The 56,653-nt window shown below is 64.6% G+C and carries 52 protein-coding genes and 1 pseudogene (2 of these 53 only partly in view); 20 read left to right on the top strand and 33 right to left on the bottom strand.

Translation table 11 applies throughout. The annotated features are described in order from the left end of the window. The 10 genes from flgK to ACVISU_RS33600 all read right to left on the bottom strand — a co-directional run. Positions 1-712: the 5' portion of a flagellar hook-associated protein FlgK gene (gene flgK / locus ACVISU_RS33645; protein WP_456709811.1), read on the bottom strand. The gene continues 1,061 nt to the left of window position 1, outside the view; 712 of the gene's 1,773 nt are visible here — the first part of the coding sequence; its start codon is at positions 710-712; its stop codon lies off the left edge, out of view. A 27-nt stretch (positions 713-739) separates the two neighbouring features. Further along, positions 740-1,195 (bottom strand): flagellar protein FlgN, encoded by a 456-nt coding sequence (locus tag ACVISU_RS33640; protein WP_456709810.1) that lies wholly within the window; start codon positions 1,193-1,195, stop codon positions 740-742. Between the two features lie 19 nt (positions 1,196-1,214). After that, on the bottom strand, positions 1,215-1,466 hold the full coding sequence (locus ACVISU_RS33635) for a hypothetical protein (RefSeq protein ID WP_456709809.1): 252 nt from the start codon (positions 1,464-1,466) through the stop codon (positions 1,215-1,217). Then, positions 1,466-2,737, bottom strand: coding sequence for a flagellar hook protein FlgE (gene flgE, locus ACVISU_RS33630; RefSeq protein WP_456709808.1), 1,272 nt, complete (start codon positions 2,735-2,737; stop codon positions 1,466-1,468). Before flgE ends, ACVISU_RS33635 begins: the two co-directional genes overlap by 1 nt. A gap of 19 nt (positions 2,738-2,756) precedes the next feature. Beyond that, a complete protein-coding gene (locus ACVISU_RS33625) occupies positions 2,757-3,428 on the bottom strand; it encodes a flagellar hook assembly protein FlgD (RefSeq protein WP_456709807.1) in 672 nt (223 codons plus the stop codon). 226 nt (positions 3,429-3,654) lie between these two features. Beyond that, positions 3,655-4,188 carry a hypothetical protein gene (locus ACVISU_RS33620; protein WP_456709806.1) on the bottom strand — a complete coding sequence of 178 codons (534 nt, stop codon included), beginning with the start codon at positions 4,186-4,188 and terminating at the stop codon, positions 3,655-3,657. A 94-nt stretch (positions 4,189-4,282) separates the two neighbouring features. Beyond that, positions 4,283-4,726: a flagellar export chaperone FliS gene (locus ACVISU_RS33615; protein WP_456709805.1), complete on the bottom strand. Its 444-nt coding sequence runs from the start codon at positions 4,724-4,726 to the stop codon at positions 4,283-4,285. Further along, positions 4,726-6,423: a flagellar filament capping protein FliD gene (gene fliD, locus ACVISU_RS33610; protein ID WP_456709804.1), complete on the bottom strand. Its 1,698-nt coding sequence runs from the start codon at positions 6,421-6,423 to the stop codon at positions 4,726-4,728. The genes ACVISU_RS33615 and fliD overlap by 1 nt, the downstream gene beginning before the upstream one ends. Before the next feature lie 63 nt (positions 6,424-6,486). Further along, positions 6,487-7,311, bottom strand: a complete 825-nt coding sequence (locus tag ACVISU_RS33605; RefSeq protein WP_050405219.1) for a flagellin — start codon at positions 7,309-7,311, stop codon at positions 6,487-6,489. 140 nt (positions 7,312-7,451) lie between these two features. Beyond that, the gene (locus ACVISU_RS33600; RefSeq protein WP_050405218.1) at positions 7,452-8,153 is read right to left on the bottom strand and encodes an RNA polymerase sigma factor; all 702 of its coding nucleotides are present in this window, start codon (positions 8,151-8,153) and stop codon (positions 7,452-7,454) included. Positions 8,154-8,364: 211 nt separating this feature from the next. On the opposite strand from ACVISU_RS33600, the gene ACVISU_RS33595 reads away from it, so the two are divergent. From ACVISU_RS33595 to ACVISU_RS33580, 4 genes are all read left to right on the top strand, one after another. Then, positions 8,365-8,640, top strand: a complete 276-nt coding sequence (locus ACVISU_RS33595; protein WP_456709803.1) for a hypothetical protein — start codon at positions 8,365-8,367, stop codon at positions 8,638-8,640. Positions 8,641-8,820: 180 nt separating this feature from the next. Next, positions 8,821-11,166, top strand: coding sequence for a hypothetical protein (locus ACVISU_RS33590; protein ID WP_456709802.1), 2,346 nt, complete (start codon positions 8,821-8,823; stop codon positions 11,164-11,166). Positions 11,167-11,224: 58 nt separating this feature from the next. Next, positions 11,225-12,583, top strand: coding sequence for a hypothetical protein (locus ACVISU_RS33585; protein WP_050405216.1), 1,359 nt, complete (start codon positions 11,225-11,227; stop codon positions 12,581-12,583). A 38-nt stretch (positions 12,584-12,621) separates the two neighbouring features. Continuing rightward, a complete protein-coding gene (locus tag ACVISU_RS33580; RefSeq protein ID WP_456710962.1) occupies positions 12,622-13,347 on the top strand; it encodes a formyltransferase family protein in 726 nt (241 codons plus the stop codon). 63 nt (positions 13,348-13,410) lie between these two features. On the opposite strand, the gene ACVISU_RS33575 is transcribed toward ACVISU_RS33580, so the two are convergent. From ACVISU_RS33575 to ACVISU_RS33560, 4 genes are all read right to left on the bottom strand, one after another. Beyond that, positions 13,411-13,674 (bottom strand): hypothetical protein, encoded by a 264-nt coding sequence (locus ACVISU_RS33575; protein ID WP_456709801.1) that lies wholly within the window; start codon positions 13,672-13,674, stop codon positions 13,411-13,413. A gap of 372 nt (positions 13,675-14,046) precedes the next feature. Further along, positions 14,047-15,501: a short-chain fatty acid transporter gene (locus ACVISU_RS33570; RefSeq protein WP_456709800.1), complete on the bottom strand. Its 1,455-nt coding sequence runs from the start codon at positions 15,499-15,501 to the stop codon at positions 14,047-14,049. Positions 15,502-15,552: 51 nt separating this feature from the next. Next, positions 15,553-17,619: a molybdopterin dinucleotide binding domain-containing protein gene (locus tag ACVISU_RS33565; protein WP_456709799.1), complete on the bottom strand. Its 2,067-nt coding sequence runs from the start codon at positions 17,617-17,619 to the stop codon at positions 15,553-15,555. A gap of 27 nt (positions 17,620-17,646) precedes the next feature. After that, complete coding sequence (locus tag ACVISU_RS33560) at positions 17,647-18,954, bottom strand: molybdopterin-dependent oxidoreductase (protein ID WP_456709798.1); 1,308 nt, start codon at positions 18,952-18,954, stop codon at positions 17,647-17,649. Positions 18,955-19,097: 143 nt separating this feature from the next. Between ACVISU_RS33560 and ACVISU_RS33555 the strand changes: the two genes are divergently transcribed. Further along, positions 19,098-19,775 carry a GntR family transcriptional regulator gene (locus ACVISU_RS33555; RefSeq protein WP_456709797.1) on the top strand — a complete coding sequence of 226 codons (678 nt, stop codon included), beginning with the start codon at positions 19,098-19,100 and terminating at the stop codon, positions 19,773-19,775. 117 nt (positions 19,776-19,892) lie between these two features. Here ACVISU_RS33555 and ACVISU_RS33550 read toward each other — a convergent pair whose 3' ends face one another. The 4 genes and pseudogenes from ACVISU_RS33550 to ACVISU_RS33535 form a co-directional block, all read right to left on the bottom strand. After that, a complete protein-coding gene (locus ACVISU_RS33550; protein WP_456709796.1) occupies positions 19,893-20,660 on the bottom strand; it encodes a crotonase/enoyl-CoA hydratase family protein in 768 nt (255 codons plus the stop codon). A gap of 24 nt (positions 20,661-20,684) precedes the next feature. After that, positions 20,685-21,467 carry an SDR family NAD(P)-dependent oxidoreductase gene (locus ACVISU_RS33545; protein WP_456709795.1) on the bottom strand — a complete coding sequence of 261 codons (783 nt, stop codon included), beginning with the start codon at positions 21,465-21,467 and terminating at the stop codon, positions 20,685-20,687. 18 nt (positions 21,468-21,485) lie between these two features. Then, on the bottom strand, positions 21,486-22,736 hold the full coding sequence (locus ACVISU_RS33540; RefSeq protein WP_456709794.1) for an acetyl-CoA C-acetyltransferase: 1,251 nt from the start codon (positions 22,734-22,736) through the stop codon (positions 21,486-21,488). Between the two features lie 243 nt (positions 22,737-22,979). Beyond that, positions 22,980-23,258 (bottom strand): annotated as a pseudogene (locus tag ACVISU_RS33535) (helix-turn-helix domain-containing protein); the annotation flags it as partial. Positions 23,259-24,319: 1,061 nt separating this feature from the next. Here ACVISU_RS33535 and ACVISU_RS33530 point away from each other — a divergent pair. Together ACVISU_RS33530 and ACVISU_RS33525 are read left to right on the top strand one after the other, a co-directional pair. Continuing rightward, positions 24,320-24,886 carry an FAD/NAD(P)-binding protein gene (locus ACVISU_RS33530; protein ID WP_456709793.1) on the top strand — a complete coding sequence of 189 codons (567 nt, stop codon included), beginning with the start codon at positions 24,320-24,322 and terminating at the stop codon, positions 24,884-24,886. Positions 24,887-24,906: 20 nt separating this feature from the next. Continuing rightward, on the top strand, positions 24,907-25,716 hold the full coding sequence (locus ACVISU_RS33525; protein ID WP_456709792.1) for an FAD/NAD(P)-binding protein: 810 nt from the start codon (positions 24,907-24,909) through the stop codon (positions 25,714-25,716). Here ACVISU_RS33525 and ACVISU_RS33520 read toward each other — a convergent pair. Then, positions 25,713-26,510, bottom strand: a complete 798-nt coding sequence (locus ACVISU_RS33520) for a MetQ/NlpA family ABC transporter substrate-binding protein (RefSeq protein ID WP_050405331.1) — start codon at positions 26,508-26,510, stop codon at positions 25,713-25,715. The genes ACVISU_RS33525 and ACVISU_RS33520 overlap by 4 nt on opposite strands. Positions 26,511-26,544: 34 nt before the next feature. Next, positions 26,545-27,870, bottom strand: a complete 1,326-nt coding sequence (locus tag ACVISU_RS33515) for an O-acetylhomoserine aminocarboxypropyltransferase/cysteine synthase family protein (RefSeq protein ID WP_456709791.1) — start codon at positions 27,868-27,870, stop codon at positions 26,545-26,547. Positions 27,871-28,271: 401 nt separating this feature from the next. Between ACVISU_RS33515 and ACVISU_RS33510 the strand changes: the two genes are divergently transcribed. Next, positions 28,272-29,675, top strand: a complete 1,404-nt coding sequence (locus ACVISU_RS33510) for an LLM class flavin-dependent oxidoreductase (RefSeq protein WP_456709790.1) — start codon at positions 28,272-28,274, stop codon at positions 29,673-29,675. Between the two features lie 19 nt (positions 29,676-29,694). Here the strand turns inward: ACVISU_RS33510 and ACVISU_RS33505 are convergent, their stop codons facing one another. The 5 genes from ACVISU_RS33505 to ACVISU_RS33485 all read right to left on the bottom strand — a co-directional run bounded on the left by ACVISU_RS33505 (position 29,695) and on the right by ACVISU_RS33485 (position 34,306). After that, on the bottom strand, positions 29,695-30,477 hold the full coding sequence (locus ACVISU_RS33505; protein ID WP_050405205.1) for a MetQ/NlpA family ABC transporter substrate-binding protein: 783 nt from the start codon (positions 30,475-30,477) through the stop codon (positions 29,695-29,697). Positions 30,478-30,538: 61 nt separating this feature from the next. After that, entirely contained in the window at positions 30,539-31,204 is a 666-nt protein-coding gene (locus ACVISU_RS33500) for a methionine ABC transporter permease (RefSeq protein WP_456709789.1), read from the bottom strand. After that, the gene (locus ACVISU_RS33495) at positions 31,194-32,315 is read right to left on the bottom strand and encodes a methionine ABC transporter ATP-binding protein (RefSeq protein WP_456709788.1); all 1,122 of its coding nucleotides are present in this window, start codon (positions 32,313-32,315) and stop codon (positions 31,194-31,196) included. The genes ACVISU_RS33500 and ACVISU_RS33495 overlap by 11 nt, the downstream gene beginning before the upstream one ends. A gap of 45 nt (positions 32,316-32,360) precedes the next feature. Continuing rightward, positions 32,361-32,681, bottom strand: a complete 321-nt coding sequence (locus tag ACVISU_RS33490) for a 4Fe-4S dicluster domain-containing protein (RefSeq protein WP_050405202.1) — start codon at positions 32,679-32,681, stop codon at positions 32,361-32,363. Then, entirely contained in the window at positions 32,678-34,306 is a 1,629-nt protein-coding gene (locus tag ACVISU_RS33485) for an FAD-dependent oxidoreductase (protein ID WP_456709787.1), read from the bottom strand. The genes ACVISU_RS33490 and ACVISU_RS33485 overlap by 4 nt, the downstream gene beginning before the upstream one ends. A gap of 314 nt (positions 34,307-34,620) precedes the next feature. Here ACVISU_RS33485 and ACVISU_RS33480 point away from each other — a divergent pair, with 314 nt between their 5' ends. After that, a complete protein-coding gene (locus tag ACVISU_RS33480) occupies positions 34,621-35,961 on the top strand; it encodes an LLM class flavin-dependent oxidoreductase (protein WP_456709786.1) in 1,341 nt (446 codons plus the stop codon). A 4-nt stretch (positions 35,962-35,965) separates the two neighbouring features. Here ACVISU_RS33480 and ACVISU_RS33475 read toward each other — a convergent pair whose 3' ends face one another. Further along, positions 35,966-37,054, bottom strand: coding sequence for an LLM class flavin-dependent oxidoreductase (locus ACVISU_RS33475; protein WP_456709785.1), 1,089 nt, complete (start codon positions 37,052-37,054; stop codon positions 35,966-35,968). Between the two features lie 260 nt (positions 37,055-37,314). On the opposite strand from ACVISU_RS33475, the gene ACVISU_RS33470 reads away from it, so the two are divergent. From ACVISU_RS33470 to epsC, 3 genes are read left to right on the top strand one after another with little or no spacing between them, the layout of a single operon-like run. Further along, the gene (locus ACVISU_RS33470) at positions 37,315-38,544 is read left to right on the top strand and encodes an acyl-CoA dehydrogenase family protein (RefSeq protein ID WP_456709784.1); all 1,230 of its coding nucleotides are present in this window, start codon (positions 37,315-37,317) and stop codon (positions 38,542-38,544) included. A 39-nt stretch (positions 38,545-38,583) separates the two neighbouring features. Further along, positions 38,584-39,156 (top strand): flavin reductase family protein, encoded by a 573-nt coding sequence (locus ACVISU_RS33465; protein ID WP_456709783.1) that lies wholly within the window; start codon positions 38,584-38,586, stop codon positions 39,154-39,156. An 18-nt stretch (positions 39,157-39,174) separates the two neighbouring features. Then, on the top strand, positions 39,175-40,140 hold the full coding sequence (gene epsC, locus ACVISU_RS33460; RefSeq protein WP_456709782.1) for a serine O-acetyltransferase EpsC: 966 nt from the start codon (positions 39,175-39,177) through the stop codon (positions 40,138-40,140). Here epsC and ACVISU_RS33455 read toward each other — a convergent pair. The 5 genes from ACVISU_RS33455 to ACVISU_RS33435 form a co-directional block, all read right to left on the bottom strand. Continuing rightward, a complete protein-coding gene (locus ACVISU_RS33455) occupies positions 40,137-41,003 on the bottom strand; it encodes an ABC transporter permease (RefSeq protein ID WP_456709781.1) in 867 nt (288 codons plus the stop codon). The two genes, epsC and ACVISU_RS33455, sit on opposite strands and share 4 nt — an antisense overlap. Beyond that, entirely contained in the window at positions 40,996-41,856 is an 861-nt protein-coding gene (locus ACVISU_RS33450; RefSeq protein WP_456709780.1) for an ABC transporter ATP-binding protein, read from the bottom strand. The genes ACVISU_RS33455 and ACVISU_RS33450 overlap by 8 nt, the downstream gene beginning before the upstream one ends. Then, entirely contained in the window at positions 41,853-42,896 is a 1,044-nt protein-coding gene (locus ACVISU_RS33445; protein WP_456709779.1) for an ABC transporter substrate-binding protein, read from the bottom strand. Before ACVISU_RS33445 ends, ACVISU_RS33450 begins: the two co-directional genes overlap by 4 nt. Before the next feature lie 28 nt (positions 42,897-42,924). Further along, on the bottom strand, positions 42,925-43,854 hold the full coding sequence (locus ACVISU_RS33440) for a TauD/TfdA dioxygenase family protein (protein ID WP_456709778.1): 930 nt from the start codon (positions 43,852-43,854) through the stop codon (positions 42,925-42,927). 110 nt (positions 43,855-43,964) lie between these two features. Beyond that, positions 43,965-45,401: an FAD-dependent oxidoreductase gene (locus ACVISU_RS33435; RefSeq protein WP_456709777.1), complete on the bottom strand. Its 1,437-nt coding sequence runs from the start codon at positions 45,399-45,401 to the stop codon at positions 43,965-43,967. Here ACVISU_RS33435 and ACVISU_RS33430 point away from each other — a divergent pair. The 4 genes from ACVISU_RS33430 to ACVISU_RS33415 all read left to right on the top strand — a co-directional run bounded on the left by ACVISU_RS33430 (position 45,400) and on the right by ACVISU_RS33415 (position 48,939). Beyond that, positions 45,400-45,633 (top strand): hypothetical protein, encoded by a 234-nt coding sequence (locus tag ACVISU_RS33430; protein WP_456709776.1) that lies wholly within the window; start codon positions 45,400-45,402, stop codon positions 45,631-45,633. The two genes, ACVISU_RS33435 and ACVISU_RS33430, sit on opposite strands and share 2 nt — an antisense overlap. 174 nt (positions 45,634-45,807) lie before the next feature. Beyond that, positions 45,808-46,623 (top strand): class I SAM-dependent methyltransferase, encoded by an 816-nt coding sequence (locus ACVISU_RS33425; RefSeq protein ID WP_456709775.1) that lies wholly within the window; start codon positions 45,808-45,810, stop codon positions 46,621-46,623. Between the two features lie 28 nt (positions 46,624-46,651). Further along, positions 46,652-47,992 carry an LLM class flavin-dependent oxidoreductase gene (locus ACVISU_RS33420; RefSeq protein ID WP_456709774.1) on the top strand — a complete coding sequence of 447 codons (1,341 nt, stop codon included), beginning with the start codon at positions 46,652-46,654 and terminating at the stop codon, positions 47,990-47,992. A gap of 446 nt (positions 47,993-48,438) precedes the next feature. Beyond that, on the top strand, positions 48,439-48,939 hold the full coding sequence (locus tag ACVISU_RS33415) for a nucleoside deaminase (protein ID WP_050405190.1): 501 nt from the start codon (positions 48,439-48,441) through the stop codon (positions 48,937-48,939). A 111-nt stretch (positions 48,940-49,050) separates the two neighbouring features. On the opposite strand, the gene ACVISU_RS33410 is transcribed toward ACVISU_RS33415, so the two are convergent. Further along, positions 49,051-50,145 carry a hypothetical protein gene (locus tag ACVISU_RS33410; protein ID WP_050405189.1) on the bottom strand — a complete coding sequence of 365 codons (1,095 nt, stop codon included), beginning with the start codon at positions 50,143-50,145 and terminating at the stop codon, positions 49,051-49,053. Positions 50,146-50,679: 534 nt separating this feature from the next. Here ACVISU_RS33410 and ACVISU_RS33405 point away from each other — a divergent pair. The 4 genes from ACVISU_RS33405 to ACVISU_RS33390 all read left to right on the top strand — a co-directional run bounded on the left by ACVISU_RS33405 (position 50,680) and on the right by ACVISU_RS33390 (position 55,377). Then, positions 50,680-52,251: an ABC transporter ATP-binding protein gene (locus tag ACVISU_RS33405; RefSeq protein ID WP_456709773.1), complete on the top strand. Its 1,572-nt coding sequence runs from the start codon at positions 50,680-50,682 to the stop codon at positions 52,249-52,251. Beyond that, entirely contained in the window at positions 52,235-53,326 is a 1,092-nt protein-coding gene (locus tag ACVISU_RS33400; RefSeq protein ID WP_456709772.1) for an ABC transporter permease, read from the top strand. Before ACVISU_RS33405 ends, ACVISU_RS33400 begins: the two co-directional genes overlap by 17 nt. Further along, positions 53,313-54,230, top strand: a complete 918-nt coding sequence (locus tag ACVISU_RS33395; RefSeq protein WP_456709771.1) for an ABC transporter permease — start codon at positions 53,313-53,315, stop codon at positions 54,228-54,230. The genes ACVISU_RS33400 and ACVISU_RS33395 overlap by 14 nt, the downstream gene beginning before the upstream one ends. Before the next feature lie 70 nt (positions 54,231-54,300). Further along, positions 54,301-55,377 carry a BMP family ABC transporter substrate-binding protein gene (locus ACVISU_RS33390; protein WP_456709770.1) on the top strand — a complete coding sequence of 359 codons (1,077 nt, stop codon included), beginning with the start codon at positions 54,301-54,303 and terminating at the stop codon, positions 55,375-55,377. Between the two features lie 57 nt (positions 55,378-55,434). Here ACVISU_RS33390 and ACVISU_RS33385 read toward each other — a convergent pair whose 3' ends face one another. Next, positions 55,435-56,653 carry the 3' portion of an 8-oxoguanine deaminase gene (locus ACVISU_RS33385; protein WP_456709769.1) on the bottom strand. Its footprint extends 134 nt past the window's final position, so 1,219 of the gene's 1,353 nt are visible here — the last part of the coding sequence; the start codon falls outside the window, past its right edge; it ends in the stop codon at positions 55,435-55,437.

Raw genomic sequence — 56,653 nt, 5'->3', positions numbered from 1 at the left:
CCTGCCCGGAACCGGTATAGACCTGCAGATCGCCGCTCGACGTGGTGAAGTAACTCACATTCATCTGCGACGCGAGGTCCTGCAGCGCGCTGTTGCGCTGATCCTCGAGATCGGCGGTCGACTGGCCGGCGGCGGCTTCCTGCTTGATCTGCTTGTTGAGGTCGGAGATCTGCTGCAGGTCGGAATTGATGTCGGTGATCGACGAAGCGATATCCTGATCGGCATTGGAGCGCAGTTTCTGGATGCCGCTCGAGGTCTGCTGCAGTTGATTGGTGACCGCAGCGAGCGCGCTCACGGCGTTCGATTGCAGCGACGCGCTGCTCGGCGTGCTGGCGAGCGAGGACAACGCCGATTCGAATGCAGCGATCGTGTTGGCCAGCGACGTGCCCGTCGTGGAACTGTCGCCGCTCGACGTGCTGCCGTAGAGCTGCTGGAGCTCGGTCAGATAGCTGTTGTTGGTGTCGGCGGCGCCGAGATCGGAATCGGCCCCGACCAGCGACTTCAGGAGCAGCTTGTCGACCGCGCTGGTGATCCCCGAGATCGTGACGCCGGTGCCGACGCCAGAGGTGACGCTGCTGCTCTGATTTGCGGTCTTCTCGGTGTAGCCCTTCGTGTCGGCATTGGAGATATTGGCTGACGCCACGCTGATCTGCACCTGCGTGGCAGACAGGCCGCTGAATGCGATGCTTCGTGCGATGTCGAGCGACGACACGACCAACTCCCTCCGGCGCCGGCGCGATCAGGCCCGCACGTTGGTGCCATAGGATATCGCGGATGTGACTCTGCGGCCGCCGGCCCCATAGGGCGATACGTTGGCGATCTGCTCGCGGATCGCCTGCATGATCGCCTCGATCCTGCGGTTGCTGGCGTCGATCGCCGCGCGCAGCCGCATCACGTTCTCGTCCATCGCGACCCGCAGCTTCAGGATCCGATCCATCAGCTGCTCGCGCAGGGCGCGATCCTGGACGTTGAGATTGGCGGTCTTGCCGACAGCCTCCGCCACGCACTGCTCGAACAGCGTGGCGAGGCGGTTCTTCTCGTCGACCTGTTTCAGCCGAGAAGCCGGCAGGCCCTTCGCGAGCTCGACGTTCTCCTCGTTGACGATCTCGATCAGATTGTCGATCAGTGCGATCAACGACCTGGCGCGCTCGTCATTGCCCGCGGGATTGATCTTGATGTTGCGTTCCGGTGTCATGTCATCGCTCCCGTTCAAGCTAGTGTCCGCGGCGCAGGGCGCGAACCGATTGCGCACTGCGCCCATACGCGGTGATTGCCGTTACCCGGACCGAGGCCCGGTTGAGTTCCTGGTCGATCCGCGCGCATTCGCGCATCAGCAGGTCACGCAATGTGCCGACGTCGTCGAGCAACGCGGTGAGTTGCGCCCGATCGTTCGACTGAACCGAGGTAGCCTTCGCCTGCAGCCGCTGAAGCCTGACCAGCAAGCGGTCATTCTTTGCTGCGGTCATCATCGCGACACCGCCGAAATCAGCGTGTCGAACATCTTGTTGACGGTGGTGATGACCTGCGACGCCGCCGAATAGGCCTGCTGCGCCGAGATCATGTTGGAAAACTGCCCGCTGGTATCGGTGGTGCTCGATTCCAGTTCGCCGCCGTAGACCGTGCCGGCCCCGTTGGTCCCCGAGGTCTGCAACGTGGCGTTGCCGGATGCTGCCGTCGCGGAATACATGCCGTCGCTGGCCGCGTTCAGCCCGTTGGGGTCGCTGAAGGTCGCAACCGCGATCTTGTAGATCGCGATCGTCTGCCCGTTGGAATAGGTCGCGTCGACCACGCCGCCCTTTCCGATCGCGATGCTGCTCAGCTTGCCGTAGGGAAGACCGTCGGCCGTAATGCCGGTCAGGTCGACTGCCGGGGTCGTCTCACCCGAGGCGTACTGGGTCAGGCCGTCAGTCTTGCCGACGGTACCGAGATTGAGCGCGATGCTGCTGTTGGCAGCCCCGTCGGTCCAGCCCGTCACCGAGATCGCCGGTGGGTTTGGATTGGTCGAAGCGAGCGAACCATCACTATTAAAGGTGATGGCCACTGTGCCGCTGCTCGTGGTTCCCGTCGTCGTGCTCGAATTCGAGGCAAGCGTTGGATTTCCAAAGCTTGCGGTCCAGGCGTTGGCGCCGGTCTTGGTCCAGGTGATCTGGATCGAATTCGCCGTTCCGAGCGAGTCGTAGGCCGTCATGGAGCTGGTGAAGGTGGCGCCGGTCGCCGCATCCGACGGCAGGTTTGCTGCGATCGTCGCCTTGGTCGTAGCACTGCCGCTGGTGGCGGCGACCTGCGTGTTGATCGGCCCAAGACTCGCGGCCGACGCATTGCCGAGGATGTTGCCTTGAGCGTCGGTGCGCCAGCCTTCGAGATAGTTGCCGTTGTTGACGAGATAGCCTGCGTTGTCGGTGGTGAACGCACCGTTACGCGTATAGGAGGTGGTGCCGCCCGCCGTCGCATTGGTGGTGACGAAGAAGCCGCTGCCCTGGATCGCGACGTCGGTCGCGTTGGTGGTCGCGGCCAGCAATCCCTGCTGGCTGATGTTGGCGCGGCCCGACACGTTGACGCCGCCGGACGTGTACGAGGTGGCGCTGCTCGACGCCGTCACCAGATCTTCGAACATCGCCGACGTGGTCTTGTAGCCCGTGGTATCGGCGTTCGAGATGTTGTCGGAAATCATTGCCAGCGACTGGCTCTGCGAATTGAGCGCCGAGATCGCCGAGGAAAGTGCACCAGTGAGACTCATGATAATACTCCGGAGGCAATCAGGACGTGACGCCGATGATGTTGGCCGCGCTGACGGGAACACCATTCACGAGCAGTGAGGGCGTCGAGCCGGAGGCATCGATCCCGGTCACCGTTCCCGTCATCGTGGTGTAGCTGAGCAGCGAGTTTCCGGCGGAGTCGGTCGCGGTCACCTTGATCGTGTACTGGCCGCCATTGCCGAGCTGGGTGCCGCTCGTGGTCTGGCCGTTCCAGGTGAAAGTGTTTGAACCCGCCGTTCCGGTCCCCTTGCCGCTCCACACCGTGTTGCCGGAGGAGTCCTGGATCGCGATTGCGACGTTGGAGGCAGCCGACGTGAGCGAGTAGCCGAAGGTCGCCGAGCCGTTGGTCAGCTTCGCCGTGTCGGTCTTCGCCTCGACGGTGTGGCCGATATAGTTGACCGAGTTGAGCGTCACGAGGCTCGAGAACGAGCTCGCGAGCGACGTCATGCTGGCGTTGGTCGACTGCTGCTCGGTGAAGTTGGCGTAGGAGGTGAGCTGATTAATGAAGTCGGTCGTGCTGGTGGCGTTCAGCGGGTCCTGGTTTTGCAGTTCGCTGACGAGCAGATTGAGGAAATCGGTCGAGCTCATCCCCATCGACGCGCTGCTTGACGAACTCGACGACGAGTTCGAGGCGGCGGAGGCAGCAGCAGAGGTTGCCGAAGAAACAGTCATGACAAGGCTCTCTTCGTCGCGGGTTAAGGCGACGGAACGCGGTGAAACGTTGGAATCGTGAAGTCGTTCGCAGATAAAACGGATGACGCGGCGATTTCAGGCGCGGATTCATCCGCGCGGAATCATTTGATTAATCGGCAGATTTTGCCGATCGGCCGCCCCGCGCAGCACGCAAGCGCGCCCGCCGCGGCAGGGCGCGCTTGCGCTGCAAAGCAATGGGAAGAGCTTACAGCGAGAGGCTGATCGGCAGATCCGGCTCGCCGAACATCAATGCCGGCGGCGCCAGCGCGGGCAGCAGGCAGAGGGCCAGCAACAGCGCAGGCAGCACCTTGCCTTGCTGCGCGGTATCGCCTTGAGCCTGCGCGTCGTTCGGCTGCTCCTCGGGCGCGGTTGGCTCCGAGGCCGGTTCTTGGGATAGTTCTTGGGCCAGTTCCTGCTGCGGCAGTTTCGCCGCCGCGGTCACGATGCGGTCGACCAAGCCCTTGGGCGCGCGAACCGGCGGCGCCGTGAGCGCCCGGCGGACCGCGCTTGCCTGCTCATAAAGCGACCGCGCCTCGGCCGAGGATGCGAGCAGCTGGACGGCAGCAAGACGTTGATCATCGGGCCAGCGGGACAGATCCTCCCCCAGCCGGTCGATCAGGTCTTCGAATGTCGCAACGTCCATCCCGTGCGCAGATCCAGCCTCGTCGCCAAGGCTGTCATAAAGCATTCGCGGAACGGCGGAAATCAATTTCCGCCGCCGGTGCGTCAGGTCCAGCATGGTGCTTACCGAGCGGCCTTTTTTCCCCAACAGGACATCCGCCCGAGCGCCCTGCCCGTCCCGGCGAAACGGGTTCGCTGGCCGATTCGCGCGCTCAGCGGCCGGCGGCTGATTCGAGCGTCTTGTCGAGCGTCTTGGCCTTGGCGGCCTTGCCGGCGGTCGCCTCGACGAAGTTCCAGGCGTCGCGCAGTTCGGTCAGGCTGGCAATGATGCGCCGGAAATTCTCCCGGGCGTGCGGCCGGCCGTAGGAGCGCAGGCAGGCCATGATCAGGGCGTTGTAGGTCCGGAACAGGCGATCGGCCATCGCGCCCCCGCGCGTGACATCGAGATGGTGGCTCAGCCCGCGCAGGATCGCGGTCGCCCGCGTCAGATAGGTATGCCCTTCCTCGAAGCGCTTCGCCTCGTGCGCATCCAGCGCCTTCTGCAACAACGTGATGGCGCCGTCGCACAGCATCACCACCGCCTTCAGCGGCGGAACCGCCACCGCGGCGGATCGATAGGCATTGTGCGCAAGGTAGGCCGTGGCATTCTGGGTCATTATTTACTCGATGATGCGTTCAGGAGGGCACTCAGGTAGCCCAGCGTGTTGTTCGCGCTTTCGATGGCGGCCTGATAATTGGCGTATTGAAGCTGCAGCTGCGCCTTGAACGTCGCGGCATTGCTCTGGATATCACCGACCTGGGACTGCAGGTCGGTATCGCGCGATTGCAGGTTGGTGATCATGGTCTGTAGCTGACCGCTGGTCCCGGAGTTGGTTTGCGCGAGCTGATAAAGTTGCGCCGCAAGCCCGGACGATGACGTGACGGTGATCGATTGCGAGGTCGAGCCGGTGTAGGTGAATGCCATGCCGGCGTAGATCGTGCCCGAATTGCCGATGATGGAGTCGCCGACCACCGAAAAGCCGGAACTGTCGCCGCCGACCGAGGCGCCGGTCAGCGTGCCGGTCGAATCCACCGTGACATCGAGCGTGAACGATTGCGGCGACGTGCCGGTGTTGACGACGTTGAGCTGGCTGGACGAGGTCGTCGTCTGCGCGGACAGCAGCTTGGTGACGCCGGCCAGGTTTTGCGTCAGCACGGTCGACAGCGTACCGGTATCGAGCTGCAGCTCGTTGTTCTGGTTGAACGACAGGCCGAGGTCGGCCATCGTCATGCCGCCGACCGAGCCGCTGAGCACCTGCTGAAGCTGGGTCATGATATCGCGCATCGTGCTGTCGCCGAACAGCACCGCGCTCGATGAGGCCGAGCCGTCGGAGTTCTGCGCCGACTGCGCGATCACCTGGTCGCGAAACGCATTGTAGTTGGTGACGAAGGTCTGCAGCGCCGAGGTGATCTGGCTGGTGTCGGTCGAGATGCTGATGTTCAGGCTGGTGCCGCTCGGCGTCGGCTGCAGCAGGTCGAACGTGACGCCCGAGAGCACGTCGGAAATATCGTTGGTGCTGCGCGTGAGCGCGATACCGTCGAGGGTGAATTCGGCGGATTGCGCCTTCTGCAACACGTCGGTGAAAGCCCCCGTTGTGTCGGTGACACCGAGCTTGTTCAGGATGTCGTCGCCGGATGTCGACGAATAGGTGATGTTTGCGGCGTCCTGGGTCGCCGTCAGCACCATCTCATAGGACCCGCTCGACACCTGGACGATGGAAGCCTGGACGTTGGTGCTCGAGGTCTGGGCGTTGATGGTGTCGACGATATCCTGCATCGACATGCCGCTGGTGATCGAGATCGCCGTGCTGCTGCCGCCGGCGAGGCCGAGCGAAAACGTGCCGGAGAGGCCGAGCGCCGTCGAGGTGCTCGACTGCGAGGAACCGATCACTTTCTGCGCGGTTGCGAGCTGGGTGATCTGGAGCGTGTGATTGCCGGTCGCCGAACCGCTGTTGACGCTCATCGACAGCGCCGAGGAGGCACTGACGTCGCCGGTGGACGAAATCGTCGCCGAGCGTGTGGCGAACACGTTGGTGGCGATCGAGTTGATGATCGACGTGCTGAGCGACGACAAGCCGGTTGCCAGTGTCGACAGCTCGGTCTGCAAGGATTCGTAGGCCGTGACCTTGGCCTGGTTCGCGGTAATCTTGGTGGTGATCGTGGTCGCCGCCGCGAGCTTGGCATTGACTTCGGCATCGATCAGGGCGGTCCAGTCGATACTGGCCGAATTGGTCGTGCCGGTCGTGGTCACCGTGCTGGCGGAACTCGACGATGTCGTAGCTGATGTGCTCGAGGTGGCGCTGCTAACCGTCATGTCGACACCTCCGCCGTCGTGAGGATCGGGCCGGCAAGATGCCGGCCCGATCTATCGCTCGAATTAGCCGAGCAGCTTCAGCAGGTACTGCGGCATCTGGTTGGCGGCGGTTTCCGCCGACACCGCCGCCTGGGTCTTCACCTCGGCCGACGACAGCGTCGCCTGCTCGGAGGCGATATCGACGTCCTTGATCGCCGAATTGGCGGACTGCAGGTTCTGGGTCTGGGTCGAGATCGAGTCGGCGCTGAAGTTGAAGCGCGATTCCTGGGCACCGATCTCGGCGCGGGCGGACGACACGGTGTCGATCGCGCTGTCGAGGGCCGACATCGCGCTGGTGGCGCTCGACAGGCTGGAGACGTCGAGCGAGGTCACGCCGAGCGAGGACGCCGTCAGGCTGGTCAGGGTGATCGTGATGGTGTCGGCCGAGGTCGAGCCGACCAGCACCGAGACGCCCGAGGAGAACACGCTCGAACCGTCGAGCAGGCTCTGGCTGCTGTAGCGGGTGCCGGAGGCGATCGAGTCGATTTCGCCCTTGAGCTGCGTGAATTCCGAGTTGATGTAGGCGCGGCTGGAGTCAGCCACGGTGCCGGAGGCGGACTCGGAGGCCAGCGACTTCATGCGGGCCAGGATGTCCGAGATGTTGGAGGCGCCGCCGTCGGCCGTCTGCAGGATCGAGGTCGCCTGCGCCGCGTTGGTGGCAGCCTGCTGCAGCGTCGTGATGTCCGAGGAGATGCGGGTCGAGATCGCAAGGCCGGCCGCGTCGTCGGAAGCGGAGGTGATGCGCGAGCCGCTCGACAGCTTCGACAGCGCACTGGTCTCCTGCATCGAGTTGATGTTGAGGTAACGGACCGCGGAGTTGGCGGCCGTGTTGGTGGAAATTGCCGGCATGAGTAGCTCCTGTGCTGATGGGGCATGGCATGCCGCATCGTGAGAAAGTGAGGTGACGCGGATCCAGCCCCCGTCCGCCCGATCAAACGGGTCGGCCGCCGGTGGTCAGGCGCGAAATCTTCAGAAGCCGAAATTTATGGTTAAGAGTCGGTGAACGCGCCGCGCAGGTCGCGCTCGTGCCGCTTGAGCATCTCGCGCAGCTGTTGCCGCCCGCGCTTCAACAGCGACTCGACCGCGGCGACGGTCGTATCCATCACCTCGGCGATCTCGCCGTTGCTCATGTTCTCGTGGTAGGAAAGGATCACCGCGACGCGCTGCTGCTCGGGCAGCCGCTGCATCGCGAGCTCGAGGAGATTGCCGATCTCGTTGCGCTCGATGACGGTCGAGGCGTCGAGTTGCGTGTCGGCGACCTCGGGCACGACATCGACATTCTCGGTGCGCGGCTTGCGGCGCAGATCGATGCAACGGTTGCTGACGACGCGATAGAGCCAGGTCGAGAACTTGGCGCGGCCGTGCTGCCAGCGGCCGCGATGCGTCCACACCTTCAGCATCGTGTCCTGCACTACATCCTCTGCATCTGCGGCATTGCCGACGATGCGCAGCGCGATCGCGTAGGCGCGATCGACATGGCGTTCGACGAGCGCACGAAACGCCGCCTCGTCGCCGGCGGCGAGACGGTCGAGCAGCTCCTTGTCCTCGTCCTGGATCTCGACGGTGTCGAGCGGGCCCGCATCGGCTACCGTGGGGACGTTGCTCCAGGGAGCAGTCGCTTCGGCCGGCGCAGCCGCGGCCGTCGTGGCCTCAACCTCGACCGCTGCCATCACATCAAGCGCGTAACTCATCCGCCGCTCTCCAACCAACGCCGCAAGCACACATCGCATGCGGCTTCTGAGCGTTGAACGGAGAGGGCAGACAAACCAGGCGAACTTTTTTTGTTATTTTTCAAATGCTTAGCTGGATCTTTTTGCCGACCGCCCGGCAAAAGCTGCCGCTGCGCGAAGGCGCGGGCCGCAATTCTACGAAGTCTGGAGCAGTCGTTCAGCATCGCCTTGCATGCCCGCGGAAGATTTCGTCGCGCCGGAAAACGCTGTTGTCACATCAACTAACGCCACGCGAACACATGCATGCGCGGAGCATGCGATTGATCCGTCGCCGTTGGTCGCCATCTTGCACTCGACGATTGCGGCTAGGCAATTTTTTCCGAATCACCATTTCGACGTTATCGGATTTTTTGAATCTGTCAGTCGCGAAGCGCGGGTTTTGGAATCTCGCATCAACTTTTTTGAATCATCGCGCCTGATTTGTCTCATGCAGCCGTTCAACGCATGAGGACTGGCGGGAATTTTGCGCATGACGATCATGACGGTCGACGCAACGCGTCGAGCGCAGAATGTTTCTGCATGTTCATTCGATGTTTTCGATACATTTCTGTTGCGCGCCTGCACGACGCCGGATGGCGTATTTGAAAGGGCTTTTCAGCATTCTCGCATTGCTGAAAAATTTCCAAGCATGTCCGTCAGTTTCGTTCAGCATCGTATCCAGGCGGAGGCGCGCGCGCGCAAGCTGGCGCTGGAGCGCAGCGGCCACACTGAAGTGCGTATCGCCGACATCTATAAGTACTTTCCGTTCAGGCTGTTCGGCCTGAGCCGCGATGCGTTGGGCGAACTCGCGCAGATCGAGTTCGAAGCCGAGCTCGAGCTGTGCCGCGCCAACCCGGAAATGCTCGAGCAATATCTCGACATGAAGCGCAGCGGCTTTCGCGTCGGCTTCATCTCCGACACCTACTGGAACAGCGACCAGCTCGCGCAGTTGCTGCGCGCCTGCAGCCCGGGACTGACCTGGGACTTCCTCTACGCATCCTGCGATCACGGCTCTGGCAAGAGCGAAGCGCTGTTCGAGGCCTATCTCGCCGAGCAAGGCATCGATGCGGCAAGCTCGTTCCATATCGGCGACAATCACAACGCCGATATCAAGGGCGCCTGCCGTCACGGCATCCGTCCGCGCTACTATCCACAGGCCAGCGCGCCGTTGGCGTCGAAGTTCCAGCGTGAGACGTCGATCTTCGAACTGCTGTGTCCCGACCAGCCGTCGCGGCTCGATTGCGGCGCCCGCACACTGCGGCGCGCTGTGACCGCACGCAGCGCAGAGCATTCGCCCGCTTTCAATCTCGGCGTCACCGTGCTCGGCCCGGTGATGGCGGCGTTCGACGCCTTCATCGAAGCGCGGCGCGCGGCACTGACGCGCGCGGGCGCGCGCGTCGCGATCGGTTTCCTCGGCCGCGACGGTCTGCTGCCGTATCGCGTCTGGCAGGCAAGCCATGGCGAGACCGGCGCCTATGTCGAGATCAATCGGCGCGTCAGCCTGGTGGGGTCGGCCGATACGCTCGAACCGCTCAGCGAGCTGCTGAGCCGTGTCGTCAAGATCGACGCGGCGACTTTCGTCGATATCGTCAAGGTGCAGCCTCCTGCCGTGATGAAGTTCTTCGCGCAATTTCCCGACGGCATTGCGAGCGGCCGCGAACTCGCCGACGCCCTGCCCGACCTGATGGATCCGCGCGAAATCACCGACATCGCCGCCCGCGTCCGCGCGCGCCTGCTGGCCTATCTTCGCACGAAGATCGCGGATTTCGACGGCTGCACCGATCTGATCCTCGTCGACCTCGGCTATTCCGCCAGCGTGCAGAAGTCGCTGCGGCGCATCTTCGATCGCGAGGGCATTCGCATCCGCCTGCATGGCGCCTATCTGCTGACGCTCGATGACGCCTTCGACGACATCGCCGATGACGACACCGCGGAAGGCCTGATCTCGGATCGCATCGTCACGCCGCACGTCAAGCGCATGCTAATCCGTAACGTCGCATTGCTGGAGCAGCTTTGCTGCTCCGACGAGGGATCGGCACGCGACTATCGCGGCGGAGAGGTGTTGCGCGAGGGCGATCAACGCCCGGCCGCGCAGCTGGCGCTGGCGAACGAGGTGCAATCCGGGACGTTGGCCTATGCGTCGCGCGCCCGCGAGCTGGCACCGCGCTATGCATTGCAGCCCGACGCGGATCCCATCGTTGCGGCACGCTGGGCCGCCGCCGTGCTCGGACGCCTCCTGCTGCTGCCCGACGATGATGAACTCGTGCTGCTCGGCGGCATCAAGCACGACGTCAACCTCGGCACCCAGGCGCTGGCGCCGCTGCTCGACGCCGGCTTCGTCAATGACTACATCGTCGCGCGCGGCCTCGCCGCCGCCTGTGCGGCTCCGGCGCCGCCGATGTGGCTGGCCGGCAGCTTCGCCGCGCTGTCACCCGCGCATGCCTACCTCTACACATTGTTCGGCGCCAATCGCCTGCCCGCGAACGTGTTCGGCGAGGCGCAATGCGGGACGCTGCAGGTCGGCCTGTTCGGGCCAGACGGCCAGGCCTCGCTGGAAGCCGTCAGCGTCTATCATACCGGGCTTGGCGACCTCCGCCTGCGGATTCCATTGTCGCGCCGCATGGCGGTTGCGACCATCGCGCTGCCGCTGGCAAAGCTCAGCCGCGCCGGGATGCTCTACGGCATCACGGTCCAGTACGGTGAGAGCACCGCGAAGGCTGCGGAGGGTTCGAACGTGACGGCGATCGCCGAGGAACGGCTGATCGATGCCGGCCTCGAGCGGAGCGGCCGTCAGTTCCGTGCCACCACCGAGAACGGCATGCTGCTGATCCCGGTCGATGGCTTCAAGGACGATGTCGCGATCTACACCGTCGCGCTGACCGCCCTCGACCATGACCGCATCCTTGCCGTCGAGGACCGCGACGGTAACCGAGCCCCCTCGGCCACGCTGACCTGGCGCAACGCCAGCGCTGCGCAGGCCTCCAACGGCCACTGATTTGTCCGCCTGATCTGGCCGCCCCGCCCGTACAAGGTTAACGAGGGGTAGCGCGGGCATGATTTCGGCTGACACGGTGCAAGCGGACGGCTTGCCGACGGATTTCGACCAATTACTGGCTGCGAACGGCATCCGGATGAGCGCGGCACAGCGCCGGCGGCTCGCATGGCTGTCCGAACGGCTCGGACGCGCAACCGTTCATCAGGCCGGCTCCTTGCCCGGGCGGGACCATGGCGTCATCATCCTCGTCGAGCCGCCGAGCGGCCCCGCCGCCGAAATCCTCTACCGATCGCTCCGCGCCGATTGCGCGGTCGTGGTCCCCTTCGGCGAAAATCCCGCGTTCGATTTCCTGAAGTCCAAGCTGACGGACTTCGGAACCATCGGCCCGAGCTTCGATGGCCCGCACGAGATGTGGTGGGGCGGCCTCAACTGGCGCCCGATCGCGCCCGCGCAAGGTGCCCGATCCGACGCAGCCCTGCGCGTAGTCTCCTGCTATCCCCGCGCCTGCGGCGAGGATCACGCCAGCGCGCTGCGCGAAAAGCTGGCCGAATTCGAGATCGCCAGCGACATCGTGCCGATCGACACCGCGGACGGCCAGCACATGCGCGCGTCCGAGAAGTCCGCCTTCATGCTGCGGATGTGGCAGGAGCACCGCGAGCCGCTGCTGTTCATCGAGGCCGATGCGACACTCAGCGAGCCGCCATTGCTGCCGTCGTCCCTCGGGTGCGACATCGCGCTCCACAAGTGGAACCGGTGGGAGATGTCGGCACGCACACTTTATCTCGGCCGTACCGCGGCCGCCGAGGCGCTGCTAAACAACTGGCATCATCTCGCGATAGCATACCCTGCGGTCTGGGAGGGCTACCTGCTCGACCAGGCCTGGAGCCTGACATCGTCGCAGATGGCGCTCGACACCGCCTGGCTGCCGCGCTCGTACCATGCCCCCGCCGAGGATGCCGGCACGCCCCGCCACACCACGGTCGTCCACCATCTGCCGACCGACAACAGCGACCTCGGGCCCGATGCCGAATTCGGCGTCACGATGCGGGCGGCGCGGCGCGCCAGCCGCAGCGGCGGCCGCGACGCCATGATCGTGATCGAGTCGCCGGCAGCCTCGAACGACGCGATCACCGTGATCCTGCGCGATATCGCGACCAGCGACGCGCGCGAAATGGCTGCCAGCATCGAGGCGGTCACCGGCGCGTTCGCCGCCGATTGCGGCGGATTCGGCCGGCTCGAGCTCGCGCTCTGCCCTTGGCAGGACGATATCCGCGCGGCGAAATCGGCAGCCGCCAGCGCGAACAACCGGATCATCGAGATTGCCCCGTGGCAGGCATTGCCGGCCGATCTGTTCCGCGCAGTGGGGCAATCCCGCGATGTCGGCAGCGTCCTCGTCATGGCCGGACAGCGCGGCTGATCAACGGCACAACCGGCAGGCAAGAGAAGGACATCGACATCATGAAGACCATCATCCTTCTCACCGGCGTCGCCAGCCAGCAATTCGCGCTCACCGAGCTGTTGAAGGCACACAATCCGGCGCTGTCGTTCCGCTGCGCGGTGACGGCCGAGGACCTCGCAGCGATCGAGCCCGAAGTGTTGCGCGAGGCCCGGCTATTGGCGTTCACCACCAGCATCATCGTGCCTGAACGCATCCTGGCGGCGCTCGGCCACGGCGCCTACAATTTCCACCCCGGCCCGCCGCAATATCCCGGCTGGGCGCCGGCGCATTTCGCACTCTATGACGGTGCGCGCACGTTCGGCGCGACCGCCCATGTGATGGCCGCGCGCGTCGATTCCGGCCCGATCGTCGGGGTCGAGTCCTTCATCATTCCCGACAAGATCAGCGTGCGCGGGCTGGAGCAGATCGCCTATGTGCGGCTTGCCCATCTGTTCTGGCGGATGTCGCGCGATCTCGCCCGCGATCCCGCGCCGCCAAGGGAACTGGAAATCGCCTGGTGCGGCATCAAGAGCACCCGGCAGATGTACCGCGACATGTGCGAGCTTCCCGCCGGCATCAGCGCCGGCGAGCTGACCCGCCGGATCCGCGCCTTCCACGACGACTTCCGTGCCATCCCGCTGACCGTCTCCCTGCACGGCATCCGCTTCCAGCTCGCGACGACTGCCACGCAGGCTTCCGAGGCACCGCAAGCGGCCTCGCCGCCGCTCGCGGCCGCGTCCTGAATGGTGTGCGTCGGTCTTGGCATTTCTGGCCGAGCGGCAAGGTTGCCTTTCAGAATTCGCTTGTCAGATATTGCGTGAGGTCGATGGAGGCTGGCCGCGGGCCGGGCGACGCTGCCGCAACAGAGCCCTCACCGCACGCTCTGCGGCGCGCGCGGAGCCGAAATAGCCGCCATCGAGACCATCGAAGGCGCGATCCGAGGAGAAGAAGCAGAAGCCTCTGGCGTCGCTGACGACGATACCCGCCGTTCGATCCGATATCTCGATGACGTAAGCTTGGGACGTTTTGGCTTGAGACGTTTGGGCGTCGGAGATTTGGGCCTGGGACATGCGTGCTCGATCGCCGGATGACGGCGCTCCTGTCTGATTGTCGGGTGCTTGGATTTTTCTTAAGCGATCAACAACAGACGCCGGTCGCCGCCGAGACGCAGCGACGCTGCATGCGGCTTCGCATGTCAGACATCAGGCTGCGGTGGTTACGTCTCATGGCGGTGATCTCGAACAACACGAATTGTCGGGGATGAATATCCGGCTGAATCGCGCCTGGGTCAATAAAATGGCCATCCAAAGATGGCGGCCCGGCGCAATGCCTCGTTCGTGCGGACAGAAAAAACAGCACAGTTTTGGTGACGCCGGATGCGGACGCTTGAATCGGCGAGATGCTGGCCGGGCATGGCGCTCCTGATGCCCGGCCGCACTCGCTCAGGGCAGGATCGGCGGGTGATAGGTGAAAGTCGCCATCAGGATCGCGGCCAGCAGCATCACGATCGGGAAGTGGATGAAGAACTGCACCGAGGTGTAACCGATCAGGTCCTTCGACTTCAGGCCGAGGATGCCGAGCAGCGGCAGCATCCAGAACGGGTTGATGAAGTTCGGCAGCGTCTCGGCGATGTTGTAGACCATGACGGTCCAGCCGAGATGCGCGCCGATATCGTTGGCCGCCTTCATGATGTAGGGCGCCTCGATGATCCACTTGCCGCCGGCCGACGGCACGAAGAAGCCGAGCAATGCCGAATAGATTCCGACCAGGAACGAGAACACGGTTGAATTGCTGGAGGCGCCGACGAACCAGTGCGCGATGGTGTCCGACAGCGTGGTGCCGCTGCTGTTCGGCACCTTGGTCAGGATCTGCGCGATGCCGGCGTAGAACGGAAACTGCAGCAGCACGCCGGAGACGCTCGGCATCGCCTTGGAAAAGGATTCGATCAGGCTGCGCGGCCGCCAGTGCAGCACGATGCCGAGAATGAGAAAGACGAAATTGTAGGTGTTGAGCCCCGACAGCGTGATCAGCGGATTGCCCGACTGGAAGGTCTGCCACAGCCAGCCGGCGGCAAGCAGCGCGATCAGGATCGTCAGCAGCGGACTGAACTCCAGCCAGTCGCCCGGACGGGCCGGCTTCCTGGCCTCGATCCGATCATCGCCGAGCGCAACACCGAGATCTTCCGCCGTCTTGGCTTGCTCCGGCGCCGGTGTCGTGAAGTAGCAGATCGCCGCCGACACAACGCTCACCATCACGACGGTGACCATGTTCTGCCAGGTCAGGATGGTTTCCGAGAAGCCGATCACGCCGGTGATCGGCAATAGCGATGCCGGAATGCTGCCGGCATTGGCCTGGAGCTGTGCGGCCGACGACGTGATGCCGAGAGTGAAGCCGCAGCCGAGCCCGAGATAGCCGGCGGCGCCCGCCGCCCGATAATCGAGGCGGATGTCCGTGCGCCGCGCGATCTCCCGCACCAGCAGGCCGGAGAAGATCAGGCTCAAACCCCAGTTCAGCAGCGAGAGGAAGATGCTGAGCATCCCGACGAACACCACCGCGCCGCGCCCGGTCTTCGGCACGCTCGCGAGCCGCGCCAGCACGGCCGCGATCGGCGGCGACATCGCCACGACGTAGCCGCCGATCGCAACCAGCGCCATCTGCATCGTGAACGGAATCAGATTCCAGAACCCATCCCCAAATGCGCGGCTGACGGCGAGCGGCGAGCCACCATGCAGGATCGCGCCTGCGGCGACCGCGATCACGGCGATCAGGACGAAGACATACGCGTCCGGGAACCAGCGCTCGGCGAACGCCACCAGGGCCTGCGAAAATCGCGCCATGATGTTGTCGGCGACAGGTTTTCGCAGGCTCACGGTTTGGTCGTGCGTTGCATTCGTCATCAATCTGATCCCCTTCCGGTGATGCGGTTGGCGTTCAATCTTGTTTGGTCATCAAAGCGCGAGCGTGAGGTCGGTGAGCGGCACAGCCTGGCAAGTGAGGCACTGCCCCTCGTTCCCGTCGACAGGGCCGAGATGGGCGAACTCCCCATCGACGACCTCGACCGCGCAGCTTTCGCATTGCCCGACACGGCAGCCGCTCGGCAGCACTACACCCGCCGCACTTGCGGCATCGAGCAGCGTCCCCTGCTCCGGTCCCCACGAAAAACTCTGCTTGCTGCCCGCAAGCCGGATGGTTCGCGGCGCAAGGTCGCGCGGCACCGACGGCGGCGACACGAAGCTTTCGGCGAAGACGTCGAACCGCGGGATACCGAGCGCCACGGCAGCCTCGATCTGCGCCGTGACGAAATCCGGTGAGCCGCAGATGTAGACCAGCGGGCGCCGTGCCAGCAGCGGCTTGACCCGGTCGAGATCGAGACGGCCCCTGCGTAACGACGGCGAAGCGACCGCGTCCTGCGCGAGCGGGGCCGAATAGAACGTCACCCGCGTCAGCGCCGGCGTAGAGGCTTCCAGTTCCGCGAGCCGCCGGGCGAACGGATGCTCGCGGCTGCTGCGGCAGCCGTGCAGCAGCAGGACTTCGGCAACGCGACCTTGTCGCGCCGTGAGTTGCAGCGTCTCGAGATGACTGATGAACGGCGTGATGCCGATGCCGGCGGCGAGGAAGACCAGCGGCCGCGGCCCCATCAGTGGCGGCGTGAAGATGCCGCCCGGCGGCTCCAGCAGAACCTCGTCGCCAACCGCAAGACCATGCAGACGATCCGGCATGAAGAACGGCGCATCGCCGCCCCGCGCCTCGTTGAAGAAGCGCCCCTTCGCCGCAATCGATAGCGCTTGCGGCAGGCTGCCCGATCCGGTCAGCGAATAGGCGCGCACCTCCGCAGCGCCCGGCAGTGAGACCATCACATGCTGGCCCGGCAGGAAATCGGGCAGCGGGCCATCGTCAAGCGGCCGCAGGCTGAGCGCCACGACATTGTCGGCCTCGGTCCGGCGCTCGCCAACCACGAACCGCCGCTGGCCGCTCCAGACGCCGCGGCTGGCCATGTCGTCCCGCCTGATATCGCAGACGATCGCGCGCAGCGGAACGGAGCCGCTGACCGGATCGCGCGCATCGTCGTGCAGCACCGCGTTGATGTTGCGCGTAAGGGTGCCGGCCGCAGCCGAGCGGTCACGGCCGAGCGGCGGGCAATCTTCCCACCAGCCGAATTCGGCGACGACGACACGATCGTCGAGCGCCGCATTGAGGCGCACCTTCAGGCGCACGGCACCGCCTTGTGTCTCCACCACGGCCCAGTCGCCTTCCACAAGTCCACGCCGCGCGGCGAGTTGCGGGCTGATCTCGACGGCCGGATCGGGCGACTTCCGCCGCAGCGAGGCGACATGCCGCCAGGAGGAGTGCACGAACCAGCCGCTCTTGGCGGTGGAGAGTACGAGCGGAAAGCGTTCGTCCGCGGCAGTCGTGAGCGGGCTGCCGACCGGTTCGACATGATCGGGCAACGCGTCATGCCCGTGCCGCAGCATCAGCTCCGAATAGATCTCGACACGGCGTGTCGGCGTCGCAAAGCCCGCCGCCGTGCCGTCGTCACGCGTGACGGCGTATTTCTCATCGCGGAAGACCTGTGGGAAGCGGCGTCCTTCCGGATGGTCGCGCAGATCCTCGACACCAATGCCGAGCGGCGCCAGTTGATAATTCCAGCCGGCCTTGATGTCGCCGCCGAAGAACAAGTCCCCCATGCCGAGCTTGAGCGCGAGCGCGGCGGCGATCTCGTAATCGGCCTTCACTTCACCGATCGGCTCGACCATCCGCGGGCGGAACTGCACCGTCTCGACGGCTTCCTGCGTGATCTCGAACCCGATCTTGAGCGCGTCGCGCTCCCATGGCGTGCTGGCCGGCAGAACGAAATCGGCGCTCTCCGCGGTCGGATTCATGAACATGTCGACATGCACCTGGAATTCCAGCGCGTTCAGTGCAGCCTTGTTGCGCTCGGAATGGCCCTGCGAGACGACGAAGTTGGTGCCGAAGGCGACCAGCGCGCGCACCCGGTAAGGCTCGCCCTCGAGCACGGCACGGCTGAAGTCGCGCGCCGTGATCTAGCCCTTCGCCGGCGGGCCGAGCGGCAGGTCGGCGATGCCGAGCGCCTTGGCCTGCTGCTCCGGCGGCAGGATGTTGTAGTCGTTGAGCGGACGCGTCGGCGGCGGCACCGGCCAGCGATTGCCGCCGGGCCGATCGCAGGCGCCGGTCAGCGCGTAGAGCGATGCGATCGCACGCTCGATCGCGGTGGCGTTGGTGTGCTGACCGACGCCGGTCCAGGAATGATAGGCGAGCCGCGGCCGGGCGGCGAGCAACGCATTGAACGCGTCAATGTCTTCGACGCGCAGCCAGGTCAGCTCCGACACGCGCGCCGGCGTATAGGGCGCGGCGCGCTCGGCCAGCAATTCGAACGCGGTTGCCGCCGACATCATCCGGCCGTCGCATGCACGGATCGACAGTTCGCCGCGAAGCCGGCCGCCGCGCTCCGGCGCGTAACGGGTGTCGCAAGCCACCGGCGTGCCCGACGCATCGAGACGAACGAAAGCCCCAGGCGCGCCATTCGGCCACAACGCGTCGGCGCGCAGGAAGCGCCCCGTTGCGCGATCGACCAGCAACGATCCATTGGTCCATTGGTCGACGAAATCCGCATCGAAGCTGCCGGTCGCGATGAGATGACGGATCGCGCCCATCGCAAGGGCGCCATCGGCGCCCGGGCGGATGCGCAGCCAGAGATCGGCCTGCTGACCTGAGCCGTTCGGCTTGGGATCGACGACGACGACCTTCGCGCCGCGCCGCCGCGCGTCCGCAATCCGCGTCGCCTGCGCAAGCCAGGTTCGCGCGGGATTGTGGCCCCACAGGATGATCGCATCGGCATTGTCGTAATCGGGAAAGCCGATGCCGCGGCCGAAGGTCAGCGCGTGCGCGTAGTCCTTGTGCCAGCCGCAGATTTCGACCGCGTAGATCAGGTTCGGACTGCCGAAGCCGCGGATGAAGCGCTCGACCCACTCGAAACTGTCAACCATCGGCGTGCCGCTCGGCGTGGTGACGCCGAACGCAACCGCCTCGGCGCCACTCTCGGTGCGGATCCTGCCGAGCCGGTCGGCGATCTCGGTCAAAGCCTCCTCCCAGGACACCTCGACCCAGCCGGGATCGGCGGCATCGCGCGGCCGGGTCCGCTTCAGCGGCACGGTCAGGCGGCGCGGGCTGGCGACGATTTCGGGGGCGGCCCGACCCTTGGCACAGAGCGCGCCGCCGGTCGGGTGGTTATTAAATACCTCCACACCGACGAGACGTCCGTCTTCGACCACGGTGATAGCACCGCAGCGCGAGCGACAAAGCGTGCAATAGCCGGGTAGTCGCTGTTTCACCGCCGTCTCATCATCAAGTCAGTCGTTGTGACGCATTTTAGTAGTGCGTTACACATTTACGTCATACGCTACCGGCCCCGTCAAGGCTAAGTAATAATCAGCGACGAATCGGAGCTCGGAGCGAGAGGCGCCGCGAACCACCCATGGACCAGAATTTGCGCGAACAGGTGCTGCAGCGGGTGCGCGCCGAGATCATTTCCGGGCAGAGCCTCCCTGGGACGATGTATTCGGTGCCGAGTCTGGCAGCGAGCCTCGGCGTCTCCTCGACACCGGTTCGCGAAGCGCTGCTCGAGCTCAGCCGCGGCGGCCTGGTTGAGCCGATGCGCAACCGCGGCTTCAAGGTGGTGGAGCCGACGCTGACCGAACTGCGCAATCTGTTCGACATGCGCGAGGTGCTGGAGCTGCACGCCGCCGTGCTGGTCGCCGCCAATCCTCCAAAGGATCTGCCGGTCGTGCGCGGCTGGGCCGACCAGATCGCGAGGGCCGTCGAGACCGACGACGTCCAGCTCTATCTGGAAGCTGACCGCAACTATCATCGCGAGTTCATCGCGGCCGCCGGCAACGAGCTGTTGACCGACATGGTCATGAGCCTGCGCGACAAGATGCGGCTCTACGGCATCAGCTCACGCGCCGGGCTCGAGCGGCAGCAGGCCTCGGTGCCCGAGCACTACCGGCTGATCGATCTCGCGCTCGCCGGCGAGACGGAGGCGCTGCCGACCCTGCTCCGCAGCCACATCCGCTCCTGGGAGCCGATCTTCGTCGACGCCTTGATGCGCTCGAAGGAGCATGCGCGCGAGCCGCTGAGGCAGGCGCGGGGCTGACTCGCGGAGCGAGCCAGACAGCTCGTCGCAGTGCCAGGCCAGAGCATTTCGGTTCCGATCGAACCAGAACTGAAGCTCTAGATTCTAGTTCGACCCGTTACCGAAACAAGCAACGCCTTACTTGCCCTTCCAGTTCGGGGCGCGTTTTTCTGCGAAGGCAGCTGCACCCTCGCGAGCATCTTCGGAGACGAAGACAGGACCGACGATCTCCTGCTGCTTCTTCCACATCTGGTCTTCCGGCCAGAGCCGGGACTCGACGATCACCTGCTTGGATGCCTTGACGGCAAGCGGACCGTTGGCACCGATCGCTGCCGCAAGCTTGAGCGCGGCGTCGAGCGCCGGCCCGTCGGTCACGCGATTGATGATGCCGAGCTCGTAGGCGCGCTGTGCGCCGAAGAACTCCCCGGTCAAGGCGAACTCCATCGCCACGCGGAACGGCATCTGGCGCGGCATGCGGATCAGCCCGCCCGCCGCCGCGGCCAACCCGCGCTTCACCTCGGGGATTCCGAACTTGGCGTTGCGGTTGGCGACGATCATGTCGCACGCCAGCGCGATCTCCATCCCGCCGGCGAGCGCGTAGCCATCCACCGCCGCGATCAGCGGCTTCTTCGGCGGCGCCTCGGTGAGGCCGGCGAAGCCGCGGCCGGGAATCGACGGCCGCTCGCCCTTCAGGAACCCCTTGAGGTCCATGCCCGAGCAGAATGTGCCGCCGGCACCGGTGATGATGCCGACGCTGAGGGCCTCGTCGGCGTCGAGCCGGTCGATCGCCGCGGCCACGCCCTTGGAGAGGGCGAGGTTGGCGGCATTCTTGGCTTCCGGCCGGTTCAGCGTGATGATCAGAATAGGTCCGCGGACTTCAGTGAGGACCGGAGTTTCTTCGGACATCGCTTTGGTCTCCTGCGGGTTGGGTTAGCGCGGGGCCATGCGGATCGCACCGTCGAGACGGACATCTTCACCGTTGAAGTAGCCATTGGTGATCATGGTCAGCGCCAGATGCGCATACTCCTCCGGCATGCCGAGACGCTTCGGGAACGGCACCGACGCGCTGAGCGCGGCCTTGACGTTCTCAGGCGCCCCCTGCAGCAGCGGCGTGTTGAAGATGCCCGGCAGGATGGTGTTGACGCGGATGCCCTCGGCCATCAGGTCGCGCGCGATCGGCAGGGTCATGCCGACGACGCCGGCCTTCGAGGCCGAATAGGCCGCCTGCCCCATCTGGCCATCTTCGGCCGCGACGGAGGCCGTGTTGACGACCGCGCCGCGCTCGCCGTGCTCCAGCGGAGACAGCGACAGCATGCCCTGCGCCGACTTGGCGATGCAACGGAAGGTGCCGACGAGGTTGATCTGGATGATGCGGTTGAAGGCGTCGATCGGGAAGTGCGTGGGTTCGCCGGTCTTCTTGTCCCGGCCGGCGGTCTTCACCGCGTTGCCGGTGCCGGCGCAGTTCACCAGGATGCGCTCCTGGCCGTGTGCCGCGCGGGCCTTGGCGAAGCCCGCGTCGACCTGCTCGTCGGAGGTGACGTCGACCTTGCAGAACACGCCGCCGATCTCCTTGGCGATGGCTTCGCCCTTCTCTTCGTTGAAGTCGAAGATCGCGACCTTCACGCCCTGCGCGGCAAGCGCGCGCGCGGTGGCCGCGCCGAGGCCCGACGCGCCGCCGGTGACGACGGCGGCGACCGATGAATCGAGTTTCATGGCGTTATCCTTTCGCGATCAGATGCGTTCGATGATGATGGCGGGCGCCATGCCGCCGGCGGCGCACATGGTGACCAGGCCATAACGCCCGCCGCTGCGCTCGAGCTCGTCGAGCGCGGTGCCGATCAGGATCGAGCCGGTGGCACCGATCGGGTGGCCGAGCGCGATCGAGCCGCCATTGATGTTGACCTTCTCGCGATCAAGGTCGAGGTCGCGGATGAACTTCTCGGCGACCACCGCGAAGGCCTCGTTGATCTCCCAGACGTCGATGTCCTCCTTGGTCAGGCCGGCCTTGGCGAGGACCTTCTTGGCCGCCGGAACCGGCGCGTTGAGCATCAGCGTCGGATCGTCACCCTGATTGGCGTAGGCCACGATGCGGCCGCGCGGCTTGAGGCCGTGCTTCTCGGCATATTGCTTCGACGTGATCAGCACCGCGGCGGCGCCGTCCACCACGCCCGAGCTGTTGCCGGCATGATGTACGCCCTTCCACTCGAGGCCCGGGTAGCGGCGCTGGATCTGCTTCTTGAACGTCGTGCCGTTGCCGAGGTCGAAATCGGCAAGCTGCTCGAAGCTCGGCTTCAGCGAAGCAAGGCCTTCGGCCGTGGTCTCGGGGCGCGGGAATTCTTCACGGCCGAGGGCGACGCTGCCGTCGTCGTTGAGGACGGGGATCACCGACTTGGCGAAGCGGCCTTCATCGATCGCCCGCTTGGCGCGCTGCTGGCTCGTCAGCGCCAGCGCATCGCAGGCTTCGCGGCTGATCCCCTCACGCGTGGCGATGGCGTCGCCGCACACGCCCTGGTGCGACTGCGGATGGATCTCGTCGAGCGCCGGATTGCCCGAACCCATCATCCGCGGCGGCTGCCCCGCCTTGGAGCGCTCGGCCGCGAGGGTCTGCTGATAGCTCATCATCTCGGTGCCGCCGGCGATGACGCAATCCTCCATCCCCGACATGACAGACGCTGCCGCGAGGTTCACCGACGTGATGCCGCCGCCGCAGAAGCGATCCAGCGTCGTGCCGCTGGCGCTGATGTCGTAGCCGGCGGCGAGCGCCGACATGCGTCCGAGATCGCCGCCCTGCTTGCCTTCCTGGGTCGAGGTCGACCAGATGATGTCGTCGACGGTCGAGGTGTCGAGCTTGTTGCGCTCCTTGAGCGCGCGCAGCACCGTTGCTGCCAGCTGCTGCGGATGCAGGTGCGACAGCGCGCCCTTGCCTGGCTTGCCGATGCCGCGCGGCGTGCGGACCGCGTCAATGATGTATGCTTCAGACATGCGTTTCCCTCTACCTTGGATGTTTCTTTGACTGTGGGCTCGTGCCGATTGGTCCCGACCGTTTCCGCTGCGCTTTCTACCCCGGAACAAGCCGAGGCGTCAGCGGTGCGGCGTGACCGAAAGCGGCGCGGAAACCGGCTTGCGCTGATCTTCGAAGTAGCGCGCGTTGATCAGCATGGACGGCTGCGTCGGCTCGCGCTCCCGCCCATCGGCGCGGGCAGGCTTGCCGCCCTCCTCTGCAAACAACGGGACGCTGGGCGCGCCGGCGTGCGGACCGAGAGCGTATTTCTGCTCTTGCGGCAGGTAGATCAATTGGCCGATCTGGGTGAGGGTCAAGGTGAGACGGGAGACCGTCGATCGGGGAAGACCGCAGCGATCGGCGATTTCGCGATTGCCCAGGCGTATGCTTCGACCTTCGAAGCAACGCACGATGTCGAATGCGCGCGATACCACCTGTATCACGCGCCGGTTGTCGGTGCCGGCGGTGTCTTGCGCCATCAGTACTTCAGATCGACGTCCCATCGTTTACGCCTCACTCCTCATTTTTGCGTTCGGGTGAATGAAGCCCCCCCGGGTTCGGGCAGGACGCGCCGATCCGCGGCATCGCTGTCGAGCGCGCAACGCCGAGCGGCGCGCGCGCGAACGGACTTGCACTGCAGGATCTGACGGCAGGCGCCTTGTCTTGCAGCCCGGTGAAGCCGCGACCACGCGGGGCAAGCAGCTTCGGATCTCGACGGCCGGCCAGCATCAGGCGGATTCTTTCCCTAGGGTTTCAGGCCTTAATTAATTGATTAATTAGTCAGGTGATTAAAGTGGGCGCTCCGCCCTGTCAACCGTCCTCGCCGCAGGGCGCCCCGCGCTCGGGTCGCACCTCCCGCATCGCTCAAGCCGCTCGGGGCCGATTTATCGGAACAGCAGCTGCCGGTCCGTCGTGCCTGGCGTCGAGCCGATGCTGGGTGGTGATGCGCGGCACGAAAGCCGGTCGCGAGCGCCGAGACGCAACGATGGGGCGTGCGGCACGTCAGCCTTCCTCGTTCGACGTGGCGCGCCCATGCCGCTCCCACTCCGCAAGCACCGCTCAGATACCGAAATGCGGTCGCTGATCAGCGATCGCATTGAGAATGAATTTCCTTTGCCGATCGACGGGCGAAGCGAGCATTCCATAGAACCGGCATGGTTCGACCCATTGATTGCAAACTGGACGCATCGATCATGGTTCGCGTTCGAGCCAGGCAAAGACGTGCTATTTTAGAGAGACGACTATTCGACGGAGGTTTTATGCGTCTCGCATCCTCTTGGCTCCGCACCCTCGGTCACATGACCCGACAACTGCAGCGGTGGCGCAGGAAGCTCGCCCGCGCCGCAAATCCCGATGGGCAGCGCGATCCACGCGAGATCTTCCTGTTCGGGCCGCATGGCTAGTTGAGCCGACCGCGCAGGGCGCGCTGCGTTTCGGCTGACGCGCGACACTTGCCGAAGACGCATGCGACCACCGATCTCGCCGTGGCCGCCTGTCCACGTTTGCGAACGTTGATCGTTGGCTCTGCACGCCTCGTGCAATCGACTGGTCGGTGGAGGACAGCATGACTGATGCTGCTGGACGGCATGTCATCATCGTTGGCGGAGGCGCCAGCGGCGTCCTGCTGGCGTATCAATTGCTGCATCAATCATCGTGCGATCTCCGCGTCACGTTGATCGAACAGCGTCCGGATATCGGTCGCGGCATCGCGTACCACACCGGAAATCCCAATCATCTGCTCAACGTTCGCGTTGCGAATATGAGCGCGCTACCGGACCAGCCGGATCATTTCTGGCGTTGGCTGCTCTCACACCAGGACGAGGTGCCGCTCTGTCCTGACCCCTATTGCTTTGTTCCCCGGCGGGTCTACGGGGACTACATCGCCAGTCTGCTGGAGCAAGGAGCGCCCAATTGCGCAGACGGGCAACGACTCACGATCGTGCGCGGGACCTGCGTCGATGTCAGTGAGGACTCGGACCGGGCGACTGTCGCGCTGGACGACGGCCGCAGCCTTGTCGGCGATACCGTCGTGCTTGCCACCGGGCACGACATGCGCGCAGCAACCCTGGGCACGCAGATCCCTGGACGCCGCCGTCGGCCGCTCCCGTCGATGCCGACGCGACCGTCCTGATCCTCGGCACCGGCCTCACGATGGTCGACTACGTCCTCTCGTTGCTGCGTGATGGACACCGCGGGCCTATCATTGCGATGTCGCGACGCGGCCTGCTCGCCACGCCGCATCGTCGGGTCGATCCCGTTCGTATCGCCGAAACTGACGTTCCGTTCGGTGCCAGCGTCAGTCAATTGACGCGCTGGCTCCGTGCACGTGTCGAGCGGCATGCCGCCGAGGGCGGCGACTGGCGTGGTATAATCGACGGGCTCAGGCCCTACACTCAACGGCTATGGCGTGAGCTCCCCTTGACGTCGAAGCGCCGCTTTCTCGAGCATGCGCGAGCCTGGTGGGACGTGCATCGGCACCGGATGGCGCCGGGAGTCGAGGCCCGCATCACCGGCGCGCTCTATCATGGACAGCTCAGCCTGATTGCGGCAAAGGTGATCCAAATCGAACCGAACGGTGCCGGCGCTGCGGTCACATATCGCCTGCGCGGGGACGCCGAAACCGGGCAGTTGCAAGTCGGTGCCGTCGTCGACTGCACCGGCATCGTGAAGGATCCACGTGCCACGCCCAATCCGGCCGTACGCAGCCTGTTTCAACGGGGCCTCGCCTGCGTCGACCCGCTCTGCATCGGCATCGAGACCGATCCCGATTGCGCAATCGTCGATCGTGAAGGCGTCCCGTCGCGCCGCCTGTTCGCGGTGGGTCCGCTGACCCGCGCGGCGTTCTGGGAGATCATTGCGATTCCCGACATCCGCAATCAGTGCGCCGAACTCGCTGCCCTGCTCTCCCGTACCGAGGAAACAGGGCAGCCCCCGCTCCGCCGTGAACTGACGCGCGCCTAGCTGCTGAAGCCGGCCGGAATGAATGCCGGCAGCTTGTCCTCGATGAATTTCTTCACCTCGGGCGAGTCGAAGACCTGGATGAAGGCCTTGAGGCGCGGATCATCCTTCTTGTCCGGCCGCGCCGTGAAGCGCAGCACCAGCCCGTCATCCACCGTGCGATCGATCAGCAGCGCCGATTTCGGATCGCCGCCCGCCGGGATCAAATAGGTGATGTTGACGAGTGCGAGCGTGACGTCGTCGAGCGAGCGATAGGTCTGCGCCGGATCGAGCTCGACGATCTTCAGATTCTTCGGGTTCTCGATGATGTCGAAGCGGCTCACCGCAAAGCCCTTACCCGGCGTCAGCTTGATCAGGCCGGCCCGCTCGAGCAGGATCAATCCGCGCGCACCGTTGAGCGGCTCGTTCGGGATCGCGACGCTGTCGCCGGATTTGATCTCGTCGAGTGACTTGATCTTCTTCGAGAACAGCCCGACCGGTGCGATCACGCCGACCTTGTCGACCTGGACCAGATTGAAGCCGCGCTGCTTGTTCTGGATCGCAAGATAAGTGCCATGCTGAAACAGGTTGGCGTCAACGTCGCCGCTGTTGACCACCTCGTTCAAGGCGACCCAATCGGACAGCTCGACGACCTTGACGTCCTGCCCCTTCTCCTTGGCCAATTTGGCGGCAAACGCTGCAAGCTGGCCGACCGGACCGGCGCTGGTCGCGATCTTGAGTGGTTCGTCGGCGACGGCGCTCGCCGTCAGGGCAAGGACAACGCCCGCCGCTTGCGCCAGGCGCAACAATGTCTTCATCATCTCGATCCTGTTTCGATTGTGCCAAGTTTGATCACGCCGCCTTGCGGGCGCTGCTGCCTGCCTCGGCCTGAGCCAATGCCTGAACGAGGTCGGCGATGATGTCGTCAGGGTGCTCGATCCCGACCGAAAGCCGCACATAGCCGGGCGTGACGCCGGCCGCGATTTGCTCCTCGCCGGTAAGCTGCTGGTGGGTGGTCGAGGCTGGATGGATCGCGAGCGACCGCGCATCGCCGATATTGGCGACATGATAGAACAGCTTCAGCGCATCGATGAAGCGGCGACCGGCCGCGACGCCCCCCTTCAACTCGAAGCCGACCAGCGCGCCATAGCCGCCTTTCAGATAGGTGTCGGCGCGGCGGCGATTCTCGCCATCCTGCAGTCCCGGGAAGATCACATGGGAAACGCTGGGGTGCCGGGCCAGGAATTCCGCCACCTTGATGGCATTCTCATTGTGCTGGCGCAGCCGCAGCGGCAGCGTCTCGAGCCCCTGGATGAACTGGAAGGCGTTCTGCGGCGCGATCGCAGCGCCGAGATCGCGCAGCAGCTTGACACGCGCGCGCAGGATGTAGGCGATCGGACCGAGCGGCTTGGCCGCCTCCGTCCAGATCGCGCCGTGATAGGCGGCGTCCGGCTGCGTCAGCAGCGGAAAGCGCTCGGCATGCGCCGCCCAGTCGAAATTGCCGCCGTCGATGATCGCGCCGCCGATCGACGTACCGTGGCCGCCGATATACTTCGTCGTCGAGTAGACCACGATGGCGGCACCATGCTCGAACGGACGCGAGATCAACGGCACCGCCGTGTTGTCGAGGATCAGCGGCACGCCGAGCGAGCGGCCGATATCGGCCACTTCCCTGATCGGGAACACGTTGAGCTTGGGATTGGGCAGGGTTTCGGCAAAATAGGCGCGGGTCTTCGCATCGGTGGCGCGACGGAAGTTCTCCGGATCGGCCGGATCGACGAACCGCACCTCGATGCCGAACTGCTTCAAGGTTTGCGACAGCAGCGTCCAGGTGCCGCCATAGAGATCGGTCGAAGAGACGATGTTGTCGCCGGCCTGGGCGATGTTGAAGATAGCAAACGCCGAGGCGGTCTGGCCCGAGGCGACCGCGAGCGCGCCGACACCGCCTTCCAACGCCGCCAGCCGTTCCTCGAAGGCGTCCGCCGTCGGATTCTTGATCCTTGTGTAGATCTGCCCGATCGCCTCCAGCGCGAACAGCCGCGAGGCATGGTCGGTGTTCTCGAACTGGAACGAGGTGGTCTGATAGATCGGAACCGCCACCGCACCGGTCGTGGGATCGGACCGGTAGGACCCGCCATGCAGGGCGAGCGTCTCGAGATTCTTCGTTTCGACCGGCATTTCAAACTCTCCTGAGATCGGTGAACCACGCGCTGCAAGTTGCGGAATGATGCGCAGCGACTTTGCTGCTGTCGAGATGTCCAGGAAAATAGCGATGGACGTGCTGACGTCTCGCGGACGACATCCCGAATTTTTCCGACGGAACATCCCGCACGACGGATTTGTTTCGCATGCGGGCGGCCGGTGCCGGCGCGCGAGATCGCGGATCACACAGTGCAGTGACCGCCGGCGATCCGAGCTGCATGAACGCATAGACCCGGCCCGCACGCATCAATGAGCGTAATGTGCTGTCCGATAATTACGCTGCAGCAGGATTTTTGCGCAGAACGTTCGAATAGAAAACAAAGTCGCGCAGGCAAACTGTTACGGTGTCGCGACACGATCACTGTCGGGACAGGTCGATGGCAAAATCGAAAGAGCTTCGCTTCAACGCGTTCAACATGATGGCGCCAAGCCACAACTGGGCCGGCCTGTGGTCGCATCCGCGCGACACCTCGCTCGACTACAACTCGCTCGATTACTGGGTCAATTATGCGAAGACCGCCGAGCGAGGACTGCTGGACGGCATCTTCCTGGCTGACGTCTTCGGCATCTATGACGTCTACGGCGGCAATCCGGACACAGCGCTCCGCCACGCTGTTCAATTGCCGAATGCGGAACCGACCCTGCTGGTCTCTGCCATGGCGCTGGTCACCAGGCATCTCGGTTTCGGCATCACGTCCAACCTCACCTATGAACACCCTTACCAGCTCGCGCGACGCTTCTCCACGCTCGATCATCTCACCAACGGACGGATCGGCTGGAACATCGTGACCGGCTATCTCGACAGCGGCGCCCGCGGCATGGGCCTCGACGCCAACCGCGCCCATGACGAACGCTACGAGGCGGCGGAAGAATTCCTCGCTGCCAGCTATAAGCTATGGGAAGGCAGCTGGGAGGACGACGCGGTGCGCCGGGACCGCGCGGCTCGGATCTTCACCGATCCTTCCAAGATCCATCGCGTCCACCATGAAGGGCCGCACTACAGGGTCGACGGCATTCACCTTGCGGAGCCCTCCCCGCAACGCACGCCGCTGCTGTATCAGGCCGGCACCTCGAAACGCGGCCGCGCCTTCGCGGCACGGCATGCGGAGGCCATCTTCCTCAACGGGCAGACCAGGCCAATTCTCGCCCGCGCGGTCCGCGACATCAGGAGCGCCGCAAAGGAGTTCGGGCGCGATCCCTATGATATCCGTCTGTTTGCCGGCGCGACCGTGATCGTCGCGCCGACCCGGGCAGAAGCGGAAGATCTGCTCGCCGAATATGCCGCACATGTCGACCAGACCGGGCAGCTCGCGCTGCTCTCGGGCTGGACCGGCATTGATTTCTCGACCTATCGCCCCGACCAGGCGGTGAAGTATGTCGAGAGCAACGCGATCCAGTCGATGGTGGAGAACTTCACCGTGCGGAGCGACCGCCCGGTCAGGGTCGGCGACCTTGCGACGCTGAGCCGCGTCGGCGCGCGGTCCCCCTTCGTGGTCGGCTCGCCGCAGGATGTCGCGGACGAGCTGATCGCCTGGGCGGACGACACCGATGTCGACGGCTTCAACCTGTTCCGCCTCGTCGCGCCCGAATCGCTCGACGCCTTCGTCGACCTCGTGGTGCCGGAACTGCAATCACGCGGCGTGTACAAGACGGCCTATCGCGAAGGCACGCTGCGGGAAAAGCTGTTCCCCGAACGCGGGCCGCGCCTTCATGCCACGCATCCCGGCGCGGGCTATCGGCACCTGCCCTCGAACGCAGTTCGCTCCGACGCTGCCGAATAAGGTCGGGGCCCTGCCGCGGCTACCAGCTCGGCAGCACGGCGCCCTTGAATTTGGTCAGGACAAACTCCTTGACCTCAGCCGTGTGATAGCTATCCACGAGGATCTTGACCCACGGCTTGTCCTTGTCCGCGGCGCGAACCGCGATCAGGTTGACGTACGGCCCCTTCGGGTCCTCGCGCAGGATCGGGTCCTTGACCGGATCGAGTCCGGCCTGAGTCGCATAGTTCGTGTTGATCACTGCGGCATCGACATCGTCGAGCGCACGAGGCGCCTGGGCCGCATCGACCTCGACGAATTTGAGCTTCTTCGGATTGTCCGTGACATCCAGAACTGTCGGCTTGAACCCGACGCCGTCCTTCAACTTGATCGCACCCTTGTCGCGCAGCAGCAGCAGCGCTCGGCCGCCATTGGTCGGATCATTCGGGATCGAGATCTTGCCGCCGTCCGGAATCTCCGTCCAGCTCTTGTGCTTCTTGGAATAGATGCCGATCGGAAAGTTGACCGTCAGCCCCGCCGACTCGATCTTGTAACCGCGATCAGCCTTCTGGTTGTCCAGATAAGGCTGGTTCTGGAACGAATTGGCCTGGATATCGCCGGCGTCGAGCGCAGCGTTCGGCACCACATAGTCGGAGAATTCGACAAGCTGGATGTCGAGCCCGTTCTTTGCCGCGATCGGCTTCACGGCCTCGAGGATTTGCGCATGCGGCCCGGGCGTCACGCCGATCTTGATGGTCTCCGCCACGGCGGACGCCGACCAGAGCGTGAGCACGCTGGCGAACGCAAGAATGGAACGAAAGGACATTTGGGTCTCCACAGGAATTATCAGTATTGAAAAAAGAGCGCCGAACAGATCGTGACGAGTTTCAGCGATGGCGCAGGCGGCGGTTGACGCGGCGAGCCAGAAAATCTCCGGCCGTCTGCACCGTCTGCACCAGCGCGATCAGGACGACGACGACCGCGAGCATCATTTCGGGCATGAAGCGCTGGTAGCCGTAGCGGATGCCGAGGTCGCCGAGTCCGCCGCCGCCGACCGCTCCGACCATCGCCGAATAGCCGAGCAGGCTGACGACCGCGAGTGTCAGCGCAAGCACGAGGCCCGGCAGCGCTTCCGGAATGAGAACTTTGAGGACGATCTGCAGCGGGCTCGCGCCGAACGACGACGCGGTCTCGATCAAGCCGGCATCGACCTCACGGATCGCGCCCTCGACCAATCGCGCAATGAACGGCATCGCGGCGATGGTCAACGGCACGATCGCGGCGCCAGAGCCAATCGAGGTGCCTGCGATCAGGCGCGTGAACGGGATGATCGCGACCACGAGGATGATGAACGGCGTCGAGCGTGTCGCATTGACGATGATGCCCAGCACGCCGTTGACCGCCGGCGCAGCGAACAACTCCCCCTTGCGGCTGGTGGCCAGGAAGACGCCGATCGGAAGCCCGAACGCGGTGGCGATCAAGGCGGCGATCGACACCATGAACAGGCTCTCGCCGGTAGCCTGAATGATCAGGTTGATGAGTTCACGCGACATAGCCGAGACGCTCCGCCGGGAGGTTGTTCTGGGAGAGATACCGCGCCGCCTTGTCGGCCACGGCCTCGCCGCCGGGAATGCCCAGCGACAGCGAGCCGACATGTTGACCGCCGATCTCATCGATCCGGGCCGACAACAGCGCGACGTCGATCGCGAGCTCGCGCGCAAGGCGGGCGACGATGGTGTCGCTGGCATCGGCACCGCGGACCTGGACGCGAATGACAGCGCGACCGCCAGCAACCGGTCGTGGCTGCAGGCGGCTCGCAAGCGACACCGGGACGCTGTCGCCGATCACCTCGGAGAGGAATGCCTGCGTGACGGGATGCGCGGGATGCGTGAAGATGTCGGCGACGTGACCGCGCTCGACGATATGACCGCCGTCGATCACCACGACTTCCTTGGCGAGTTGACGCACCACCGACATTTCGTGGGTGATCAGGACGATGGTGACGCCAAGCTCGCGATTGATGTTGGCGAGGAGATCGAGGATCGAACGGGTCGTTTGCGGATCGAGCGCCGACGTCGCCTCGTCCGACAGCAGCACGTTCGGTCGCGTCGCCAGCGCACGGGCGATGCCGATGCGTTGCTTCTGGCCGCCCGACAGCTCGGACGGGTAGCGATCATATTTGTCGGCGATGCCGACCAGTTCGAGCAGCTCGGCGACGCGGAGCGCAATGTCGCGCCGCGACCAGCCCGCAATCTCGAGCGGCAGCGCGATATTGTCGGCGGCCGTGCGCGACGAGAGCAAATTGAAATGCTGGAAAATCATGCCGATCGAGCGCTGCGCCAGGCGCAGATCGCGGCCCGAAAGTCCGGAGATATCGCGGCCGTCGACGACGACACGGCCGCTCGATGGTTTCTCCAGCCCGTTGATCAGCCGCACCAGGCTGGACTTGCCGGCGCCGGAACGCCCGATCACACCGGTGATCGAGCCACGCGGAATTGCGAAGTCGATGTCCTTCAGCGCCTGCACGCTCGGCTTGTCACGGTAGGCCGGGTAGGCTTTCGCGACCTGCTCGAACCGGACCATGGCATCGGCCGCGGTGCGCGGATGCGCCAATGGCGACAGCGTCTCGACAGGTTCCCCCGTCAGGGATTGATGCACATTCATTCAGTCAGTCCATAAGGTCGTCTTGGTCGCGACGCGCGCGGCGCCTCAGTGACCAAAGAGCAGATAGCTGCGGTCGACGCCGCGACGCTCGCTGGTCTCATCGGTCCAGCCCACGGCCCGGCGATAGCTGCCCATCCTGTCCGTTTGCTTGAGCGCAACGAGGTCGATCGGCTGCGCCTGATCCGCAAAGGGCGAAACATAGAGCGCATCCTCGGGACAATAAAGCTCGCAGAGGAAGCAGGTCTGGCAATCGCCTTGCCGCGCGATTACCGGAATTCCGTCCGTCTTGTCAAACACGTTGGTGGGGCAGACGTTGACACAGATATCGCAGGACGTACAGCGCTCGCCGTCGACAACCTCGATCACTCCGCAGCCTCCGCATAACTGGCGTCGGCATGGGGCCGGGCCGAGGTCCAGATCTCGTCGAGGCCACCGGTCGTCACATAATGCCGCTGCCGGCTGTCCTGGTCGGGGAAGTCGTCCCGGCGATGCATGCCGCGGCTTTCCTGACGGGCAAGCGCGCTGCGGTACATCCACCGCGCGGTCGCCAGCATCGCTGCAGCCTCGCGCGCCTGCACGATGTCGGACGCGCCGGCGGCGTCCGCTTCCGACACATCGCGCCATGCGGCGTCGAGGCGCCCGAGCGCGCCCTGCAATCGCGATGCCTCGCGGAAGTAGTTCAGCTCGTACGGGAAGACCTCGGCCTGAACGGCCCTGGTCAGCGCAGCCGGCGCGAATGCACGGCGCGGCCGGCTTCGAAATGCCAGGGTGCCCGCGGACGACAATTTGCGCCCGGCAGCCGATCCGACCTGGGTGGCATAGTCAGCGGCGCCCTGCCCTGCCCAGGCGCCCGATGACATCGCCCAGGCGGCGTTGTGGCTGCCGCCGCCGGTGAAGCCGCCGCAGATCAGTTCGCGCGCCGCCGCATCGCCGGCGGCATAGAGCCCCGGCACGCTGGTGGCGCAACTGTCGTCGACGATACGAAGGCCACCGGTCCCCCTGACGGTCCCCTCCAGCCGCAGCGTGACCGGAAAGCGGTCCTTGAAGGGGTCGATCCCGGTGCGATCGAACGGCAGAAAGAAATTCGGCTGCGATACGCGCATATGACGCCGCACTTCATCATCCGCCTTGTCCAACCGGGCATAGACCGGACCCTCGAGCAGGGCCCGCGCAATCGCCGATCGCCCGCCCTTCGACGCCGCGCCGGGCACCACGCTGCCGTCGTCATAGGTGAAGCTGGCCCAGCCGTAGAACAACGTCTTGGTCACCGAGCCGAACGCCGGCGAGATCGCGTAGGGGTTGGAGAACTCCATGCTGCTGAATTCGGCACCGACCTCCGCCGCCATCAGATAGCCGTCGCCGGTTAAGACGTTCGATCCGAGCGTCTTGCTGAGGAATGCGCAGCCGCCGGTGGCGATCACGACCGCCTTGGCCCGCACCGTCCAGCGATCCTGCTTCTGTCGCCGCACGCCGCTGGCGCCGGCGACGGCCCCGTCGTCGTCGACGAGCAGTTCGAGCGCCGGGCTGTGGTCAAGAATGGTGACGCCGGCCTGCTTGGTGCGCTTGCGCATCAGGCGCATGTATTCGGGGCCCTGCAGCGAGTTGCGCTGCGACCTGCCGCGGTCGTCGACCGGATAGGGATATCCCCAATCGGCGAGGCGATTGCTGTGCTGATAGGTGCTGTCGAGCACGCGCGCCATCCAGCGGCGATCCTGGAGATAGCCGCCCATCTTCTCGCGATTGGCCATCGCGGCCTCACGCAACGCCGGATCCGGATCGACATACCAGACGCCCGTTCCCGCCGCGGCGGTGGCGCCCGAGGTGCCGCAAAATCCCTTGTCGGCGAGCACCACCCGCGCGCCGCGCTCGGCAGCGCCGACCGCAGCCCAGGTCCCCGCCGGGCCGCCGCCGATCACCAGGACGTCGGCCTCGAACGCGACCGAGCCTTCAGGCGCGGACACCCGTTCGGCGCGATGAGTTGGCTTCGACATGATGGAAAGCTCCGGGCGGATCGGTCGCGGCGCGAGGCGCTCCATGAGACATCGTTGCGCGCGCCAGCCCGACTGGCAATTTCAGATATTTGCACAGAGTTGGACGAAGCTTTCACCCACCTTGCTGGACAAAGAAGATTCGTGTCGTCGCATGCCGGATGTTGCGTCAGCGGTGAACAACGCGACACGAGCTTGCGCACAAGGCACGCCGGCGGGGACGGAAATTTCTTTTTGCTGGCTCCGCGCCGCGATGCGTTTTCGCGCGCGCATCATGCGGATATCTAGCGACACGCATCATCGCAGAGACGGCCGCCATGTCCCATCGCCAGCTTCACCTCAACGTCAATCTTCTGCATTCCGGCGTCTATGCGTCGGCCTGGCGGCTGCCCGACAGCGACCCGCGCGCCTGCTTCGACGTCGGCCATTACGTGCGCGTCGCGCAGATCGCGGAACGCGGCAAGCTCGATGCGATCTTCCTCGCCGACACGCCCGCCATCACCGACCGCATCGACTACCGCTCGTTCATGTCGCTGGAGCCGACCATCGTGCTGGCAACCGTCGCGGCCGCAACCAGCCATATCGGGCTGATCGCGACGGCATCGACGACCTACAATGAGCCGTACAACATCGCGCGCCGTTTCGCGACGCTGGATCTGGCGAGCGGCGGCCGCGCCGGCTGGAATGCCGTGACCACGGCGGACGCCGCAGCCAGCCGCAACTTCGGCCTCCCGACCGTACTCGAGCACAAGGCGCGCTACGACCGCGCCAAGGAGTTCGCCGAAGTCGTCCACGCGTTGTGGGACAGCTGGGAAGACGACGCCTTCGTCGGCGACAAGGAGGCGGCGCGCTTCGTCGACACGACGAAGGTCCACCCGATCGGGCATCGCGGCACCCATTACAGCGTGGCCGGCCCACTCAACGTGCCGCGTTCGCCGCAGGGACGCCCCGTCACCGTTCAGGCCGGCGGATCCAGCGACGGCCGCGACCTCGCCGCCGCACAGGCCGAAGCGGTGTTCACGCTGGCACAAACTATCGACGAAGGCGTCGCCTATGCGCGCGATCTGCGTGCCAGGGCTGCCGCATACGGCCGCGCTGGAAGCTCCATCGTGATTCTGCCGGGACTCGCGACGGTCATCGGCAGCACCGAAGCGGAAGCCAAGCGACGGCAAGACGAGCTCTGGGAATTGGTTCCGATCGAATACAGCCTTGCGCGGCTGGCTGGCACATTGCAGGTCGATCCAGCGATCCTCGAACTCGACAAGCCCCTGCCCGATCCGCTGCCACTGCCGGCCAACGCCAACCACACCATGTTTCAGGGAACGGTGAACATCGCGCGCCGTGGCAAGCTCACCGTCCGTCAGTTGCTGCGCGCGCTCGGTGGCGGTGTCGGCCACCGGATCATCGTCGGCACGCCCGAGCAGATCGCCGACGACATCGAAGCCTGGTTCAAGGCGGGCGCGGCCGACGGCTTCAACCTGATGCCGGACGTATTGCCCACCGGATTGGAGGTGTTTGTCGACACCGTGGTGCCGATCCTGCAGCAACGGGGGCTGTTCCGGCGCGATTACGCGGGGGCCACCCTGCGCGAGCATTTTGGGTTGCCGCGGCCGGTGAGCCGTTTTGCGCGACAACCGCCGACCGCCACGAGCGCCTGACGCGTCAGCGCGCGCCGGCCGGAGGTGACAGCCTGTCAGCGGCGGGTGCCTGTGCACGAACGCGCGGAATGATCTCCTTTGCAAAGCGCTCCATCTCGGCCTCGAACGGCTGGAATTGCAACATGAAGAGCTCGATGCCGACGGCATGGAAGCCCTGGATGCGAGCCGCCACCTCGTCATAGCTACCGACCAAGCCCGCGGCCGTCCCGCCATTGCTGCCAACCCGCGCAGATTTCTGCATGGTCTGCATCATCACGACCTTGGGATCGGTGTTCTGCTTCTGGATCGCCTTGATCGGCGCATCCTTTCTGGAGAGATCGAGCAGCCGCTCGTAAGCCACCTCCGCCTCGGCCCGGGTCGGGCGCGCAATCACGAAAGCGGAGAGCCCGAAGCGAAGCGGAGCCGTGGCCCGCGGCCGCGCGGCCACGTCGGCAATCAGGCAGGCGACGTCGTCAAGCGGCTGTCCATTGATGAACCAGACATCGCCGTGATCGGCGACCAGGGCACGCGCAGGCTCGGATTCGCCCCCGACATAGATCAACGGTCGCGGCCGATAGAGGCTGCCCGGCCGCAACACGTAGTCCCTGATATCGAAATGCTCACCCTTGTAGGTCAGCCGCTCGCCCTGCATCAGACGCGACACCACGTTGATCCACTCCCGGCCGTAGGCGTAGCGGGCGTCATGCTCCGCGAAGCCGATGCCGGCCTTGTCGAGCTCGGGCCGGTTCCAGGCATTGACCAGATTGATCGCGAAGCGGCCGCGGCTGATGTTCTCGATCCCGAGCGCAAGCTTCGCCAGCACCACCGGATGATAGAGGTAGGGCTTGATGGCGGCGATGATCTCGATCCGGCTGGTCAGCGCGGCAAGTGCGGCGGCGGCGCTCCAGGCTTCGAGCTGATCAAGATCCTCCTGATGGGGATTGATGGTGTGCTGTGCGATGAGCGTGGAATCGTAGCCGAGGGCCTCGGCCGTGATCACGAGGTCGCGATTGCGCTCCCATGATGCATCATAGGGCTCCTCGGGATCCTGATAGGCAGCGCGCGAGCCGTGCACCAGCGCCCAGATGCCGAAGCGAAGCGGTCGTATCGTCATTGCCGATCTCCGAATTGCGCCTTGTTGCTCCGCTTTTCAGCAAGACGCGGCCGGAGATCAAGCAACGTCACATCAAAAGATTTTCCTTGCCGCGCCACCCGCGCAGACAAATCAGAAAACTCCAAACCTCACGACAATTGAAATACCGCTCTATTTCTGTTGGCGAAAAATCGTGGGACAGTTTGCGGCATCTTAACGATGCCGGTTCGACCACAATCGAATGCGCAACAGAGCAAGATCATCATTCCAGGCCGAGATCCATGAACAAGCCCGTATCCGCCACCTCCCTGCAGCCGTCCGATCGCCTGGATAGCCAATCCCCCGACATCGATGCGCTGCTGAGCCGTATCGCCGAGGCGGCAGGTCAGCGCGAGCGCGAACGTATCCTGCCATTCGCCGAGGTCGATCTCATTCGCAAGGCGCGTCTCGGCGCATTGCGGCTTCCGGTGGATGTCGGCGGCGCGGGCGCGTCGATCCGCACGCTGTTCGAGCTCGTGATCCGGCTCGGCGCCGCCGACGCCAACGTCGCGCATATCCTGCGCAACCATTTCAGCGTGGTCGAACGGCTGGTGCGTCGTCCCCAGGACGAACAGCACCGGCAATGGCAGAAGGCCGTCGCCGACGGCGCGATCATCGGGCTCGCAGCCACCGAACTCGATACCCCGAAAGTCGGCAATGTCACGCCGAACACCACACTGACCGCCGATGGCGACGACTATCTGCTCAACGGCACCAAATACTACAGCACCGGCACGCTCTATTCGGACTATGTGCTGGTGCGCACGGCCGATACGGCCGGCGCCAATGCGGCGGTGCTGATCCCGGTCAACCGCGAGGGGATCGAGCTGATCGACGATTGGGACGGGCTCGGCCAGCGGCTGACCGCAACCGGCACCACGCACTTCCGCAACGTGCGCGTCAAGCGCCAGGAGGTGGTGTTCGACGCCCCTGACACCGGCTACGGCATTCCCTACGCCAACACATTCGCGCAACTGTTCCTGACCGCGATCAACGCCGGTATCGCGCGCGCGGTGTTGCAGGACGCAGCCGAATTGGTGCGGTCGCGCAAGCGCACGTTCTACTACGCGCCGAGCGAGGTCCCGGCGGACGACCCGTTGCTGCAGCAGACCGTCGGCCAGATCGCCGGCGGCGCATTTGCGGCCGAGACCGTCGTGCTCGCGGCGGCGGAGGCGCTCGACGCCGCCACCGATGCGTTCGACGCCGGCGATACCGGTGCAGTCGACGCCGCGCACAGAGCCGCGTTGCTCTCGGCAAAAGCCAAGATCGTCGCCGATGAGCTCGCGATCCGCAGCGGCAGCCTGCTGTTCGATGTCGGCGGCGCGTCCGCCACCAAGAAGGCGACTAATTTCGACCGCCACTGGCGCAACGCGCGGACCCTGGCGTCGCACAACCCGAACACCTTCAAGGCCCGCTCGATCGGGCAATATGAGATCAGCGGCACGCCGCTACCCGCCAAGGGCTTCTTCTGATCGGAGGCGGATCCGGCGGCGGCAAAAGGGAGAGACCCGATGAGCAAGCCGGACATCCATTTGGTCGACGCGGATCACGAGATCGAGCTGCAGTTTCGGCTGGTGATGCGCCGCCTCGCCGGTGGCGTTTGCGTCATCACGGCGGGAAGCGGTGATGACATCACCGGGATGACTGTCACCTCGCTGACGTCGCTGAGCGCCTCGCCGCCTCGGCTCCTGGTCAGCATCAACCGGCAGACCTCCTGTTTTGAGCCGATCGCCCGCCACCGGCTATTCGGCGTCAACATCCTCGGCTCGGACCAGCAGGCGCTGGCGGAGCGGTTCAGCAACAGCCGCCTGAAAGGCAGACAGCGTTTCGACGGAACGGCCTGGATCCCGGGTGCTTCCGGCGTCCCGCTGCTACAACATTCGCTGGCCACGGTCGAATGCCAGGTCGAGGAGATCATCGAACGGCACTCCCACGGCATCATCGTGGGTCGGCTGTCCAGCATGGACGTCTCGCACCGCCTGTCCGGCCTCACCTACTGGAACGGACGATATGTGCAGATCGATCACGAGGCCGACCTCGATCTGCTTGCTGAAGTCAGTATCCAGCTGGCCCACGTCCGCTAGGACAAGGAGAGGCACGCCATGAAGCGCGAACTGCCGCCACAGTCGCCACCATCGTCGGCCGGCGTTGCCGGCAGCCCGCCGGGCCGCTGGCAGCTCGACCGGATCGTTGCCGAACTGCGCGTCTCCAGGGAAGAGACCCACAGCATCAGGCGGGACGGCGATCCGCGCCGCGCCCCATCGCGCGATGCGCTGGAAGCGATCCTGGACGGCCTGACCGAGGCGCTGTTCCCGCGGCACTACGGCCAATCGGATCTCGACGGCGAGAACATCGACTATTTTGTCGGCAACACCTTGAGCATCGCGCTGGATTCGCTCAACGCGCAAATCCACCGCGCGGCGCTGTTCGTCGGCGACGAGCTCGAGCCGGGCTTCCAGCGCCATGACGCCGTCGAACTGACGCGCGCGTTCGCTGCGCAATTGCAGCAGGTGCGCGGGCTTCTCGTCAACGACCTGCGCGCGGCCTTCGTCGGCGATCCGGCGGCGCGAAATTTTCCTGAGATCCTGATCGGCTATCCCGGCATGACCGCGATCATCCACCACCGCCTCGCCCATCTCCTGTACCGGCTCGGGGCGCGGCTGGTGGCTCGCCTGATGGCGGAGATCGCGCATACCCGGACCGGCATCGATATTCATCCCGGCGCCAGCATCGGCGCGGGCTTCTTCATCGATCACGGCACCGGCGTCGTGATCGGGGAAACGGCGATCATCGGCGACAATGTCCGCATCTACCAGGCCGTCACGCTCGGCGCGCGCCATTTCCCGACCGACGACGAAGGCAGCCTGATCAAGGGCGACGCCCGTCATCCGATCGTCGCGGACGACGTGGTCATCTATGCCGGCGCCACCATCCTGGGCCGCATCACGATCGGCCGCGGTTCGACCGTCGGCGGCAATGTCTGGCTGACCAGGGATGTCCCGCCGAACAGCGTGGTGACCCAGGCCACCGCGCGGAACACGCCGGGCGGCGGCAACCCCTCCTCCTAACCAGCCGCCGGCTGCTTCCAGCGCATGAAATGCCGTTCGATCGCCTCGAGAACGGCATTGAAGGCCAGACCGATCACCGTGATTCCGAAAATGCCGAAATACATCTGTGGGATCAGGAAGCTGTACTGGCTGTTGATGATGAGATAGCCGAGGCCGGCCTTGGCGCCGACCATTTCGGACGCCACCAGCACCAGCATGGCCGATGCGCTGGCGAGGCGAATGCCGACGAAGATGGTTGGAAGCGCGGCCGGCAGGATCACCTTGCGGAACAGCTGCTGCGGCGTAGCGCCCATGGTCCGCGCCGACTTGATCAGCAGCGGATCGACCTGCTGCACCGCAGCAATGGTGTTGAGCAGCAGTGGCCAGGCGCAGCTGTAGATCACCATCGTGATCTTGGACAATTCGCCGATCCCGAGCAGCAGAATGAACACGGGCAGCAGCGCCAGCGGCGCCGTGTTACGGCAGATCTCGATGAACTGGTTCAGGAGATCGCCGAGCCGAGTGTACCAGCCGACGACGAGGCCGAGCGGGACAATCAAGACAACCGAGATCAGAAATCCGCTCAGGGCGCGCAGCAAGCTGGCGGAGACGTCGTCGTAGAGTTCGCCGGTTTGCGCAAGCTGCCAGCCGGCCGCGATCACCTCCGAAAATGGCGGCAAGAACACGGCATCGATCAGCCCGAGCCGCGGCACCGCCTCCCAGGCGGCCAGCAGAGCAATCAGCAGCAGCGAACGGCGACCCGCGGTGGCCAGCCGGCGAAGGGCGACGCGCATCCGAACTGCCGCCGATGCCTGGCGGTCCGCGCCGGTCTCGCGCCGGCCATAGCCGAGCTCCAGCAGGGTCAACATCTCCAGACTAGACATGCGCCTCCTCCTCCACCTCGCGACCGGCGCGACGCGCGTCGCCCGACAACTGTCCCTGCTGGGCGTTCTGCACTTCCTCGCGCAGCAGGGTCCAGACCTCATGCCTGACGCGGCCGAACTCCGGCAGCGAACGCACATCCTCGGCCTCGCTGCGCAGCACGTCGGGGATTTCGATCACCTGCTTGATCCGGCCCGGGCGCGATGTCATCACCGCGACGCGCTGACCGAGCACGACCGCCTCGTCGATGGCATGGGTGATGAAGACGATGGTCTTGCCGGTGGCGCGCCAGATCCGCAGCAGCTCGCCCTGCAGCGTCTCACGCGTCTGTGCATCGAGCGCAGCGAACGGCTCGTCCATCAGCAGCACCTCCGGGTCATAGGCGAGGCTTCGCGCGATCGCGACGCGCTGCTTCATGCCGCCGGAAAGCTCGTGCGGATAGCGATCGGCAAAGCCGGACAGCCCGACCAGATCGAGGAAATGCCGCGCGACCTCGCGCCGCTGCCCGGCCTTCAGGCCGGCGATGTCGAGCCCAAACTCGACATTCTGCGCTGCGGTCCGCCAAGGAAACAGCGCGTATTGCTGGAACACGATGCCGCGATCTCGTCCCGGACCGCCGATCGGCCGGCCATCGAGCAAGATAAGGCCGCTGGTCGGCGCCGTCAGTCCGCCCAGCAGATCGAGCAAGGTCGATTTACCGCAGCCGCTCGGTCCGACGAGAGCGAGGAATTCGCCAGCACGCACATCGAGCGTGATGTCTTCCAGTGCAGTGAAGCAACCCGCCGGGCGGCCGCCTTCGCCCCGCGTGACGAATTCCTTGCGGACCTGCTCGAAGCGGATCTTGACCGGGCTCATCGCGCCTCCGCCGTCTTGCCGGGACGGAAATAGTTGAACTCATTCGTGTAGGTGTCGGACGCCCTGATCTGCCCCGGTTTGAACAGCCCGTCCTTCACGAGCCAATCGATCCACACCTGGATCTCGGCGTCTGAGATCACACCGCCTTTGCTCGCGACACCGGTGCTCTTCCAGTACTTGATCGTCGAGCCATCCTCGTTGCGCTTGCGTTCCGCGATGATCTTTTCGAACCGGGCCCGCACTTCTTCCGGCGGCGTGGTCTGTGCCCACTGGATCGCGCGCGAGATGCCTTCGACCAGCTTGCGTGACGCATTGGGATTGTCCCTGATGAACTTGTCCCGCAGCACATAGGCGCCGCCGGTGAACTGGCCGAACAGATCGATATCGTTGAACAGCGAATGGATGCCGCCCCGCTCCAGCGCCTTGTCGCGCAGCACGCCGCTGAGCGTACTCACCTCAACCTGCCCCTGGCGCAACCCCTGCTCACCCGTCACCGGCGGTATCGCCACCAACGTCACCTGCCTCGCCTCGCCGGCGCTGAGGCCGTTCCGCGCCAGATATTCGCGGAGCACGAATTCGAGGTGGGCGCCCAGCGTATTGACCGCAACCTTCTTGCCGATCAGGTCGCGCGCCGTCTTGATCGGGCTGTCGTCCTTGACGAAGTAGCCCTGATAGGTGTTGGCGTCGGAGCCGTAATAGCCGATCACCGCCTTGATCGGTGCCTTCGCCGCGATCAGCTTGAGGATTGCGCCATAGAACGCACCGCCGATATCGGTATCGCCGGTGACGACGGTCTGGATGTCCTGCGGCCCGCTGATGGTGTTGCCGACCCATTTCAGCTTCAGCGGCGCGAGATAGCCGAGGTCTTCGGCGAGCTCGGTGAACGTTACCTGACCGGCCCAACCCTGGTAGCGAATCTCGGTCTTTTCGAGCGGCGGCTCGGCAAGGACCGGGGCCGCCAGCCCGAGCGCCACGGCGCCGGCCAGCACGAACCGCGCGGCGAAACGCCGGGCGCGCAGGATTCGGATCAATGCATTCATGTTCGCAACTCCCCTCGATCCGGCTAGATCATGCCGCCTTCGCGGCCTGCTGCTTCGGCGCCTTGATGCGCGTCACGCTGTGGCGACCGTCGATCGATACCGGAACTTCGCCGTCGATCGTGGCACGGCGCACCACGCGGTGCTGATCACCATAGTCGTTGACCGCATAGTGCTGGGTCGCGCGATTATCCCAGATCGCGACGTCGCCGGCCTTCCAGCTCCAGCGCACCGTGTTCTCCGGCGCCGTGATATGCGACTGGAACAGGTCGAACAGCTTCTGGCCGTCGTATTTCGGCAGACCGACGAAGCGCTGCACGAAATTGCCGAGCACCAGCGTCCGCTCACCGGTCTCGGGGTGAACGCGCACGACGGGATGATCGGTCTCGTAAATCGTGCCGGTGAACACTTCATCGAAATGCTTGCGGTCGGCCTCGCTTGCCCGCGCCTTGACGGCATAGTCATAGGCGTTGCTGTGCACGGCCCAAAGCTCGTCCGCGAGCCGCTGCAGCGGCGCCGGCAGGTCGAGATACGCCGCGGCCGTATTCGACCAGATGGTGTCGCCGCCATAGGGCGGAATCACCACCCCGCGCAGCACCGAGATCTTCGGATAGGCATCGACGAACGTCACGTCAGTGTGCCATTGGTCGGCTCGGCCGCCGCCGCGTCCCGAATCCAGCTCCAGGATCGACGACGTCCCCTTGATCGCGCCGACCGTCGGATGCGGCACCAGTCTGCCGAGCCGCACCGCAAAGCGTTCCTGCTCGGAATCGTCGAGATGCTGCTGGTCGCGGAAGAAGATCACCTTGTGCTCGAGCAGCACCTGGTTGATGGCGCGGATAACTTCGTCGGACAGGTCACCCGACAGCCGGACATTCCGGATCTCTGCTCCAAGCCGCGCCGCACGCTTGATGATATCAGCGCGCGGAATGACGTTATCGATGACAGTCGTGTTGCTCATGATCGTGCTCTCACCGCGATCTTCCACACAAGGCTCCGCCATGCGCCGGTCGCGGTAACGACGGCGGAGACAAACAAACCGGCTTTGCAAACCTACTTGATGGTGTGGCTCTACTCGGCCGCGACGTGCTCCGGTGGGCGCCAGACCGCCCGAGCATAAAGCTCGGCAGCAAAATCTTCGGCGATCGGTCCATTGATGCGCGCCTCGTGCGCCGCCAGATCGGCCAGGAACAGATCGCGACTGATCCGCGCCACGACAGCGGGAATGTCGCGCTTGAAGCTCGGGACATCGCCGACCGGCAGGCCGAAGCTGACGAAGGCTGCCGGGTTGAAGACATGGATATTCTTCAGGAACGGCGCGCGACCGGGCTCCCTCTCCAGATATTCATGGCCCGATCCCAGATAGGGATACGCCGCGAGAGTCTCATCCCTGTCCTGGTCACGCGGCGTGAAGCGGTCGCGCCACAGCAGTATCTCATCCGCAAAGTCGCGAAGCTCGGTCTGCGCGCCGAGATCCACGGCATATCCGGTACCGGCGATGGCAAAGTCGAAACCGAATTCGCCCTGCGGCGTCACCGCGACGGGACGCCCGCCCTCGAGCCGCACAGCCTGCCACGGCGCGCCGAGATGGAGATGGAAATTGGGAAACGCGACGGCGCGCGAGATCGCATCTGGCGGCGGGGTCGAACCTGCTTCGCGGAAGCGGATCGCCTGCTGCCAGCGCAGGGCATCCGGCAAAGCCCCGTAATTGTCGTAGGCGCCCGGATAACCGCGGATCCGGATCACCGGAAGCGAGGCCAGCGTCTCGCGCCGCGCATAGAGGTGGACGTCGCGCGCTCCGGCTTCCAGCGCGACGGCAGCGGCATCGAACGCCGACGCGGCGCTTCCAATCACCGCCACCGATCGGCCTCGGAGCGACCTGAAGTCGATCCTCTCGGAGGTATGAGCATGAATGTGTTTCGGCAGATCGCGCAGCGCATCAGGAATGACGGCGCCGCCACTTCCTGCAAAGCCGGTCGCAAGCACAAGTTTTCGCGCAGTCTCGACCGTGATGCGACCGCCCTGCTTCAGATGCAGCCGCAGATGCTCCCCCGCCGGCTCAATCCGGACCAGCCGCGTCGCGTAACGAACCGCTACACCGGTGACCCTGCGGTACCAATCGAGATAGGCCGCCCAATCGAACCGCAGAATGCGGTCGAGCGCATCATAGGCGGCTGCACCGTAGCGCGCCTCATACCACGCCTGGAACCCGAGACCGGCCAGACCAAGCTCCGGACCCGGCAGGGACTTCGGCGTCCGAAGCTTGTGCATGCGTGCACTCGTCAGCCACACGCCCGACTCAGCCACGCCGGCCGCAGCATCGATCACCGAGACCTTGCCGATCCCTGCCCGCCGAAGCGCGAACGCAAACGCCGAGCCGGATTGTCCACCGCCGACGACGACCACATTATGATCGATCCCGTCCAGATCGGGCACCCAGTTTTGCGGATCGGGTCCGATCAGGCGCAAGGCCTCACGAGCAACACTGTCGGGGTCGGACTGCGGCATGACGATCGGCCTCGCTTTGACAATGCAAATCGTAAAAGCGATCGATCGCCAGTCAATGAAACGAAACCAGCTTTGTTTTCCGCGGCGAGCAATGATCGCTTCGCGGCCGACGCAGCCGTTGAAATATTTGCGACGATCGTCGCTTTCTCCGCCGTTTCAGCGCGCAAGACCGGAACAGCTGAAGCGCCCGACACGCAAGAACGGCACGAACGAGCCGCTGATTTCTTCGTGACGGAGGCACTCGTCTATGATCGTCGATCAACTCACAAGCTTCATGCTGGCATTTGATACAACAATGCAAGTTCATTTCATCGACAGGCTTGCGATCACCGACGTAGAGTCCGAACGTCGCTCGCACGCGAAGTGCACATAGCGCTGCCATCATGAACGATAGGACACGCCGCAGATGAGTGGTGTCATCAGCCTCGAACACGATACGCCTGAGCTGGCTCGCTCCTATGACGAGGCGGGGCTGGTTCAGTTCCGTCACGGCAAGTTCCTGATCGGACCATTGGCGATCAGGACCGGCGAGCATGTGCTCGATATCGGGACGGGCACCGGCCGGCTTGCCGAATTCGTCGCCGGCCTGGTCGGACCGAATGGGCGGGTGATCGGCATCGACCCGCTCCCCGGCCGCATCGAGATCGCGCGACTTCGGCAGTCGGATCATCTGCAATTCCACACCGGCCGGGCCGAAGACCTCGCAGGCTTCGACGACGGCCAGTTCGATGCGGTCTATCTCAACAGCGTCTTCCATTGGGTTGCCGACAAGCGCGGCGCCTTGCAGGAAATCCATCGCGTGCTCAAGCCCGGCGGCCGCCTCGGGCTCAACGTGCAGGACCCGTCCCGCCCGCATCAGTCCCGCGTGCTGCTGCGCCAAGCCATCGCCGAGGCCGGGTTCGCCGATCATCGCCAGGATTCCAATCCGGTGCTCGGTCTGACCGACGATGGACTCAGATCACTGTTCGCCGCCGCCGGCTTTGCCGGCTACCGCAGCGAGCTGCGCACGCTGACCGAGGTGCATGAGGACGTCAATTCGCTACTCCGATGGTCGGAAGCCAGCGCCTTCGGCAACTTCCTCGAGGCGTTCTCAGCGTCTGAACGCGAACAGATCCGCGGCGTGTTTGCCCGCCTCGTCGAAACGAAACGAACACCGGAAGGGCTGCCTCTGGAGCGCTACTTGCGTTTCGCGTTTGCACACAAGCCGTCAACCGGCAACTGACCACCCCAACATTCCGCGAGCCGCAGGCATGAGCGATCGACAGCTGTCTCTCAATCTCTTTATCTATCCGGGTGGCCATCACGAGGCGGCCTGGCGCTACAAGGGCTCCGCCGCGGAGCGGATCCTCGACGTCACCTACTACCAGGAGCTGGCGCAGAAGGCCGAGGCGCACAAGTTCGACGCGATCTTCTTTGCCGATGGGCCGGCGCTCGCCGATAACGTCCGCTACGCGCAGCGCTTCCGCTTCGAGCCGATCACCTGGCTTGCCGCCATCGCGGTCGCGACCCGACGCATCGGCCTGATCGCAACCGCCTCGACGACCTACACCGAGCCTTACAACCTCGCGCGTCTGTTCGCCTCGCTCGATCATCTCAGCGGCGGCCGGGCCGGCTGGAACATCGTGACGACGAGCACGGCGCAGGCGGCACAGAACTTCGGCCTGCCCGAGCATCCTCCGCATCATGAACGCTACGAGCGGGCGCGCGAGTATCTCGATGTCATAACCAAACTGTGGGACAGCTGGGAAGACGACGCACTGATCAACGATCCCGTCGCCGGCGTCTTCGCCGACACTGACAAGATCCACGCCATCAACCACGCCGGAAAGCACTTTCGCGTCCGCGGCCCGCTCAATATCTCGCGGACACCGCAGGGACGGCCGGTCTATGTGCAGGCTGGCTCGTCCGACGATGGCCGCGCCTTTGCCGCACGCTTTGCCGAAGCTATTTTCACGGCACATCAGACCCTGGCGAGCGCCCAGGAGTTCTACGCCGATATCAAGCGACAAGCCCGTGCCTACGATCGCAGTCCCGATCAGATCAAGGTCCTCCCGGGCATCAGTCCCTTCATCGCCAGTACGCAAACTGAGGCGGATCGGCTGCAGGACGAGTTCAATGAACTGATCCAGCCGGAATATTCACTGACCCAGCTTCGCCAGATGATCGGGCTCGATCTGTCCGGGTTCGACCTCGACGGCCCGTTCCCGCGCCATCTGATCGACACCAGCGCTGCGCGCGGCGTGGCCAGCCGCTTCAAGCTGGTGGTCGACATCGTCGATCGCGAAAAGCCGACGATCCGCCAACTCGTCCAGCGCCTGGCCGGCGCCCGTGGCCATTGGGTGATTGCAGGCCCGCCGGAGAAGATCGCCGACAACATCCAGACCTGGTTCGAGAACGGCGCCGCTGACGGCTTCAACGTCATGCCGCCCTGGCTGCCCGGTGGCTTCGACGTGTTTGCCGAACAAGTCGTCCCGATCCTGCGCAGGCGCGGCCTGTTCCGCGACGACTACGCCGGCACGACACTGCGCGACCATTATGGCCTGCACCGGCCGCCAAGCGCCTTCTCCAGTTCCATCCAAGCGATCGCGTGATCGGCTGACGTTCGCCAATCGGAGAGAATCGGCGCACGCGACGCGTTTAGCCGTCGACCGCGACCGCTGCATCGGATCTCCAGTTGGTTTTCGTCCTGTCGGAATTAGGCGATAGCGGTTTGGGGCTGCCCGGAAGGATGACGCCTCGCGGGTCGAGCCGCTGGAACGCAACCGCCTTTACTGCTCGGCGGACTTACGGCAATTGCTTCATATCTTCCGCATAGCGCTCCCGATAGGGCTCCGATTCACGTCGTCCTGGCGCTGGTTATGATTCTCGTGCCGGAGGCCCGGCAAAGACGTCACGGATCGGACGAGGCCACGGGAATGGTGTAGACCTGACTTCGCGCGCGTCTCGATCGTCGTCCCAAACCACGTCCTCCGTGATGATGGCGAAGGTCGGCCCGTCGGGCCACCGCGCGGAAACATGAGCGGCAAGGAGATTGCGTATGAGCGAGACGGACCGCCCGAGCCATTCGCGAGACGACGAGAGCTTTCTCAGGCACTCGTTCGCGGTTGCGCGCCGTGCGATCGGCAATGGCAATCACCCCTTCGGAGCCGTCCTCGTCGATCGCGATGGCAACGTCCTGCTCGAGGTGGAGAATGGCTTCATGCCGTCGCGCGACGGCACGGCCCATGCCGAGCGAATGCTGTCGACCCTCGCATGCACGACGTTGCCCGCGGCTGTCCGGGCGCGCGCGACGCTGTACTCATCCGCCGAGCCTTGTGCCATGTGCGCCGGCGCGATTTACTGGGCGGGCATCGGCCGCGTGGTCTACGGACTGAGCGAGCAACGCCTGCGCGAACTGACTGGCAATCACCCCGACAATCCGACGCTCGATCTGCCCTGTCGCAACGTATTCGACAGCGGTCAACGCAAGACCGAGGTCGTCGGTCCGTTGCTTGAGGACGAAGCCGCGATCGTGCACGAGGGCATCTGGACCCGATAGTCGCGCAACGATCCCGCCGGCCGGCATCCCGCCGTGCAGGAAGGGGGAAAGTGGCGCCGCGGTGTGTCGCGGCGCCACGAGGCGATCCACCCGTGGAACGGGTCGGGTGGATCAGAATTTCACCGAGATGCCGGAATAGAGCGATTCCTCGGTGCAGGAATGGTTGCTGACGCCCGGGGCGACGTTACAGACGGTGCTCTTGGCGTGGTCGAGGCCGAACTTGTTCTGCCAGTAGCGGTAGGCGACCCAGACATCCACGAAGTGGGAATACTTCGGACCCCAGAACGCCTTGCTCGCGTCGAAGGTTAGACGGATCGGCTCGGAGTTGAGCTCCACCGCCGTGTTGACGTTGGTGACCGGATTGAACGCCATCGGCTCGTTCTCGGTGCCCTTCTTGCCGTACCAGCCGGCGCGGCCGCTGATCGAGAAGTACTGCATGTTCTCGGGCAGGAAGCCGAGATCCATGTAGTAGTTCACTTCGACGGCCCAGGTCGGCTTGAACTTGGTATTGCCGTCGGTCAGGCAGGTCACGCCGGGCACGCCGGGGCCAAACAGACCGCACTGGTCGAACGCGTTATGATTGGCGAACTCGTAATACATCAACGGCGACACGTTGATGTAACCCTTGTAGGGAAGGTTGAACTCGAACTGGAGACCGGCGACGACGTCGCGCTTGGCGGGCGCGAGGAAGTTGTTCTCGGTGTTGGCATCCATGCCCACTTCGAACGAGATGTTGTTCAGCGGTCCCATGCTGAACGCCTTGGTGTTGAAGATCTGGTTCCAGCCGAAGGTCGAGCGGAACAGGCCGTAAATCTCTGTAGCGCCGGCGCAGGTTGCTGGAGCTCCGGTGATGGTCACGCCGACATTCGAACACGGCGACGCCGGGTCGTTGTGGTCCGACTTGTACATCGAGATGGTGAAGAAGTTCTGGCCGTAGGCCCAGATGTCGAAGTGCGTGAACGAATAGACCTGCTTGGCCGTCTTTCCGTTGATGCTGCCGTCGGGACGGACGGAAAATACGCCGGGATCGGTGCCGGAGAAAATGTAGGAGTAGGTCACGCGATCATCGATGACCAAGAAAAACGGCAGGTCGGCGGGCGGCTTGGGCGCCTTGACCGGCAGGTCAGCGGCGCTCGCGAGATTGGCGGCCGGTACCAACCCCAAAGCCAGTATAGCGGCCGACAGAATTCGGCGAATGTTGAACATCGTGAAAGACCCCCAGAGTGAAGCGCAAGGAGTTCATGCTTCCACGAGAGCGTTGCGCAGCTTCGGGGCGAACGGGAAGCCTGAAGTTTTTCCACGTGCTGACGCGTGTTTGATCAACAGCTTCCGCGAGATCGGCGCAGCCTGACGGATTTTAGGCGGGTTGATGGCCGCCGGATCTGCTGTCAATCGCACCCGGAAATTTCATATTGTGCCCATCATTGCTTGATTATCGCGACATTTCCGCGCACCGCGGAAAGCGTGGCATGCGGGCGCAAAGTCCGTCGGAAGCGCGCAATGACGCCCTGCTCAACTTCGCGTCATCGTTGACTGCCCCCAATTCGAATTGGGTCGACAGTCGCATTTTTGCAACATTTCTCTCCTGGGTGGGCGAGGCCGAAGACTCCGTAGATTTGCGGAAATGGCTCAGTTTTGCCGAATGCTTGAGCAGGCAGTGGCGCATTTTCCCTACTTACGCGTGCGTCAAAACTGGCCCACTATTGCGGCCTGCTCTCCTCACGCATGCGATATCCCGGGATGCTAGCAACGACATCTGCCGCGCAGCACACAGATGCGACGCCGCTTCTGCAGACGATCGGCCTCACCAAGCGCTACGGTTCGTTTCTCGCCAACGACAAGATCGATCTCGATATTCGGCCGCAAGAGATCCATGCATTGCTCGGCGAGAACGGCGCCGGAAAATCCACTCTGGTCAAGATGATCTACGGCCTGATCCAGCCGAGCGAGGGCAATATCCGCTGGCAGGGCAGAACGATCGTGCTGTCCGGACCATCGGATGCGCGCGCACACGGCATCGGCATGGTGTTCCAGCATTTCTCGCTGTTCGACAATCTGACGGTCGCCGAGAACGTTGCGCTCGGCCTCGACGGCAAGGAGCCGTTCAAGGATATGTCGGCGCGCCTCGAGCAGGTGTCCCGAACATACGGTCTGCCGCTCGATCCGAGGCGCGAGGTCTGGCAACTCTCGGTCGGCGAACGGCAACGCATCGAGATCGTGCGCGCGCTGATGCAGGATCCGCAATTTCTGATCCTCGACGAGCCAACCGCCGTGCTGACACCACAGGAGGCCGACCAGCTCTTCGTCGTACTCGATCGCCTCAGGGCCGAAGGCCGCGCGATTCTCTACATCAGCCACAAGCTGGAAGAGGTGAAGCGGCTCTGCGACACCGCAACGATCCTGCGCGGCGGGCGCAAGGTTGAAACCTGCAATCCCAAGGCCGAAACCGCGGCATCGCTAGCGCGCATGATGGTCGGCGGCGAGATCATGGAAGTGAAGGCAGCGGCGAGCCGCCAGATCACCGTGCCCCGTCTGCTGGTCAACGATCTCAGCCTCGCGCCCGACGATCCGCACGGCGTACGGCTCGAGCATATCTCGTTCGAGCTCCGCGGTGGTGAAATTCTAGGCATCGCCGGTGTCGCCGGTAACGGGCAGGACGAGTTGTTCGCCGCCCTTTCCGGCGAGCGGCCGGCGAAAGACCCCGGCACGATCGTGATCGACGGACAGGCGGCGGGACACCTGTCGATCACCAGGCGCCGCAAGCTGGGCGCGGCCTTCATCCCGGAGGAACGGCTCGGTCACGGAACGGCGCCGCGCATGCGGCTCTCGGAAAATGCCCTCCTCACCGGCCACGCCATCGGCAACATGGTGCTTCATGGCTTCGTGAACACCGCCGCGACCTTGAAGACCGTCGACCGCACGACCGAGACTTTCGACGTGCGCAAGGCCAAGCGCGATCCGGAAGCGGCGAGCCTGTCGGGCGGCAACCTGCAGAAATTCATCGTCGGTCGCGAAATCCTGCGCGATCCGGTGGTGCTCGTCGTCAACCAGCCCACCTGGGGCGTCGATGCCGGCGCGGCCGCCGTGATCCGGCAGGCGCTGCTTGATCTCGCCACGCGGGGCGCTGCCGTGCTGGTCACGAGCCAGGACCTCGACGAGCTCGCCGAGATCGCCGACCGGATCGCGGTCATGTTCCATGGCCGCCTGTCGGCCCCGGTGCCGACCGCGGAGACCAGCCGTGAACGACTGGGCCTGTTGATGGGCGGCAGCAGCATTGAAGCGCCGGAGGCACCCCATGCGGCTCGTGCTTGAGAAGCGGGCCGAGCGCTCGACCATAATCGCACTGATCTCGCCGCTGATCGCGATCGGGCTGACCATCGTCACCTTGTGCATTCTGTTCGCGATACTCGGCAAGAACCCGATTTCCGCGCTCGCCGTCTACTTCATCGATCCTCTCACCGACGGCTACTCCCTGCAGGAAATCGCGGTCAAGGCAACGCCGCTGGTCATGATCGCGATTGGCCTGTCGTTGTGCTACCTCGCCAACGCCTGGAATATCGGCGCCGAGGGCCAGTTCCTGATCGGCGCGGTCGCCGGAAGCTGGCTGGCGGTGAAGACCCAGGGCACCGATGCCGGCCACTGGGTATTGCCGGCGATGCTCGCGCTCGGTGCGATCGCGGGCGCGCTCTACGCGCTAATTCCCGCGATCTGCAAGGTACGGTTCGGTGCCAGCGAAATCCTGACGTCGCTGATGCTGGTCTACGTCGCCGATCTCCTACTCGACTATCTCGTGCGCGGACCGTGGCGCGACCCGCAAGGCTTCAACTTCCCGACCACGGCCGAGTTCGATCCGGTGGCGACCGTGCCGACGCTGATCGAAGGCGGCCGGCTGCATCTCGGCTCGATCATCGCACTGCTCGTCGTGGCCGCCGGCGCGGTGCTGCTCGGCAGGACCATCAAGGGCTTCGAGATCCGCGTCGTCGGCGCCGCACCGCGAGCCGCGCGGTTCGGCGGGTTCAACGCCAACCAGCTGGTGCTGCTGACCTTTGCAATCTCCGGCGCACTGGCCGGACTCGCCGGCATCATCGAGGTGGCCGGCCCGGTCGGCCACCTGCAGCCCGGCATTTCGCCAGGCTACGGCTTTACCGCGATCATCGTCGCCTTCCTCGGCCGACTGAATCCAATTGGAATACTAATTGCAGGACTTTTCCTCGCATTGACCTTTATCGGCGGCGAGCAGGCCCAGATCGCGATGAAAATCCCGTTGGACGTCACCAAGGTGTTTCAGGGCATCCTGCTGTTCTACGTGCTCGCCTGCGATTCCCTGATCCTCTACCGCTTTCGGCTCATTTCCACATCACCAAAGGTGCAAAGTGCAGCTCGTTGAGGCGATCATCCTGTCGGTGCTGGCGGCCTCCACGCCGCTGTTGCTCGCGGCCACCGGCGAACTCGTGACCGAGCGCTCGGGCGTGCTCAACCTCGGCGTCGAAGGCATGATGATCGTCGGCGCCGCCTGCGGCTTCGGCGCCGCCTGGCTGTCCGGTTCGATCATCTTCGGCGCATTCTGCGGGGTCGTCGCCGGCATCCTGATGTCATTGATCTTTGCCCTGATGGCGCTCGGGCTCGCAGTCAATCAGGTCGCGACGGGCCTTGCGCTGACCATCCTCGGAATCGGATTGTCCGGCCTGATCGGCGCCGGCTTCGTTGGCGAACGCATCACGCCTGCGCCGCATCTCTACATCCCCGGCCTCACCGACATTCCGCTCGCGGGACGAATCCTGTTCGGAGAGGACGCCTTTGTCTATCTTTCGATCGCCCTGGTGGTCGGCGTCTGGTGGTTCCTGTACCGGACCCGGGCCGGGTTGATCCTGCGCGCCTGCGGCGACAACCACGTCTCCGCCCATGCGCTGGGTTATCCGGTGCTGCGGATCCGGCTCTACGCGGTCATGTTCGGAGGCGCATGCGCCGGGCTTGCCGGAGCCTATCTGCCGCTCGCCTACACGCCCTTCTTCATTCCCGGGATGACGGCGGGACGCGGGTGGATCGCGCTGGCGCTGACAGTGTTCGCCAGCTGGCGGCCGGCCCGGCTGGTCGTCGGAGCCTACCTGTTTGGCGCCGTCACCATTCTTCAGCTGCACGCGCAAGGTGCCGGCATCGGAATTCCGTCGCAGTTCATGTCGTCGCTGCCCTATCTCGCGACCATCATCGTCCTGGTTCTGCTCTCTCGCGCACGCACCGGCGGCTCGACGGCGCCCGCTGCGCTCGGAACCGTATTCGTGCCGGACCGCTAACTCGATGTCGGTACGTGCCGCGATGGGGCGCCCACGTTCCGGACTATGGTTTCCCCGTTTGGAGATTGAGATGAAGAGAGCATTATTCGCGGCCGCAGCGCTTCTCATGGCCGGATGCATCAACGGCGGCGCTTGGGCCGCCGACAAGCTGAAGGTCGGCTTTATCTATCTCGGACCGGTCGGCGACCTCGGCTGGACCTATCAGCACGAACTGGCGCGGCAAGCTCTTGTGAAGGAGCTGGGCGACAAGATCGAAACCACGTTCCTCGAGAACGTTCCGGAAGGACCGGACGCTGAACGCGCGATCGAGCAGCTCGTGCGCGCCGGCAACAAGCTGATCTTCACCACCTCGTTCGGCTACATGGATCCGACGCTGAAGGTCGCGAAGAAGTATCCCAACGTCCATTTCGAGCATTGCTCCGGATACAAGCGCGACAAGAACATGTCGACCTATTCGGCGCGGTGGTACCAGGGCCGCTACATTCAGGGTCAGATCGCGGCCAAGATGTCGAAGGCCGGCGTGCTCGGCTACATCGGCTCGTTCCCGATTCCGGAAGTCGTGTCGGGCATCAACGCGACGATGCTGGGCGCCCAGACGGTCAACCCGAACATCAAGGTCAAGATTATCTGGGTGAACTCCTGGTTCGATCCGGGCAAGGAAGCTGACGCGGCCAAAGCACTGCTCGACCAGGGCGCCGATATGATCATGCAGCACACTGACAGCCCGGCAGCAATGCAGGTGGCGGGCGAACGCGGCAAGCTCGCGTTCGGCCAGGACTCCGAAATGATCAAATTTGGTCCCAAGGCGCAGCTCACCTCGATCCTCGACACCTGGGCGCCCTACTACATCGAGCGCGTCAAGGCTGAACTCGCCGGCACCTGGAAGTCCGAGGACACCTGGGGAGGCCTTGATACCAAGATGTTCGAGATGGCTCCCTACACCAACATGCCTGACGACGTGAAGAAGATGGCGGAGGACACCCAAGCGGCCATCACCGCCGGCAAGTTGCATCCATTCAAGTGTCCCGTCGTCGCGCAGGACGGCAAGGAAGTCGAATGCAAGGGCGGCGATCATCTCCAGGATGGCCAGATCCTCGGCATGAACTTCTACGTCAAGGGGATCGACGACAAGATCCCCGGGAAGTAAGGCTGCGACCGGCGAAAACAGGGCCCGGGCGATATAGCCCGGGCCATTGCCTTGACTCTATCCTGCACGCATCGCAAGCGCGGCAGCGCTGTGGCGGCGGATCAGGTCCCCGACATCGAGCCCGGGAATCGCTCCATCAATCACGACCCATCTGCCGCCGACCATCACACGATCGGCACGGTGCGCACCGCAGAGCACGAGCGCGGCGAGCGGGTCGCAGGAACCGGAAAAGCGCAGCTCATCAAGCTTGAACAGCGCAAGGTCAGCCGCCTTGCCGATCGCGATCTCGCCGAGTTCGGGGCGACCGACGCAGGCGGCCGAGCCCTTCGTCGCCCATCGCAATGCATCCCTGTGGCTGACCTTCGCGACGCCGTAGCGGGCGCGTTGCAGCAGGAATGCGGCGCGGACCTCCTGCATCAGGTTCGACCCGTCGTTCGACGCCGAGCCGTCAACGCCGAGGCCGATCGCCACCCCGGCCTCCTCCATCTCGCAGACAGGACAGCAACCTGAGGCCAGGATCTGGTTGCTGCAGGCACAATGGCTGACGCTGGTTCCGGCCGCAGCCAGCCGCCTCATCTCCACAGCGTCGAAGAAGATGCCGTGGGCCAGCCAGCTCCGGGCATTCAACCAGCCGCATTGCTCGAGGTAATCGAGCGGACGACAACCATACGTCTGCTGGCAAAACCTGTTCTCGTCCTCGGTCTCGGCAAGATGCGTGTGTAGCCGGACGTCGAGCTTGCCGGCGAGATCGGCGGTCGCGCGCATCAGCGACGTCGTTACCGAGAACGGCGAGCACGGCGCCAGCGCGATCTGCACCATCGCCTCCTCGCCGCGCTCGTGATGCTTCGACACCAGCCGCTCGCTGTCGGCAAGGATCGCATCTTCGTCCTGCACCACACTGTCCGGCGGCAATCCGCCGTCGCGCTGCGACAGGTTCATGGAGCCGCGCGTGAGCAGCACACGGATACCCAGCCGCCTCGCCACCGCGACCTCGATATCGATCGCCTCCTCGAGGCCGGCCGGAAACACGTAGTGATGATCGGTGGTCGTGGTACAACCCGACAACAGCAGCTCGGATATCGCGACGCTGACGCCGAGCTCGAGCGATTGCGGGGTCAGTTGCGCCCACACCGGATAGAGCGCGTGCAGCCAGGGAAACAGCTCGCGATCCATCGCAGCAGGCAACGCCCTTGTCAGCGTCTGGTAGAAATGATGGTGAGTGTTGATCAGGCCGGGCAGCACGACATGGTTGCCCGCGTCGTAGACCGCGACATTC

This window comes from Bradyrhizobium sp. USDA 4452 (assembly GCF_054063575.1).
This window is presented reverse-complemented; position numbering and strand designations above follow the sequence as displayed.

Coding starts and splice junctions, on each gene's coding strand:
- ACVISU_RS33640 (WP_456709810.1), bottom strand. CDS start 1,195: ATGACACCGGAACGCAACATCAAGATCAATCCCGCGGGCAATGACGAG.
- ACVISU_RS33635 (WP_456709809.1), bottom strand. CDS start 1,466: ATGACCGCAGCAAAGAATGACCGCTTGCTGGTCAGGCTTCAGCGGCTG.
- flgE (WP_456709808.1), bottom strand. CDS start 2,737: ATGAGTCTCACTGGTGCACTTTCCTCGGCGATCTCGGCGCTCAATTCG.
- ACVISU_RS33625 (WP_456709807.1), bottom strand. CDS start 3,428: ATGACTGTTTCTTCGGCAACCTCTGCTGCTGCCTCCGCCGCCTCGAAC.
- ACVISU_RS33620 (WP_456709806.1), bottom strand. CDS start 4,188: ATGCTGGACCTGACGCACCGGCGGCGGAAATTGATTTCCGCCGTTCCG.
- ACVISU_RS33615 (WP_456709805.1), bottom strand. CDS start 4,726: ATGACCCAGAATGCCACGGCCTACCTTGCGCACAATGCCTATCGATCC.
- fliD (WP_456709804.1), bottom strand. CDS start 6,423: ATGACGGTTAGCAGCGCCACCTCGAGCACATCAGCTACGACATCGTCG.
- ACVISU_RS33605 (WP_050405219.1), bottom strand. CDS start 7,311: ATGCCGGCAATTTCCACCAACACGGCCGCCAACTCCGCGGTCCGTTAC.
- ACVISU_RS33600 (WP_050405218.1), bottom strand. CDS start 8,153: ATGAGTTACGCGCTTGATGTGATGGCAGCGGTCGAGGTTGAGGCCACG.
- ACVISU_RS33595 (WP_456709803.1), top strand. CDS start 8,365: ATGCCCGCGGAAGATTTCGTCGCGCCGGAAAACGCTGTTGTCACATCA.
- ACVISU_RS33590 (WP_456709802.1), top strand. CDS start 8,821: ATGTCCGTCAGTTTCGTTCAGCATCGTATCCAGGCGGAGGCGCGCGCG.
- ACVISU_RS33585 (WP_050405216.1), top strand. CDS start 11,225: ATGATTTCGGCTGACACGGTGCAAGCGGACGGCTTGCCGACGGATTTC.
- ACVISU_RS33575 (WP_456709801.1), bottom strand. CDS start 13,674: ATGTCCCAGGCCCAAATCTCCGACGCCCAAACGTCTCAAGCCAAAACG.
- ACVISU_RS33570 (WP_456709800.1), bottom strand. CDS start 15,501: ATGACGAATGCAACGCACGACCAAACCGTGAGCCTGCGAAAACCTGTC.
- ACVISU_RS33555 (WP_456709797.1), top strand. CDS start 19,098: ATGGACCAGAATTTGCGCGAACAGGTGCTGCAGCGGGTGCGCGCCGAG.
- ACVISU_RS33550 (WP_456709796.1), bottom strand. CDS start 20,660: ATGTCCGAAGAAACTCCGGTCCTCACTGAAGTCCGCGGACCTATTCTG.
- ACVISU_RS33545 (WP_456709795.1), bottom strand. CDS start 21,467: ATGAAACTCGATTCATCGGTCGCCGCCGTCGTCACCGGCGGCGCGTCG.
- ACVISU_RS33540 (WP_456709794.1), bottom strand. CDS start 22,736: ATGTCTGAAGCATACATCATTGACGCGGTCCGCACGCCGCGCGGCATC.
- ACVISU_RS33530 (WP_456709793.1), top strand. CDS start 24,320: ATGACTGATGCTGCTGGACGGCATGTCATCATCGTTGGCGGAGGCGCC.
- ACVISU_RS33525 (WP_456709792.1), top strand. CDS start 24,907: ATGGTCGACTACGTCCTCTCGTTGCTGCGTGATGGACACCGCGGGCCT.
- ACVISU_RS33520 (WP_050405331.1), bottom strand. CDS start 26,510: ATGAAGACATTGTTGCGCCTGGCGCAAGCGGCGGGCGTTGTCCTTGCC.
- ACVISU_RS33515 (WP_456709791.1), bottom strand. CDS start 27,870: ATGCCGGTCGAAACGAAGAATCTCGAGACGCTCGCCCTGCATGGCGGG.
- ACVISU_RS33510 (WP_456709790.1), top strand. CDS start 28,272: ATGGCAAAATCGAAAGAGCTTCGCTTCAACGCGTTCAACATGATGGCG.
- ACVISU_RS33505 (WP_050405205.1), bottom strand. CDS start 30,477: ATGTCCTTTCGTTCCATTCTTGCGTTCGCCAGCGTGCTCACGCTCTGG.
- ACVISU_RS33500 (WP_456709789.1), bottom strand. CDS start 31,204: ATGTCGCGTGAACTCATCAACCTGATCATTCAGGCTACCGGCGAGAGC.
- ACVISU_RS33495 (WP_456709788.1), bottom strand. CDS start 32,315: ATGAATGTGCATCAATCCCTGACGGGGGAACCTGTCGAGACGCTGTCG.
- ACVISU_RS33485 (WP_456709787.1), bottom strand. CDS start 34,306: ATGTCGAAGCCAACTCATCGCGCCGAACGGGTGTCCGCGCCTGAAGGC.
- ACVISU_RS33480 (WP_456709786.1), top strand. CDS start 34,621: ATGTCCCATCGCCAGCTTCACCTCAACGTCAATCTTCTGCATTCCGGC.
- ACVISU_RS33475 (WP_456709785.1), bottom strand. CDS start 37,054: ATGACGATACGACCGCTTCGCTTCGGCATCTGGGCGCTGGTGCACGGC.
- ACVISU_RS33470 (WP_456709784.1), top strand. CDS start 37,315: ATGAACAAGCCCGTATCCGCCACCTCCCTGCAGCCGTCCGATCGCCTG.
- ACVISU_RS33465 (WP_456709783.1), top strand. CDS start 38,584: ATGAGCAAGCCGGACATCCATTTGGTCGACGCGGATCACGAGATCGAG.
- epsC (WP_456709782.1), top strand. CDS start 39,175: ATGAAGCGCGAACTGCCGCCACAGTCGCCACCATCGTCGGCCGGCGTT.
- ACVISU_RS33455 (WP_456709781.1), bottom strand. CDS start 41,003: ATGTCTAGTCTGGAGATGTTGACCCTGCTGGAGCTCGGCTATGGCCGG.
- ACVISU_RS33450 (WP_456709780.1), bottom strand. CDS start 41,856: ATGAGCCCGGTCAAGATCCGCTTCGAGCAGGTCCGCAAGGAATTCGTC.
- ACVISU_RS33445 (WP_456709779.1), bottom strand. CDS start 42,896: ATGAATGCATTGATCCGAATCCTGCGCGCCCGGCGTTTCGCCGCGCGG.
- ACVISU_RS33440 (WP_456709778.1), bottom strand. CDS start 43,854: ATGAGCAACACGACTGTCATCGATAACGTCATTCCGCGCGCTGATATC.
- ACVISU_RS33430 (WP_456709776.1), top strand. CDS start 45,400: ATGACGATCGGCCTCGCTTTGACAATGCAAATCGTAAAAGCGATCGAT.
- ACVISU_RS33435 (WP_456709777.1), bottom strand. CDS start 45,401: ATGCCGCAGTCCGACCCCGACAGTGTTGCTCGTGAGGCCTTGCGCCTG.
- ACVISU_RS33425 (WP_456709775.1), top strand. CDS start 45,808: ATGAGTGGTGTCATCAGCCTCGAACACGATACGCCTGAGCTGGCTCGC.
- ACVISU_RS33420 (WP_456709774.1), top strand. CDS start 46,652: ATGAGCGATCGACAGCTGTCTCTCAATCTCTTTATCTATCCGGGTGGC.
- ACVISU_RS33415 (WP_050405190.1), top strand. CDS start 48,439: ATGAGCGAGACGGACCGCCCGAGCCATTCGCGAGACGACGAGAGCTTT.
- ACVISU_RS33410 (WP_050405189.1), bottom strand. CDS start 50,145: ATGTTCAACATTCGCCGAATTCTGTCGGCCGCTATACTGGCTTTGGGG.
- ACVISU_RS33405 (WP_456709773.1), top strand. CDS start 50,680: ATGCTAGCAACGACATCTGCCGCGCAGCACACAGATGCGACGCCGCTT.
- ACVISU_RS33400 (WP_456709772.1), top strand. CDS start 52,235: ATGCGGCTCGTGCTTGAGAAGCGGGCCGAGCGCTCGACCATAATCGCA.
- ACVISU_RS33390 (WP_456709770.1), top strand. CDS start 54,301: ATGAAGAGAGCATTATTCGCGGCCGCAGCGCTTCTCATGGCCGGATGC.